Origin of the sequence: Williamsia soli (assembly GCF_017377795.1) — a bacterium.
Classification (GTDB): Bacteria; Actinomycetota; Actinomycetes; order Mycobacteriales; family Mycobacteriaceae; genus Williamsia; species Williamsia soli.
Window position 1 is genome coordinate 461374 of the sequence record NZ_JAFRDR010000002.1, and the last position, 57671, is coordinate 519044.

The 57671-nt window shown below is 66.1% G+C and carries 52 protein-coding genes and 1 pseudogene (2 of these 53 only partly in view); 4 read left to right on the plus strand and 49 right to left on the minus strand.

What is annotated here, in order from left to right; genetic code table 11:
• From carA to J3S28_RS06745, 8 genes are all read right to left on the minus strand, one after another.
• Positions 1 to 1005, minus strand: partial view of a glutamine-hydrolyzing carbamoyl-phosphate synthase small subunit gene (carA, locus tag J3S28_RS06710; RefSeq protein WP_307796903.1) — the 5' portion only. 150 nt of this gene lie to the left of the window's left edge; 1005 of the gene's 1155 nt are visible here — the first part of the coding sequence; the start codon lies at positions 1003 to 1005; its stop codon lies beyond the left edge, outside the window.
• A complete protein-coding gene (locus J3S28_RS06715) occupies positions 1002 to 1502 on the minus strand; it encodes a PH-like domain-containing protein (RefSeq protein ID WP_207839037.1) in 501 nt (166 codons plus the stop codon). Before J3S28_RS06715 ends, carA begins: the two co-directional genes overlap by 4 nt.
• Positions 1499 to 2800 (minus strand): dihydroorotase, encoded by a 1302-nt coding sequence (locus tag J3S28_RS06720; protein WP_207839039.1) that lies wholly within the window; start codon positions 2798 to 2800, stop codon positions 1499 to 1501. The genes J3S28_RS06715 and J3S28_RS06720 overlap by 4 nt, the downstream gene beginning before the upstream one ends.
• Positions 2797 to 3741 (minus strand): aspartate carbamoyltransferase catalytic subunit, encoded by a 945-nt coding sequence (locus tag J3S28_RS06725; protein WP_207839041.1) that lies wholly within the window; start codon positions 3739 to 3741, stop codon positions 2797 to 2799. The genes J3S28_RS06720 and J3S28_RS06725 overlap by 4 nt, the downstream gene beginning before the upstream one ends.
• Entirely contained in the window at positions 3741 to 4319 is a 579-nt protein-coding gene (gene pyrR / locus J3S28_RS06730; RefSeq protein ID WP_207839043.1) for a bifunctional pyr operon transcriptional regulator/uracil phosphoribosyltransferase PyrR, read from the minus strand. Before pyrR ends, J3S28_RS06725 begins: the two co-directional genes overlap by 1 nt.
• Positions 4320 to 4448: 129 nt before the next feature.
• Positions 4449 to 4940 (minus strand): transcription antitermination factor NusB, encoded by a 492-nt coding sequence (gene nusB, locus J3S28_RS06735; RefSeq protein ID WP_207839045.1) that lies wholly within the window; start codon positions 4938 to 4940, stop codon positions 4449 to 4451.
• A 5-nt stretch (positions 4941 to 4945) separates the two neighbouring features.
• Positions 4946 to 5509, minus strand: a complete 564-nt coding sequence (gene efp, locus J3S28_RS06740) for an elongation factor P (RefSeq protein ID WP_084836945.1) — start codon at positions 5507 to 5509, stop codon at positions 4946 to 4948.
• 75 nt (positions 5510 to 5584) lie between these two features.
• Complete coding sequence (locus J3S28_RS06745) at positions 5585 to 6733, minus strand: M24 family metallopeptidase (protein ID WP_207839047.1); 1149 nt, start codon at positions 6731 to 6733, stop codon at positions 5585 to 5587.
• Positions 6734 to 6908: 175 nt separating this feature from the next.
• Between J3S28_RS06745 and J3S28_RS06750 the strand changes: the two genes are divergently transcribed.
• Positions 6909 to 7415 carry a B-4DMT family transporter gene (locus J3S28_RS06750; protein ID WP_207839049.1) on the plus strand — a complete coding sequence of 169 codons (507 nt, stop codon included), beginning with the start codon at positions 6909 to 6911 and terminating at the stop codon, positions 7413 to 7415.
• An 85-nt stretch (positions 7416 to 7500) separates the two neighbouring features.
• Here the strand turns inward: J3S28_RS06750 and aroB are convergent, their stop codons facing one another.
• The 15 genes from aroB to aspS all read right to left on the minus strand — a co-directional run bounded on the left by aroB (position 7501) and on the right by aspS (position 29651).
• A complete protein-coding gene (gene aroB, locus J3S28_RS06755) occupies positions 7501 to 8616 on the minus strand; it encodes a 3-dehydroquinate synthase (RefSeq protein WP_207839051.1) in 1116 nt (371 codons plus the stop codon).
• Entirely contained in the window at positions 8613 to 9098 is a 486-nt protein-coding gene (locus J3S28_RS06760; RefSeq protein ID WP_207839540.1) for a shikimate kinase, read from the minus strand. The genes aroB and J3S28_RS06760 overlap by 4 nt, the downstream gene beginning before the upstream one ends.
• A gap of 38 nt (positions 9099 to 9136) precedes the next feature.
• Positions 9137 to 10345, minus strand: a complete 1209-nt coding sequence (gene aroC, locus J3S28_RS06765; RefSeq protein ID WP_207839053.1) for a chorismate synthase — start codon at positions 10343 to 10345, stop codon at positions 9137 to 9139.
• Between the two features lie 37 nt (positions 10346 to 10382).
• Entirely contained in the window at positions 10383 to 10769 is a 387-nt protein-coding gene (locus J3S28_RS06770; protein WP_207839055.1) for an A24 family peptidase, read from the minus strand.
• Between the two features lie 88 nt (positions 10770 to 10857).
• The gene (locus J3S28_RS06775) at positions 10858 to 11676 is read right to left on the minus strand and encodes a shikimate dehydrogenase (protein ID WP_307796907.1); all 819 of its coding nucleotides are present in this window, start codon (positions 11674 to 11676) and stop codon (positions 10858 to 10860) included.
• Between the two features lie 52 nt (positions 11677 to 11728).
• Positions 11729 to 13510 (minus strand): endolytic transglycosylase MltG, encoded by a 1782-nt coding sequence (gene mltG, locus J3S28_RS06780; RefSeq protein WP_307796909.1) that lies wholly within the window; start codon positions 13508 to 13510, stop codon positions 11729 to 11731.
• Positions 13507 to 13983: a Holliday junction resolvase RuvX gene (gene ruvX / locus J3S28_RS06785; protein ID WP_207839063.1), complete on the minus strand. Its 477-nt coding sequence runs from the start codon at positions 13981 to 13983 to the stop codon at positions 13507 to 13509. Before ruvX ends, mltG begins: the two co-directional genes overlap by 4 nt.
• On the minus strand, positions 13980 to 16646 hold the full coding sequence (gene alaS / locus J3S28_RS06790; RefSeq protein WP_207839065.1) for an alanine--tRNA ligase: 2667 nt from the start codon (positions 16644 to 16646) through the stop codon (positions 13980 to 13982). The genes ruvX and alaS overlap by 4 nt, the downstream gene beginning before the upstream one ends.
• 96 nt (positions 16647 to 16742) lie before the next feature.
• The gene (locus J3S28_RS06795) at positions 16743 to 18122 is read right to left on the minus strand and encodes a replication-associated recombination protein A (RefSeq protein ID WP_207839067.1); all 1380 of its coding nucleotides are present in this window, start codon (positions 18120 to 18122) and stop codon (positions 16743 to 16745) included.
• A 12-nt stretch (positions 18123 to 18134) separates the two neighbouring features.
• Positions 18135 to 19283, minus strand: a complete 1149-nt coding sequence (locus J3S28_RS06800) for a hypothetical protein (protein WP_207839068.1) — start codon at positions 19281 to 19283, stop codon at positions 18135 to 18137.
• Positions 19284 to 19337: 54 nt separating this feature from the next.
• The gene (locus J3S28_RS06805) at positions 19338 to 20267 is read right to left on the minus strand and encodes a transglutaminase family protein (RefSeq protein ID WP_207839541.1); all 930 of its coding nucleotides are present in this window, start codon (positions 20265 to 20267) and stop codon (positions 19338 to 19340) included.
• Positions 20268 to 20275: 8 nt separating this feature from the next.
• Positions 20276 to 23035 (minus strand): circularly permuted type 2 ATP-grasp protein, encoded by a 2760-nt coding sequence (locus tag J3S28_RS06810; RefSeq protein WP_307796911.1) that lies wholly within the window; start codon positions 23033 to 23035, stop codon positions 20276 to 20278.
• On the minus strand, positions 23032 to 26757 hold the full coding sequence (locus J3S28_RS06815) for a transglutaminase family protein (protein WP_207839070.1): 3726 nt from the start codon (positions 26755 to 26757) through the stop codon (positions 23032 to 23034). Before J3S28_RS06815 ends, J3S28_RS06810 begins: the two co-directional genes overlap by 4 nt.
• Before the next feature lie 89 nt (positions 26758 to 26846).
• On the minus strand, positions 26847 to 27788 hold the full coding sequence (locus J3S28_RS06820) for a DUF389 domain-containing protein (protein WP_207839072.1): 942 nt from the start codon (positions 27786 to 27788) through the stop codon (positions 26847 to 26849).
• Between the two features lie 6 nt (positions 27789 to 27794).
• Entirely contained in the window at positions 27795 to 29651 is a 1857-nt protein-coding gene (gene aspS, locus J3S28_RS06825; protein ID WP_207839074.1) for an aspartate--tRNA ligase, read from the minus strand.
• A gap of 96 nt (positions 29652 to 29747) precedes the next feature.
• On the opposite strand from aspS, the gene ypfJ reads away from it, so the two are divergent.
• Both ypfJ and J3S28_RS06835 read left to right on the plus strand, forming a co-directional pair.
• Positions 29748 to 30614: a KPN_02809 family neutral zinc metallopeptidase gene (gene ypfJ, locus J3S28_RS06830; protein ID WP_207839076.1), complete on the plus strand. Its 867-nt coding sequence runs from the start codon at positions 29748 to 29750 to the stop codon at positions 30612 to 30614.
• Entirely contained in the window at positions 30611 to 32245 is a 1635-nt protein-coding gene (locus tag J3S28_RS06835) for a DUF885 domain-containing protein (RefSeq protein ID WP_207839079.1), read from the plus strand. The genes ypfJ and J3S28_RS06835 overlap by 4 nt, the downstream gene beginning before the upstream one ends.
• Before the next feature lie 183 nt (positions 32246 to 32428).
• On the opposite strand, the gene J3S28_RS06840 is transcribed toward J3S28_RS06835, so the two are convergent.
• From J3S28_RS06840 to J3S28_RS06850, 3 genes are read right to left on the minus strand one after another with little or no spacing between them, the layout of a single operon-like run.
• Entirely contained in the window at positions 32429 to 32611 is a 183-nt protein-coding gene (locus J3S28_RS06840) for a hypothetical protein (RefSeq protein ID WP_207839082.1), read from the minus strand.
• Positions 32608 to 33882: a histidine--tRNA ligase gene (gene hisS, locus J3S28_RS06845; protein WP_207839085.1), complete on the minus strand. Its 1275-nt coding sequence runs from the start codon at positions 33880 to 33882 to the stop codon at positions 32608 to 32610. Before hisS ends, J3S28_RS06840 begins: the two co-directional genes overlap by 4 nt.
• A complete protein-coding gene (locus tag J3S28_RS06850) occupies positions 33879 to 34604 on the minus strand; it encodes an MBL fold metallo-hydrolase (RefSeq protein WP_207839088.1) in 726 nt (241 codons plus the stop codon). Before J3S28_RS06850 ends, hisS begins: the two co-directional genes overlap by 4 nt.
• 206 nt (positions 34605 to 34810) lie before the next feature.
• Between J3S28_RS06850 and J3S28_RS06855 the strand changes: the two genes are divergently transcribed.
• Positions 34811 to 35761 (plus strand): peptidylprolyl isomerase, encoded by a 951-nt coding sequence (locus J3S28_RS06855; RefSeq protein WP_207839091.1) that lies wholly within the window; start codon positions 34811 to 34813, stop codon positions 35759 to 35761.
• Between the two features lie 24 nt (positions 35762 to 35785).
• On the opposite strand, the gene J3S28_RS06860 is transcribed toward J3S28_RS06855, so the two are convergent.
• The 23 genes and pseudogenes from J3S28_RS06860 to thrS form a co-directional block, all read right to left on the minus strand.
• A complete protein-coding gene (locus J3S28_RS06860) occupies positions 35786 to 38101 on the minus strand; it encodes a RelA/SpoT family protein (protein WP_372435967.1) in 2316 nt (771 codons plus the stop codon).
• Positions 38102 to 38256: 155 nt separating this feature from the next.
• Positions 38257 to 38817 carry an adenine phosphoribosyltransferase gene (locus tag J3S28_RS06865; RefSeq protein ID WP_207839096.1) on the minus strand — a complete coding sequence of 187 codons (561 nt, stop codon included), beginning with the start codon at positions 38815 to 38817 and terminating at the stop codon, positions 38257 to 38259.
• A 59-nt stretch (positions 38818 to 38876) separates the two neighbouring features.
• Positions 38877 to 40583: an ABC transporter substrate-binding protein gene (locus J3S28_RS06870; RefSeq protein ID WP_237341136.1), complete on the minus strand. Its 1707-nt coding sequence runs from the start codon at positions 40581 to 40583 to the stop codon at positions 38877 to 38879.
• 11 nt (positions 40584 to 40594) lie between these two features.
• A complete protein-coding gene (secF, locus tag J3S28_RS06875; RefSeq protein WP_207839098.1) occupies positions 40595 to 41773 on the minus strand; it encodes a protein translocase subunit SecF in 1179 nt (392 codons plus the stop codon).
• Positions 41766 to 43295 (minus strand): protein translocase subunit SecD, encoded by a 1530-nt coding sequence (gene secD, locus J3S28_RS06880; RefSeq protein ID WP_372435951.1) that lies wholly within the window; start codon positions 43293 to 43295, stop codon positions 41766 to 41768. The genes secF and secD overlap by 8 nt, the downstream gene beginning before the upstream one ends.
• A 192-nt stretch (positions 43296 to 43487) precedes the next feature.
• Complete coding sequence (yajC, locus tag J3S28_RS06885) at positions 43488 to 43895, minus strand: preprotein translocase subunit YajC (protein WP_237341137.1); 408 nt, start codon at positions 43893 to 43895, stop codon at positions 43488 to 43490.
• Between the two features lie 101 nt (positions 43896 to 43996).
• On the minus strand, positions 43997 to 45052 hold the full coding sequence (gene ruvB, locus J3S28_RS06890; protein ID WP_207839548.1) for a Holliday junction branch migration DNA helicase RuvB: 1056 nt from the start codon (positions 45050 to 45052) through the stop codon (positions 43997 to 43999).
• A gap of 125 nt (positions 45053 to 45177) precedes the next feature.
• Entirely contained in the window at positions 45178 to 45774 is a 597-nt protein-coding gene (ruvA, locus tag J3S28_RS06895) for a Holliday junction branch migration protein RuvA (RefSeq protein ID WP_207839100.1), read from the minus strand.
• Positions 45771 to 46340 carry a crossover junction endodeoxyribonuclease RuvC gene (gene ruvC, locus J3S28_RS06900; RefSeq protein WP_207839102.1) on the minus strand — a complete coding sequence of 190 codons (570 nt, stop codon included), beginning with the start codon at positions 46338 to 46340 and terminating at the stop codon, positions 45771 to 45773. Before ruvC ends, ruvA begins: the two co-directional genes overlap by 4 nt.
• Positions 46341 to 46645: 305 nt before the next feature.
• Positions 46646 to 47404 carry a YebC/PmpR family DNA-binding transcriptional regulator gene (locus J3S28_RS06905; RefSeq protein ID WP_207839104.1) on the minus strand — a complete coding sequence of 253 codons (759 nt, stop codon included), beginning with the start codon at positions 47402 to 47404 and terminating at the stop codon, positions 46646 to 46648.
• 126 nt (positions 47405 to 47530) lie between these two features.
• On the minus strand, positions 47531 to 48139 hold the full coding sequence (pdxT, locus tag J3S28_RS06910) for a pyridoxal 5'-phosphate synthase glutaminase subunit PdxT (protein ID WP_237341138.1): 609 nt from the start codon (positions 48137 to 48139) through the stop codon (positions 47531 to 47533).
• A complete protein-coding gene (locus J3S28_RS28275) occupies positions 48136 to 48987 on the minus strand; it encodes an acyl-CoA thioesterase (protein ID WP_237341259.1) in 852 nt (283 codons plus the stop codon). The genes pdxT and J3S28_RS28275 overlap by 4 nt, the downstream gene beginning before the upstream one ends.
• 78 nt (positions 48988 to 49065) lie before the next feature.
• Positions 49066 to 49545 (minus strand): helix-turn-helix transcriptional regulator, encoded by a 480-nt coding sequence (locus J3S28_RS06915; protein ID WP_207839108.1) that lies wholly within the window; start codon positions 49543 to 49545, stop codon positions 49066 to 49068.
• Between the two features lie 205 nt (positions 49546 to 49750).
• Complete coding sequence (locus J3S28_RS06920; protein ID WP_207839550.1) at positions 49751 to 50488, minus strand: hypothetical protein; 738 nt, start codon at positions 50486 to 50488, stop codon at positions 49751 to 49753.
• A gap of 40 nt (positions 50489 to 50528) precedes the next feature.
• Complete coding sequence (locus tag J3S28_RS06925) at positions 50529 to 51344, minus strand: PP2C family protein-serine/threonine phosphatase (RefSeq protein ID WP_237341139.1); 816 nt, start codon at positions 51342 to 51344, stop codon at positions 50529 to 50531.
• 178 nt (positions 51345 to 51522) lie between these two features.
• Positions 51523 to 52524, minus strand: a complete 1002-nt coding sequence (locus tag J3S28_RS06930; RefSeq protein WP_207839111.1) for an RDD family protein — start codon at positions 52522 to 52524, stop codon at positions 51523 to 51525.
• Between the two features lie 32 nt (positions 52525 to 52556).
• Positions 52557 to 53483: a pyridoxal 5'-phosphate synthase lyase subunit PdxS gene (gene pdxS / locus J3S28_RS06935; protein ID WP_084896485.1), complete on the minus strand. Its 927-nt coding sequence runs from the start codon at positions 53481 to 53483 to the stop codon at positions 52557 to 52559.
• A gap of 123 nt (positions 53484 to 53606) precedes the next feature.
• A pseudogene (locus J3S28_RS06940) lies at positions 53607 to 54095 on the minus strand (LemA family protein); the annotation flags it as partial.
• Positions 54096 to 54163: 68 nt separating this feature from the next.
• Positions 54164 to 55288, minus strand: a complete 1125-nt coding sequence (locus tag J3S28_RS06945; protein WP_207839114.1) for a glycosyltransferase family 4 protein — start codon at positions 55286 to 55288, stop codon at positions 54164 to 54166.
• Positions 55288 to 56205, minus strand: coding sequence for a phosphatidylinositol mannoside acyltransferase (locus J3S28_RS06950; RefSeq protein WP_207839117.1), 918 nt, complete (start codon positions 56203 to 56205; stop codon positions 55288 to 55290). The genes J3S28_RS06945 and J3S28_RS06950 overlap by 1 nt, the downstream gene beginning before the upstream one ends.
• Entirely contained in the window at positions 56202 to 56864 is a 663-nt protein-coding gene (pgsA, locus tag J3S28_RS06955; protein ID WP_207839119.1) for a phosphatidylinositol phosphate synthase, read from the minus strand. The genes J3S28_RS06950 and pgsA overlap by 4 nt, the downstream gene beginning before the upstream one ends.
• 55 nt (positions 56865 to 56919) lie before the next feature.
• Positions 56920 to 57489, minus strand: coding sequence for an ATP adenylyltransferase (locus tag J3S28_RS06960; RefSeq protein WP_307796913.1), 570 nt, complete (start codon positions 57487 to 57489; stop codon positions 56920 to 56922).
• Positions 57486 to 57671: the 3' portion of a threonine--tRNA ligase gene (gene thrS, locus J3S28_RS06965; protein WP_237341263.1), read on the minus strand. Its footprint extends 1914 nt past the window's final position; 186 of the gene's 2100 nt are visible here — the last part of the coding sequence; the start codon falls outside the window, past its right edge; it ends in the stop codon at positions 57486 to 57488. Before thrS ends, J3S28_RS06960 begins: the two co-directional genes overlap by 4 nt.

The window sequence follows — 57671 nt, forward strand, 5'->3', positions numbered from 1 at the left end:
GATGTGGCTCACGCGCGCAGTTCCGAAGTCCGAGGCGAACTCCTCCCCGGCTTCTCCTTCGAGCGCGAACCCGTGGTTCTGCGCGGTGATGGAGACAGCACCGGTGGAGTGCTCGATCACGGGAATGTTGATACCGCGGTGACCGAACTTCATCTTGAAGGTGTCGCGGCCGAGCGCGCGGCCGAGGATCTGGTTGCCGAAGCAGATGCCGAAGAGCGGGATGTCGGCGCCGAGGACCTCACGGGTGAAGTCGACGACCTGGTTCGCGGTCGCCGGGTCGCCGGGCCCGTTCGACAGGAAGACGCCGTCGGGCTTCAGATCGGCGATCGCGTCGAATGCGGTGCCGGCCGGCAACACGTGCACCCGGAACCCACGCTGGGCGAACATTCTCGGCGTGTTCGTCTTGATCCCGAGGTCGATCGCGGCCACGGTGAACCGCACCTCGCCGTCGGGCTCGACCACGTATCCGTCAGGGGTCGAGACCTCACCGGCCAGATCCGCACCTGCCATCTGCGGCGCTCCGACGACGCGGCTCAGCAACTCGTCGGCGCCGGCCAGCGCATCACCGGAAAAAATGCCCGCCCGCATGGACCCGTGATCACGCAGGGTTCGAACGACGGTGCGGGTGTCGATACCCGCGATCCCGACGATCCCCTGTTCGATCAACTCATCTTCGAGCGAGCCGGTGGCACGCCAACTCGACACCCGCCGGGTCGGGTTACGGACCGCGTAGCCGCGGACCCAGATCTTTCCCGAGTCATCCGCGCCTGCACGGCTCTCGCCGTCTTCCTTGTTCCAGCCCGTGTTACCGATCTGCGGAGCGGTCGCGACCACTATCTGGCGGTGATAACTCGGATCCGTCAGCGTCTCCTGATACCCGGTCATCGCCGTACAGAAGACGGCTTCTCCCAAGGTCTCGCCCCGGGCTCCAAAGCTGGTGCCGAGGTAGCGCTCGCCGTTCTCCAGGACCAAGACGGCCTGATTTCCCGGATTACCTGATGTCACGATTTCTTTCCGTCCTGCTCTAGAGGTTTCACCCAATCTGGGTAGATGCTTTTGTCGTCGGCGCGCACACCCGAGTCGATCTCGGTTCCCGACGGGAGCAGCCAGCGGATCACGAGGACGCCGTCGGCCGTCATGACCTTGCCTGCCAGGCCGCGTTCGGTGCGGATCGCCGTGATCTGGTCGTCGGGGATCCAGATCGGATTTGCGCCGGAGCGCTCGATCAGGACTCCGGCGTCGAATCGGCTGATCTCTGCGATGGCCCGGTCGCCGTAGTCGCCGACCGCAACGCGGTCCTGCCAGCTCGGCGCGATCGTCGAGCCGACGTAGAGGCCGGAGTGCGGACCCAGACGACGGGCTCCGAGTGTCGCCGGGACCTCGGGAAAGGCGCCGAGCAACTGTTCCTGTCGCCTACCCCGACCGCGCCAGCCGAGCAGCATCAACCCGACGATGCCGCCCCACGCCGCCACCACGATCAGCACGACCACCACGCCCGTCATCGCGGCGACCGGACCTTTCCGCCGTTGTTGGTCACCTCACCGCGCAAGACCGTGGCCACCACGACCGCGGGCAGCGTCAGCCCGTCGAACGGCGAGTTCTCGGACAGGCTCGCCAGGGCGCTGGACTCGACTGTCCACTCGGTGTCCGGATCGATCAGGGCGAGGTTGGCGGGTTCACCCACCGCGATCGGCCGTCCCTGATCGGGCAGCCCGGTGATCTGGGCCGGGCGTTCGCTCATCACTCTGGCGACGCCGCGCCAATCGATCAGTCCCGGTCGCACCATCGTCTCCACCACGATCGAGAGCGCTGTCTGCAGCCCGAGCATGCCGGGGCGGGCGTTGGCGAACTCGCAGCACTTTTCCTGTGCGGCGTGGGGAGCATGATCGGTGGCGACGCAGTCGACGATGCCGGCGGCCAGTGCGCGACGAAGGGCCTGCCGATCGCGGTCCTCACGCAGCGGCGGATTGACCTTGTTCACCGGGTCGTAGGTGTTCAGCCGGGTGTCGTCGAGCAGCAGGTGGTGGGGAGTCACCTCTGCTGTGATCGCGATCCCGTGTCCGTGCGCCCACTCGAGCAGCTCGACCGTGCCCTCGGTCGAGGCGTGACAGATGTGTACGCGGGCACCGGCATCCCGGGCGAGCAGCGCATCGCGCGCGACGATCGACTCCTCTGCCGCCCGCGGCCAGCCTGCGAGACCGAGCCGAGAGGCGACCGAACCCTCGTGTGCGATGGCACCGACGGTCAGTCGGGGCTCTTCGGCGTGCTGGGCGATCAGCACGTCGAGGCCTTTGGCGTACTCGAGCGCGCGGCGCATGAGCAGCGGGTCGTCGACACATTTGCCGTCATCGCTGAACACGCGCACCTTGCCCGCGCCGGCGGCCATCGCGCCCATCTCGGCCAGTTGTTTTCCGGCCAGTCCGACGGTCACCGCACCGACGGGGTGCACATCGACGAGACCGACTTCCTGTCCGCGGCGCCACACGTAGTCGGTGATCACCGCGGTGTCGGCGACGGGATCGGTGTTCGCCATCGCGAACACCGCCGTGTACCCGCCCAGAGCCGCGGCGGCCGAACCGGTTTCGATGGTCTCGGTGTCCTCGCGTCCGGGTTCGCGCAGGTGGGTGTGCATGTCGACGAAGCCCGGCAACACGATCGCGCCGGCCCCATCGAGCACCTCGATCCCGGGGGCTGCCGTGAGCTCCCGGCCTATCTCGGCAATCTCACCGTCCCGGACCACGATGTCCACGAGTTCGCCCGCGTACGGCCGGACATTTCTGATCAGGAGTTCACCGCTCACGCCGGACCCTCACTCTCGGTTCCGACCAGCAAGGTGAACAACACCGCCATCCGCATATGCACTCCGTTGGATACCTGTTGCAGCACAGTCGCTTTCGACGAATCCGCGACCGAGAAACCGATTTCCATGCCGCGCAGCATGGGACCAGGGTGAAGCACCACCGCATGGTCGGCCAGCAGAGCCGACCGCCGATCGGACAAGCCGTACCGGATCGAGTACTCGCGAGCCGACGGAAAGAATCCGCCGTTCATGCGTTCGGCCTGCACCCGCAGCAGCATCACTGCGTCAACCGCGGCGAGTTCGGCGTCGAGACTGTGAGAGATCTCGACAGGCCACGTCTCGACGCCGACAGGCAACAGCGTGGGTGGCGCGACGAGCACCACCTGCGCGCCCAGTGTGGTGAGCAGGTGCGCATTCGAGCGGGCGACACGCGAGTGCAGGACGTCTCCCACGATGGCGATCCGGCGGCCGGCGAGCGACCCGAGGCGCTGACGGAGGGTCAGGGCGTCGAGCAGGGCCTGGGTCGGATGTTCGTGGGTGCCGTCGCCGGCGTTGATGACCGATGGCCCGGTACCGTCCTCCCACGTCCACTCGGCGATCTGGTGTGCGGCGCCGGACGCCGGGTGCCGGACGATCAGGGCATCGGCTCCTGCAGCCCGCAGGGTTTTCGCGGTGTCGCGCAGCGACTCCCCCTTGCTCGTCGACGAGCTGGACGCGCTGACATTGATCACGTCAGCACTCATCCACTTGCCGGCGACCTCAAAGGAAACCCTTGTGCGCGTTGAGTTCTCGTAGAACACCGTCATGATCGTGCGGCCCCGGAGGGTCGGGAGCTTACGAACCTCACGCCCGACCAGCGCCTGCTCGAATCGCTGGGCCTCGTCGAGGAGTTCGGTGGCGGTATCGATGTTCAGGTCGTCCACGGACAGCAGGTGTCGCATCAGCTCTCCCCCGCCCGCAACACCACGCGGTCGGCACCGTCGTGTTCGCGAAGATGGACCTGCACGTCCTCGCTCCGCGAGGTCGGGATGTTCTTGCCCACGTAATCGGCGCGCAACGGCAGCTCACGATGGCCCCGATCGACCAGTACCGCGAGTTGCACCGCTGCCGGCCTGCCGAGATCACGCAGGGCGTCCAGAGCCGCGCGAACAGTGCGCCCGGAGTACAGGACGTCGTCGACGAGCACCACCAGCGCACCGTCCACACCTCCTGCCGGCACCACCGTGGGCTCGAGGGCGCGGTGTGGTTTCGCACGCAGGTCGTCGCGGTACAACGTGATGTCGAGGTAACCGACAGGTACGTCGACCCCGGCGAACTCGGCGATGTTCTCGGCGAGTCTGCGGGCGAGGAAGATTCCGCGGGTGGGAATCCCGATGATGACCACACGAGGCGCATCGGCATTGTCCAGTGCGGTCTTCTCGATGATCTGATGCGCTATCCGCGCAATGGTCCGCCCGACATCGGCGTCGTCGAGTAATTCGCGACCCGTGTCGGTGCCGTCGCCCTCGGGTGTTGGCACGGTGATCGGGACCTCCTTCTCCGCCTCTCTGGACGGATCGTTAAAGGATGTCGGCCATTGTCATGGCCACCCATCCGTAGATGTATCGGGCGCCATCACAATTTCTTCGCCATACGTTATCAGGCGTGGTTACGACCCCTGCGATCGATGGTCCGTGGTCGACCCGCTCGACTGTTCGGCGGTGAGCGCAGCGCGAACCTGCGGCGCGAGCAGCACGATCCGGCCGAGGACTCCGTTGATGAATGCCGGCGAGTCGTCGGTGGACAACTCCTTTGCCAACTCCACTGCCTCGTCGACGACAACCATGGTCGGTACGTCGACGGTGTTGAACAGCTCCCACGTCGCCAGCCGGAGGATCGCCCGGTCGACCGCGGGTAGCCGCGGGAGCGTCCACTCCTTGAGGTGCGAGGAGATGACCGCATCCACGCCCGCGGTGTCGCCGGCGATGCCCTCGACGATCTGGGCGGTGTAGTCATTGATCTTGCCGACGGTGTCGTCGTCGACCGCGAGTTCGCGGCGCTGGACGATCAGGTCGACGGGCGAGCAGTTCTTGACCTCGGCCTCGAACAACAGATCCACGGCACGCTTGCGTGCCTTGTGGCGGGTACCTGGTTTCTTCACCAGCGTCAGGAGTTGACGCGGCCGAGGTAGCCGCCGTCGCGGGAGTCGACCTTGAGCTTGTCACCGGTGTTGATGAAGAGCGGAACGGCGATCTCCGCACCGGTCTCCAGGGTCGCAGGCTTGGTGCCGCCGGTCGAGCGGTCGCCCTGGACTCCGGGATCGGTCTGCGAGACCACCAACTCCACCGTGACGGGCAACTCGACGTAGAGCGGCACGCCTTCGTGGGTCGCGACCTGGACCTTGATGTTCTCGAGCATGAAGTTCGCGCTGTCCCCGACGATTTCCGGGCTGACGTTGAGCTGCTCGAACGTCTCGCCGTCCATGAAGACGTAGTCGGTGCCGTCGTTGTACAGGTACGTCATGTCGCGCCGGTCGACCGTTGCGGTCTCGACCTTGACACCCGCGTTGAAGGTCTTGTCGACGGTCTTGCCCGACAGGATGTTCTTCAGCTTGGTCCGGACGAAGGCCGGCCCCTTGCCGGGCTTCACATGCTGGAACTCAAGGATCTGCCAGAGGTTGCCCTCCATGTTGAGCACTAGGCCGTTTTTGAAATCCGAGGTGTTTGCCACTTCTCTGTTCTTCCTCTCACCCGCCCCGGGCATGTTGTTGCTGCGCCCATCTGCTGCTCGCGCCGGGGCGCGCGATCAGATGACGGTGAATGTCTTGTCGGTGGTGGTGAGCAGTTCGGGTTCGCCGTCACGGACCACGAGGGTGTCCTCGATCCTGACACCGCCCCTACCCGGCAGGTAGACGCCGGGCTCGACGGTTACAGCTGCACCGCATGGCAGTGTACCCGTGCTGAGAGCCCCGATTGACGGCGCTTCATGGATCTGCAGGCCGACGCCGTGGCCCAGGCCGTGGACGTAGTACTCGCCGAACCCTGCCTCGTCGATGATCGAACGTGCTGCGGCATCGACCCCGACCGCTTCGACGCCCGGTTCGAGGGCTTCGCGTCCCGCCAGCTGCGCCGCCGCGACCACCTCGTAGATATCGCGTTGCCACGGCTGCACCGTCTCGAGCACGTACGTGCGGGTCATGTCCGAGTGGTAGCCCTCGACGACCGCCCCGAAGTCGATTTTCAGCAAGTCGCCGGAGCTGAGTTCGGCGTCCGTCGGACGGTGATGCGGGATGGCCGAGTTCGCCCCGGTGGCGACGATCGTCTCGAACGAGATCGCTTCGGCGCCCCGTTCGAACATTGCCCACTCCAGCGCCCGTGCCACCTGCCGCTCGGTCCGTCCTGGGACGAGCAATCCGTCGGCGATGATGTCGGCCAAAGCGAGGTCGGCCGCCTGACACGCGGTCCGGATCTGTTCGACCTCGTACTCGTCTTTGACGATCCGGAGCTCCTCGACGAGAGGCGCCACCCCGACAAGGGTCTCCCCACCGGTGAGGAGCGGGATCAGGCGCTGGTGGGTCGCCACCGTCACGATGTGCTTCTCGAAGCCGATCCTGGCCCCGGAGCCGGACAGGTCCTCGATCAGAGCCTTCGGGCAATCACGGGCGATGATCGCGCTCAGATCCGGCGCCTGCTCCGACACCTGCGTGAGGTAGCGGCCGTCGGTGCTGATCCTGTCGCCACCGGCCGCGGTGACCACAAGAGCGCCGTTCGATCCGGTGAACCCGCTCAGATACCGCAGGTTGATCAGATCGGTGATCAGTACCGCGTCGACTCCCGCGGCATCGAGCTGGGCGCGCAGCAGATCTCGTCGTGCGCTCTGCGCGGTCGGACCGGGGTCGGGCGCCACGCGAGCGACTCCGGCCGACTGTTGCGAGGTCTGTGAGGTGGCACTCATGTGTCAAGGCTAGTGGAGTGGGCAGGCCGGGGCAGTTTGCGGCGTACCCGAACGTGCGCTGTTCGGGTGGAATCGACCTCGGCGTTCTCTCGCAGGACAGCGCAATACCGCCGGACACAGAGTCCATTTGTGGGCCCTGCCACACAAAGTGACCGGGCATCGGTAGTCTGCTCGCATGGTTGCGTGGTTGTTGCGTGGGTTGGTCATGTCGGCGGTGCACATCGGTGCCCGGGTCCTGTTGGGTCTGGCCATCGTGGCCTGGCCACTGGAATCGACGATGTGGAAGACGGTTGCCATCGCGGCGGTCGTGCTGGTTGCCCTCATCTGGGGCGGTGTCGACGGACTCATCGACGGCCGCGAGCACGAGGACCCCGACGACTACCGCGACCTCACCATGGTCTGGCTCAAGGCCGGCCTCCTCGCCGGTCTCATCAGCGCCATCGTCTGCTGGATCCTCGGCAACTGGGTGATGGCGGGCCTCGGTCAGAACTCGCTCGCGATCGAGATCTTCGCAGGCGGTTCGTTCACCACGTTGCTGATCTTCGTCCCCGCTCTGGTCGGGGCCGCACTCGGCAGGTTCCTGACCCGGCGCCAGCACCGCAAGAATCAGGCGGCCCGCGATGCAGAGGCAGACGACGACTTCTCGTACCAGCAGACACAGCCGGTCGGGCTGACCAAATAGCCGACCGACCCACTCGAATTCGCGAGGCCCACCCGAAGTTTCGGGTGGGCCTCGCGAATTCGGGTGGGTGACGGGCGTCCGCGCATCAGAGCAGGATCGCGCCGCCCGACGGTTGTTCTTTGGCCACCGCCGAGTACGCGGCGACGAGGAGTGCTGGATCAGGGGCTTCGAGACGACCCGGTGTACCCAGCCCGTCGAGGATGACGAATCGCAACATTCCCGACCGGTTCTTCTTGTCGCCCGCCATGCCCTTCAGCAGATCACCGAACGCGTCGGGGTCGTAGCCGACCGGCAGCCCGACACTCTCCAGGATCGCCTTGTGACGATCGGCGGTCTCGTCGTCGAGCCGACCTGCGAGCCGGCCGAGCTCGGCGGCGTACACCAGACCCACTGCGACGGCCGCGCCGTGACGCCAGCGGTACTTCTCGCGGCGTTCGATGGCGTGGCCGAGGGTGTGCCCGTAGTTGAGGATCTCGCGCAGCGACGACTCCCGCAGATCGGCGGCGACGACACCTGCCTTGACCCGGACAGACCGTTCGATCAGTTCGGGCAACACCGGACCGGTGGGGTCGAGTGCGGCTTCGGGGTCGGCCTCGATCAGGTCCAGGATGACGGGGTCGGCGATGAAGCCGGTCTTGATGACCTCGGCCATCCCGGCGATGATCTCGTTGCGCGGCACTGTTTCCAGGGTCGCGATGTCGATGAGGACGGCGCGCGGTTCATGGAACGAGCCGACGAGGTTCTTGCCTGCTTCGGTGTTGATCCCCGTCTTACCGCCTACCGCTGCGTCGACCATCGCCAGCAGTGTCGTCGGCACATGCACCACCGGGATGCCGCGCATCCAGGTCGCGGCCACGAAGCCGGTGAGGTCGGTGGCCGCTCCCCCGCCGAGACTGATCACGACGTCGTTGCGTTTCATCCCGATCCGCCCGAAGACCTCCCAGCAGAATGCCGCCACGGAGAGTTCCTTGCCGGATTCCGCGTCGGGGATCTCGACCCTGTGTGCGTTGAAGTTGTTCTCGTCCAACGTCTTGCGGATCACTTCGGCGGTCTCGGCCAGCGTCGGCTGGTACAGGATCGCGACCGAGTCTGCGCCCGCGACCGCCTCGACCAGTTCTGTGAGCAAGCCCCGCCCGATGATGACGTCGTACGGACTCTCACTGTTGACCGATACCCGGATCGGTGCGCTGTTGTCTGTCACTGTGTCGCCTCCTGAGTGCTGAGCGCGGCGATGATGTCGTCCGCCACGCGCCGCTGGTGCGGATGGGCGTCGACGACGATCGTCGCGACCGTGTGGTAGATGGGGTCGCGCTCGGCCAGCAGATCGCGGTACACAGCAGCTGGATCCTCAGCCCGCAGCAGTGGCCTGTCCGAGTTGGACGCCCGCGAAAAACCCTGTTCGGCAGACACTTTCAGATAGATCACTGAATGGCCCACCAGGCGTTCGCGTGTCCTGGTGCTCAGCACCGCCCCGCCGCCGAGCGAGAGCACACCGGTGTGTTCGGCCAGCAGATCAGCGACGACCTGCTCTTCGAGGTCGCGGAACGCCGACTCTCCGTCCGCCGTGAAGATCTGTGGGATCGTGCGACCCGCGCGGCGTTCGATCTCGCCGTCGCTGTCGATCCACGCGACTTTGAGGGCCCGCGCGAGTTGCTGTCCAACGGTGGTCTTGCCGGATCCCATGAACCCGACGAGTACGGCGCGTGGCCCGAGTGGGGCCGTCACGGTTGCGGCAGCCGCGCGGCCACGCGTTTGAGATAACCGGCGACATTGTCGCCGGTCTCGATCGCGGAATCGCCACCGAACTTCTCCAGGGCCGCCTGCGCCAGCACCAGCGCGACCATCGATTCGGCGACGACGCCGGCAGCCGGAACCGCGCATACGTCCGAACGCTGATGGATCGCGGTGGCCTGCTCGCCGGTGGTCATGTCCATCGTCGACAGTGCGCGTGGGACCGTCGAGATCGGTTTCATCGCGGCGCGTACACGGATGAACTCGCCGTTGGTCATCCCGCCTTCGAGCCCGCCGGCACGGTTGGTGGACCGAACCGCACCGTCGGGACCGGGGACCATCTCGTCATGGGCGGCGCTGCCGCGACGGCGAGCGGTCTCGAAGCCGTCACCCACCTCGACCCCTTTGATGGCCTGGATGCCCATCAGCGCACCCGCCAACCGGGAATCGAGCCTACGGTCTCCGCTGACGTGGGATCCGAGTCCGACGGGTACACCCGTCGCCACGACCTCGACGACGCCACCGAGTGTGTCCCCGTCCCTCTTGGCGGCCTCGATCTCGGCGATCATCGCGGCTTCCGCGTCGGTCGAGTAGGCCCGCACCGGGCTCGCGTCGATCTGTTCGAGATCCAGGTAGGTGGGTGCGGCACCGACGTAGGGGGCGGAATCGCCGATGGAGATCACATGCGAGAGCACGTCGATCCCGAGGACCTGACGTAGGAAATTCCTGGCGACGGTACCCACTGCGACCCGCGCGGCGGTCTCGCGGGCACTGGCCCGTTCCAGGACCGGTCGGGCGTCGTCGAAGCCGTATTTGAGCATTCCGGAGTAGTCGGCATGGCCCGGACGGGGCCGCGTGAGCGGAGCGTTACGCGCGATACCGTCGAGCTCGTCCTGCGGAACAGGGTCTGCGGACATCACCGTTTCCCACTTCGGCCACTCGGTGTTACCGACCTCGATGGCCACCGGGCCACCCATGGTGAGACCGTGGCGTACTCCGCCCACGACGGTCACCTGATCGGCCTCGAACTTCATCCTCGCCCCGCGGCCATAGCCCAATCGGCGACGAGCCAATTGGTCGGCGATCTGTGACGAGGTCACCTCGACACCGGCCACCATCCCTTCCAGGACAGCGACCAGAGCGGGACCATGGGATTCTCCGGCAGTACTCCAGCGCAACACAGTTCTCAATTGTTCCACGCCTCGGCTGGTGCGCCGTCATCAGATACCGCAACACTCACCAGATGCCACACGACAGCGCCGCAGCGGCGCACAACGGCGGACCGTGTGCCTGTGGGTTCCGGCGAGACCCGGCCGCAGCCGCAAGGGTGAGCAGCTGGGCGAGCAGGATCAGGACAGCTCCGGCCACCAACGAGCCGGACATCGCGCCCAGTGTCGGCACGAGTTTGAGATCGCCACCCCCGCAACCACCCAGCGCGTGAGCCACGCCGTACGCCGAGGCGGCCAGCAGCAGACCCGGTGTTGCGGCGGGATGGGTGGCGGCCCCGACAACAGCCCCGAACAGCGCGGGCAGGGTCAGTGTGTTGGGGAGTCTGCGCTCCCTTATGTCCGAGACCGAGAGGGCGATCAGCCAGATCGCGAGAATCGGGAACACCAGCTGCATCAGTCCACCATCGACCATCGCCGGGCCGGAACGCTCCGATGGAGCACCGCTCTGGGGATAGAGGTGAGATCTGTGGAAGACTCTGCGATCAGACGAGCGCCGCAGCCATCGCCACGCGCGGTGCGGGCATCCCGGTGAACTGCTCGACCTGCCCGAACGCCTGATTCAGCAGCATCACCAGGCCACCGACCACCATGCCACCGGCGGACTCGACAGCTGCCGCCAATGGTGTCGGCCACGGGTCATAGATCACGTCGAACAGGCGCGGCGCGGACGACAGCGCCGGGACCAAGGGAGCTGCGGCTGCGGCCGGCACCGTGTTGACCAGGACCGCGCAGGCACGTGAGCGCCGGCGCAGTGTCGAATTCGGCTCGAACGTGAGTACCTCGGCGGCGACGCCGTACGTGTCGGCGACCGTGAGCACCTCGCTCGCGCGTTCAGCGCTGCGCGCGACCACGCTCAACTCCCGAAACCCCGCCGCGGCCAGGGCGGCCACCACCGGCGCGGCAGTGCCACCCGCCCCCACCAGGACGGCGCGGGAACCGGCTCCGTCGGTGATCCCGAGCTCGGCCAGGCCGGCCGAGGCACCGTCGACGTCGGTGCAGTCCGCGTGCCAGCCGTCCGCGCGACGTACCAACGTGTTCGCCGAACCGACGGCCACCGCCCGCTCGGTGCGATGATCTGCGAACGCCAGGGCCGCGCGCTTGCCCGGCATCGTGACCGACAGACCCACATATCGCTCATCGAGACCCGATACGAGTGCGGGCAGCTGTTCGGCCGTGCACTCCATTCGCTCGTACGTCCAGCCGGTGAGGCCGAGCGCCTCGTAGGCCGCAAGGTGCAAAGCGGGTGAACGCGAATGCGATACCGGTGCGCCCAAGATCGCTGCCGCGCGTGGGCCTGTCACGTCGCTGATCCCCACGTCACCCATCCCGAACGTCACTCATCCCGAACGTCATTCATCCACAGTTGGTCTTCAGCACACCGTTGTCGCACGCCTGCTGACGGTTGCGTTTGTGTTGCTCGAAGTCCTCGGTGAACAGTGTGGTCCCCTGCTGGTCGACGGAGACGAAGTACAGCCAGTTACCCGCCGGAGGATCGAGCGAGGCTTCCAGGGCGGGCTGGCCCACCGCGCCGATCGGTGTCGGAGGCAGCCCCTTCTGCTGGTACGTGTTCCACTTGGTCGCCGCGGTGAAATCGTCGCCCGCGACGTCGATGTTCTGGATGGCGGATGTGTAGTTCACCGTCGAGTCCATCTGCAGCGCCTGGTCGACACCGAGCCGGTTGACGATCACCCGGGCAACCTTCGGGTAATCCTCCGCCCGGTTCACCTCACGTTCGACGACCGAGGCGGTCACCAGTGTCTGGTACGGCGTCAGGTTGCTGGTGGAGGTGCCCGATTCCGGCAACCCCCACTGTGCGAACAGCGATGCGCTCCGAGAGATGAGGTAGTTGAGCATCTGCACCGGCGTCTGGGACGGGTCGATGGCCTCCCAGGACGTTGGCGCGATCAAACCTTCGATCCGGCGGTGGTCACCGGTCAGGGCTGTGACCGCATCCGTTGCCCAGGATGGCACGCCCAGCTCCTGCGGTGTCGCTGTGGCGGCGGCTTGGGCGAGCTCTTCGACGGTGACGCCGCTTTCCTCACCGTTGAGGTCGACGGTGGTCGCCTCGGCGACCCGCGCAAAGATGCCCGGAGTCGTCTTTCCGTCGATTCCCTCTTTGGTGTCGAGCTGCAACCCCTCGGGGATGACGACCCTGCCGACCCGGTTCTCGGTGTTGGTCATCATGGCCACCGCGGTGCTGGCGGGGATCTCGGTCCGCAGCTTGTAGAAGCCCGCCGAGATCGGCTCGCCGCCCGCCGCGGTGGTGAAGGCGTTGACGCTGGCGACCACGTCGTTCTCGGTGAGGATCTCACCGAACTTCGTCAGGGTTGCGTCCTGCGGGATCTGCACGATGACATCGGCCGTACCCGCGGTATTGGTGAAGTCTTTGTCGTCGGCTCCGAAGAACCCGACCACGCGCAGTCCCGCATAACCGATGCCTCCGATCAGCACCACCATGAACACGACGGCGATAGAGATGACGACTCGGCGCCGCCTGCGTCTGCGTTCTGCAGCGGCGCTGCGTTTCGGCGAGCGGTCGCGGGCCGGCAACGGACCTGCGTCGCGTCCGGTCGCGCCGACAGGGGCCCCCGCCTGCGAACTCCGCTCACGGGCGCCGGCCTGCCTACGGTCGTACTCGTTGCGACCGGGATCGGAGAACAGCCCTGGAGCGTCGTGCGACGGTGCAGGGTCGTAGGCGTGCGGGGGCCGAAGGCGATGCTCCAGCCGAGATTCGTGGGGGGTTGCCGGTGGCTGAACGGGCCCGGAATCGACCGGGCCGCGGCCCTGGGCGGGTGGTGCGGGCGCCGCGGAAGGAGGTGGTGGAGTCGCCGGGGGCGACGGGCGTCGCCCCTCGTCGGCACCGGGAGGAGACCACGGCGAGCCGGCCGCCGGTGGATCGCCCTGGCGGCGCGGCGGGCTCCGGCGGGGGGCACCCGGATCTTGCGGCGGGATGGCGCGGGGACCGTGGCGACCACCGGAGCGAGGCGCGCCATCGCCGTGCGTGAAGTACCTCAGCCGCTCGGGATCGGGATGACCGTCGGAACGTCGCCGGCGATGAGCGGCCCGCTCCTGCTGTTCCTGGCGGTTGCCGTGACCGGGATCGTCTGGACGTCCCTCGGATCTGTCGTCGTTCACCCGAGACCTTCCTGACGGCCCGACTCCAGATCGCGGCGATGTGTCTGTAGATCCAACCATCCTTGCAGGATCGCGACCGCGGCAGCCTGATCGACCACACCCTTCTGCGCCTTCGCGCGTACCCCCGACGAGCGCAGCGCCTGTTGAGCCGTGATCGTGCTGAGTCGTTCATCGCTGTAGAGCACCGGTACCGGCGAGATCCGCTCGCCGAGCGCCGTGCCGAATTCCGTGGCCAGCGTGGCTGCGTGACCGTGCTCGTCACGCAAGGTCTTGGGTAGACCGACGATCACCTCGACGGCCTCGTATTCGTCCACGATCGCGGCGATACGACGCAGGTCACCGTCGGCCTTCGGTGTCCGGGCGACCGTCTCGACCGGAGTGGCGAGGATGCCGTCGGGATCGCATGACGCGACCCCGATGCGGACACTCCCGACATCGATGGCCAGCCGCCGACCGCGCGGCGTCAGGGTCATCGAATCTCGCCGACCAGTTCGCGCAACCGCGACAACGCCGGCCCGATTCCGGATGCGTCGGACCCCGAGCCCTGCGCCAGGTCTGGTTTGCCGCCACCCCGGCCGGACACCAGTGGAGCGAGTTCACGCACCAGGTCACCGGCTTTGATGCCGCCGCTGCGGGCGGATTCGGTCGTCGCGATCGCGAACGGCACCTTGTCCCCGGAGACCGAGAACAGCGCCACCACAGCGACATCCGACGCCACCCGCCCGCGAAGGTCCGCCGCCAGGGTGCGCAAGTCGCCCGCGTCCAGCCCGTCGAGCGACCCGGAGACCACCAAAACGTCGCCAACCCGGTGCGCTTGTTCGATCAGCGATCCGACTGAGGCGCGGGCGGCGTCGGCCCGCATTTTCTCGATCTGTTTCTCGGCTTCCTTGAGCTTGGTCACGAGGTTCTCGACCCGGGCCGGGACCTGGTCGCTCGGAACCTTCAGCGACGAGGCCAATCCGGCCAGCAGCGAACGTTCCCTGGCGAGATAGCGGTAGGAATCGAGTCCCACGTAAGCCTCGATCCGGCGCACTCCCGACCCCACCGACGATTCGCCGAGCAAGGTGACCGGGCCGACCTGTGCCGAGGTCGAGACGTGCGTGCCGCCACACAGTTCCATCGAGAAGGGACCGCCCATCTCGACCACCCGCACCACGTCTCCGTAGTTTTCGCCGAACAGCGCCATCGCGCCCATCGCCTTGGCCTCGGTCAGGCCGGTCTCGAAGGTGTTGACCGGATAGTTGGCCTCCACCGCCGAATTGGTGATCTCTTCGATCTCGCTGCGCTGGGACTCGGTGACAGGTCCCGATGCACTGAAGTCGAACCGCAGATATCCGGGCCGGTTGAGTGATCCGGCCTGGGTGGCCGAGGGACCGAGAACCTGGCGGAGTGCGGCGCCGACCAGGTGGGTGCCCGAGTGGCCCTGTGTCGCGCCGTGGCGCCAGGCGTTGTCGACCTGTGCCAGTACGTCGTCGCCCTCGGCGATCTCACCTTCGTCGACGACGGCCTTGTGCAGCCAGACCGACTTGCCGAGCTTCTGAACGTCTTTGACGGTGACCCGCAGACCGCCCGATGTGGTGATCGTGCCGATGTCGGCGATCTGCCCGCCCGACTCGGCGTAGAGGGGACTTCGGTCGAGGATCACCTCGACCGTTTGCCCCTTCGACGCGCTGCGCACCCTGCCGCCGTCGGTCACGAGCCCCAACACCCTTGCCTCGGTGGCGAGTTCATCGAATCCGGTGAACAGCGTGGGGCCGCGGTCGAGGAACTCGCGGTAGACGCTCAGGTCGGCATGACCCGACTTTCTCGCTGTGGCATCGGCTTTGGCTCGGTTGCGCTGCTCGGCCATCAGCTCGGTGAAGCCCTCGCGGTCCACCGCCAATCCGGCCTCTGCCGCCATCTCGAGCGTGAGGTCGATGGGGAAACCGTAGGTGTCATGCAGAGCGAACGCGTCGCCGCCGCTGATCCGGGTTGCGCCGGACGCCTTCGTGGCGGCCGCGGCGTCGTCGAACAACTTCGAACCGGCCGACAGGGTCTTGAGGAATGCGTCCTCTTCCCCGACTGCGATGGAGACGATGCGTGAACGTTGTTCCGGCAGGTCGGGATACGACGTCGCCATGGTCGCGATGACGGCCTCGATGAACTCGCCCATCGTCGCAGTGCTCGCACCGAGGAGCCGGGCGGACCGGACGATGCGCCGCAACAAGCGGCGCAGCACGTAGCCTCGTCCGTCGTTGCCGGGGGTGATGCCGTCGGCGATGAGCATCACCGCGGTCCGCGAGTGATCCGCGATGACCCGGAACCGGATCGCATCCGCGGCATTGCCCGCGGTGTAGGTCCGCCCGGTCAGGCGCTCGGCGACCGCTATGACCGGGGCCAGCAGATCGGTCTCGTAGACGTTGTCGACGCCTTGCAGGATGCAGGCGACGCGTTCGATGCCGAGCCCGGTGTCGATGTTCTTCTTGGGGAGCGGTCCGAGGATCTCGTAGCCCTCTTTGCCACCACCGGGTCCACGCTGATTCTGCATGAAGACGAGATTCCAGATCTCGATGAAGCGGTCCTCGTCTGCCTCGGGTCCACCGTCCACCCCGTACTCGGGGCCACGGTCGTAGAAGATCTCCGAGCAGGGCCCACATGGGCCGGGAACACCCATGGACCAGTAGTTGTCCTTGAGACCACGGCGTTGGATCCGCTCGGCGGGCACCCCGATCTCATCCCGCCAGATCGCTTCGGCCTCATCGTCGTCGAGATAGACGGTCGGCCAGAGCCGCAGCGGATCGATGCCGAAGCCACCTTCGGACACCGGGTTGGTCAGTAGGGTCCACGCGAACGTTATCGCCTCGCGTTTGAAGTAGTCACCGAAGGAGAAGTTGCCCGCCATCTGAAAGAAGGTGTTGTGGCGGGTGGTGATGCCCACTTCCTCGATGTCGAGGGTGCGAACGCACTTCTGGATGCTCGTCGCGCGGTCGTACGGCGGTGTCTGCTCGCCCAGGAAATACGGTTTGAAGGGCACCATTCCGGCGTTGACGAACAGCAGGTTCGGATCGTCGAGGATCAACGACGCGCTGGGTACCTCGGTGTGCCCGGCCTTGATGAAGTGATCCAGGAACCGCTTCCTGATCTCATGCGTCTGCACTGGAGGTCCTCACGTTTTCGACTGCAGTTGCTACAGGCCCGCGAACGAGCCGAATCCACCCTACTGGCATCACCGCGTCCAGTTCGTCATCGCCTGTCATCGCCGGCCACGGACGATGTTGCGCAACCGGCCCAGGCGCGGGCCGATCTCGCGCTCGTGGCCGTGGTCGGTAGGGACGTAGTAGTCGACGCCGACGAGTTCGTCCGGGGGGTATTGCTGGGTCACGACTCCGCCGGGATCGTCGTGCGGGTACCGGTACCCGACGGCGTTGCCGAGTTTCGCAGCGCCCGCGTAGTGACCGTCGCGCAGATGGGCGGGTACCGCTCCGGCCTTGCCGTTCTCGACATCGGCGACCGCCGCCCCGATCGCAGCGACCACGCCTGCCGACTTGGGCGCGGTGGCGAGGTGAATAGTGGCCTGCGCCAACGCAAGCCGCGCTTCGGGCATTCCGATGAGCTGTACTGCCTGTGCCGCGGCGGCTGCGGTCTGCAGCGCGGTCGGGTCGGCCATCCCGATGTCCTCGCTCGCGTGGACGACGAGCCTGCGCGCGATGAACCGAGGATCTTCACCCGCGCTGATCATGCGGGCCAGATAGTGCAATGCCGCATCGACATCCGATCCGCGAATGGATTTGATGAACGCGCTGATGACGTCGTAGTGCTGATCACCGTCGCGGTCGTACCGCACCGCTGCACGGTCGACCGCAGACTCCACATGGGCGAGGGTGACCGCCACGGCCTCGTCGCCGCCGCGGTCCGCGTCGGACAAGGCGGTGTCGGCGGCGGCCTCGAGCGCGGTCAGTCCGCGCCGGGCGTCGCCCGCCGAGATCTTCTCCAGGTGATCGAGCGCGTCGTCGTCGATGGTGACGGCGCCCGCTAGCCCGCGCGGGTCGGCCGCAGCGCGGAGGAGCAGCTTCCGGATGTCCGGCCCACCGAGCGATCGCAACTGCAGCACCAGCGATCGCGAGAGCAGCGGTGCGACCACCGAGAACGAAGGGTTCTCCGTCGTCGCCGCGACCAGCAGCACGATCCGGTTCTCCACCGCGTCCAGGAGCGCATCCTGCTGGGTTTTGGAGAAGCGATGGACCTCGTCGATGAACAGCACCGTCTGCGTTCCCGAGATGAGCCGACGCCGGGCTGCGTCGATCACGGCCCGTACCTCTTTGACGCCCGAGGAGAGCGCCGAGAGCGCCTCGAAACGACCACCGGCGGCTGCGGAGATCAACGCCGCCATCGTCGTCTTGCCCGTTCCGGGAGGACCGAACAACAACACCGACGCCGCACCCGAACCGTCTATCAGACGACGCAGCGGCGATCCCGACTCGAGCAGATGCTCTTGCCCGACAATCTCTTCGAGTGTCGCCGGACGCATGCGAACGGCGAGCGGCGCTCCGGCGGTCGGTCGCGGCAAACCGGCGGTGATCGTGGCGGGCGGCGCCTCGGGGGCGGCGAACAGGCCACCCTGGTCGTCATTCATCGCCGGTGGTGATCAGTGCAGCCACGAGGAGTCGAGCGCCTGACCCACGGTGTCGGCGAACTCGGCAAGTCCAGGTGCGTGCGCGCGGCGCGCGGCGTCGGCCAGACCGGACCAGCGGTCCACGATCACCCGAGGATCCGAGGTGCTGAGCGCGAGACCGTGGGGCTCATCCGAGCGGCCCACGTCGGACTCGTCCACCGGAAGCATCCACATCGTGGACAGCCACACCCACGCCAGCCGAGCGAGCACGGTCTTACGGGCGAGTTCGCGGTCCGACCCCAGCGCCGGCCAGATCCCCTGGACCTCGGAGCGCCACGCATCGATCATCGAGGTCTCGAGATCCACCCGACGAACACCGGTGTCGCCGGACAGCCACGGGGTGAATGTCACCAGCGCATACGCGATGTCGAGCGAGGCGTCTCGGAAACCGCCCCACTCGTAGTCCATGAACTGCACACCCTCGTCGTTGATCAGGATGTTCTCCGGGCCGACGTCAGAAGGGCTGAACGCACGGTGCTCACCCTCCCGGAACAGCTCACCCGCCTTCTCCAGCGCGCCGAGCACCTCTGGGTCGACCGTGAGACCGAACACGTCGGCGATCACCCGCGGGGCGGCCCGGACCGCAGCATCGAACTGTGCGCGGAGTGCGTCCACTGCGATCCCCTCGGCGCCCTGCCGCAACAGCGCCGCGAAGTCGTTCTCGCCACCGACCGTCGCGGCATGCATCCGACCCAAGGCCTGTCCCCACGCACTGACGGCATTGGACGTGGCCACCACGTCGTTGCTGCCGAGCAACTCGGTCATCGACCTGCCGTCGCCGAGGTCGCTGAGCACCAGCACCTTGGCGCGCAGATCGAACGCGATCAATGCAGGTCCCGGGCGCGACGTCGTCGGCAGCGCCGTCGCGTACTTGTAGGACGCGACCTCCCGGATGAACGCCTCACCCGACACGGCGTCGCCGTCACCGAGCACCTTGATCACCAGCGTGCGATCGCCGGAGAACGGGTTCTGCGCAACACGCACCCGCACTACTTCGGTGCGCCCACTCCCGCCGAGGTCTTGCGGGTCGGCTAAGGACACCGGGGAGCCGGCGCGAGCGGCGAGAAGCCGCTCGGCTGCCTGCACCGCGCCGGTGATGTGGCTATCGGCTAGAACAGTCATCCCCTACAACCTACCCAACTGTGCCGCGAACCATAGTCGATAAGACAACTCGTGTCAGGGAACTGGGGAGACATCCACCGAGACATCGATTTTGCTCTTGCGGGATTCGGTATAGATGACCCCTCGCAGCGGGGGTACGTCCTCGTAATCGCGTCCCCACGCGACGGTGACGTGCCGCTCGCCCACCAGGGTGTCGTTGGTCGGGTCGAACGCGATCCACCGGTCCCCCGGCAACCACACCGCGGCCCAGGCATGAGACGCGTCCGCACCGAAGATCCGTTCCTTGCCCGGTGGTGGGTCGGTGACTAGATATCCGGACACGTATCGGGCAGCGAGCCCTTGCGAACGCAGACATGCGATCGCGACACGGGCGAAATCCTGGCAGACCCCTTCACGACGGTCCAGGACGGTCTCGACCCGGGTGCTGATCTGGGTCGATCCCGAGCGGTAGGTGAAGTCGCGGAAGATCCGCCGCGTCAGCTCGACCACCACATCGATCAGAGGCACGCCGGGGGTGAAGATCGTCGCGGCGTAGTCGCGCACGGCGGGGCTGATCTCCGGCGGGTAGAGATCCAGCCGGAACTCGACCGCCCGGGCGGATGCCGGGCCGAGTGGCCGGGCGGCTTCCCACGATCCGAGTGCCGCCGGCGACTCGAGCAGGCCCTGGTCGATCGGATCCACCTCGACCGTCGACGTACCGGTGACCTCCAGCCGTCGGTGGGGTGCGCGGACGTGGAAATAGCTGTCGGAGTTGCCGTAGATGTCCACTCCGGTCGACCGGTCGGACGGTTCGGGGTCGATGATCACCTCGCTGGTCAGCACCCGCTGCCCCGGCAGATCACGGGGCTGCAGGTACGCGCGGCCGTACGAACTCGACACCACGTTGTCGTAGTCGTACCGCGTGCGGTGGGTGACCCGGTACCGGCGGGCTGCGGGCTGCTGTGACTGACCGTTCTCGGATTGACCGTTCTGGTATCGGCCCATGTGGGAATTCACAACTGCACCTGCGAACCCGCGCCCCACAGAGGCTGCATCTCCACCGGATAGGCGAATCGGGTTCGACCCAACACGTCCGAGATCTCTCGGAGACCCGAATTCAACGTGCGCATCAGATCGTCGAGCTCGACTCGTCGGCCGCCGGCGCCGATGGCCGCGAGATCGACCGGATCGACGCGGCGCAGTTCGGAGACCAGGTCCTCGACGACCCGCTCGGCGGCAGCGGAACGGACGTCGGTGGGCAACGACGAGAGGTCCTCGCGCAGGGTGGCCAGCTGGTAGATCATCGCCCGCGGATTGCCCTCGTCGAAGAGCATCAGCGAGGCGACCGACCCCAGCCGGACGATTCCGCGGTTACGCCGCCGGTAGATGATCGCCGACTCGTTGGCCACCAGATACGCCTCGAGAAGACCCTGCTCGGTGTCCGCGTCCCGCTGTGTCACCAGCACCGCTGCGGTGAGCGAGGCGAGTATCTGGGCTCGCTCGATCCGGCGACCGATGTCCATGAACAACCAGCCGGGGTCGTGGACCATCGACTCCGCCTGCAATCCGGCCAACGCCAACAATCCGTGCAGGATGTCGTCCTGCGCCCGGCCCAGACCCGATCCGTCCAGATCGCGTTCATCGGACTCGGAGTCCAGGACGGGCTGCGGTCCGAGTTCGGTGAGTGCACGGTCCACTGCACCCAACACCATCCACGTGCTCGTCGAGAGCTGATCCCGAACCGCCCGCGCGAGTTGCTGCATCCGGTCCACAGCGAACGCCACCGAGCCCGGTGACCGGCGTGCACTGGTCATGGCGTGCAGTCGCAGCGTCGCCGCCTGCACCTCGTCGGGTTCCGGGGCGCCCTCCCCAGAATGGTCACCGATGTTCTTGGCACCCTTGACGATTCCGCCCGTCCCGGTGGTCGTCGCGACTGCGGCCAGGAACAGTGGAATAGACGCCGTCCCCGTCATCCACGGCCGGTACCGGTAGTCCTCGTAACGCTCACGCGCGACCCTGACCATCCGCGTGGTCAGTTCGGCGCGCTCGCCATAACGGCCGAACCAGAACAGATCCGACAGCACGCGGGGCGAACTGACCACCGCGGCATCGGTACCGCGATTCGTCGCCGCGGAGTCGCTACCGTTCACGACGATCGTCGCGTCCCGCACAGGCCGCTCCGCCGACTCGGGCACCCGAGCCTGCGTACCGGCTGGCTCCGCCGTTGTCACCCACACATCCTTGCCCGCGATCGACGTCATCGCCGACCCGGCGTGGCCGTCCGCGAGCACGTGACCGAGACCACCCGGCATCACGGCGTAGCCCGATCCCTGCGCGACGCTGAACGCGCGGATACCGACCGGCGCAGCCCGCAGCGGCGAACCGATCGCCGTACGCCGGTACGGTCCCGGGGTGGTCGACGGCGCCACCGAGAACGAGGTCAGTCGCCGTCCGACCCACTGCCAGGGTTCGCTCTCGATCCGGGCGGCCAGAACAGACCGATCCCCGGCGGACAGCGTCGGACCCAGGATCTCTTCGCCGGTCCGGAAGTTCGAGACCGTCATGTCAGACATCTCGACCGTCAACTTCGAGCGTTGCAGATCGTCGCCGGCCCAGTAGGTTTCGACCGAGTTCAGCTGTAGGTCCTCGTCGAGGAGATACCGGCATGCGGCAGCCAGCACCGTGTTCAAGGCCGGGTTCTCCATCACTGCGCTGCCGAGTGTGTTCAGCACCGTCACCGACCCCCGCGAGATCGCCTCCACGAGTCCGGTGACGCCCAGCCGGGAGTCGGTTCGCAGGTCGAGCGGGTCGCAATAACTGGAGTCCACGCGGCGCAGAATCACGTCGAGGCGTTTGAACTTGCCGAGCGACCGCATGTAGACGGCACCGTCGCGGACCACCAGGTCGGCTGCCTCCACCAGTGGGAACCCGAGGATCGAGGCGAGATAGGCCTGGTCGAATGCCGTCTCCGACAACGAGCCCGGGGTGAGCACCGCCACGGTGGGGTCTTCGATACCCCGCGGCGCGTACTCGAACAGCGCGAGCCGCAGCGTCGCGGCGAACGCTGCGGTCGGTCGCGGCACGCAGCGCTGGAAGAGCCGAGGGAACGCCCGCGACATGAGACGGCGGTCGGCGATCGCGTAACCGATACCGGACGGCGCCTGTGCCCGGTCGGCGAAGACGAGGTGTTCGCCGTCGGACCCGCGGCCGATGTCACAGGCGTGCAGGAACAAACTGTGCGGCTGGGTCTGCGGAAAGCGGGCCGCTTTCCGAATGTAGCCAGGATGTCCGTAGACCATCTCGGGCGGCAGCACACCCGCGGTGATGGTCCGCTGGTCGGAGTAGATGTCGGAGAGCAGCGCATCCAGCACACGCGCGCGCTGCGCGATCCCCTTCTCGAGTTCCTGCCAGCGGGCGCCGTCGACAAGCAGTGGCACGCAGTCGAGCTGCCACCGTCGTTGTTGCGTCCCGGCATCGGCCGGAGCGTTGTAGGTTATCCCGTCGTCGTCGACGAGGGTCCGCACGCGGCGATCGGCCTGACGCAAACCCGCGTCGCCGAGACGTTCGTACCCTTCGATCAGATCGGCCCACTGGCCACGCAACGCCCCGGCCCCGTCGAGCAGTTCGTCGAAGACGCCGGTCGGCGATGCGGTCACGGTACCCGCGGACGTCGCATCCGCGTTCGGGGGCAGGGCGGCAAGATCGAACAATCCGAACCGGTCAGACCGATATCGGTCCAGAATTCCGGTGGGTTCAACCCTGGGCGATGTCACCGAAGGACTGTACGTGCTCGCCGCATGTCGAGGATCATCGGTACACCCGAATCGGTCGCGAGACGAGCCGCGAATTCGCGTAGCTTCGCAGTGTCGACGGCGTCGGCCCGGTGCCCGGAGGCTTCGAACCGGCCGTTACGACGTGACTCGGCCTCCACCGCGTTGACGGGCGGGCGCTCGTACGCCCGGCCACCGGGATGGACGACGTGATATTTGGCGCCGCCGACAGACCGACCGTTGTGCGTGTCGACGAGGTCGAACACGAGTGGGGTGTCGATGGTGATCGTCGGGTGGAGCGCACTCGGAGGTTGCCACGCCCGGAACCTGATCCCGGCCACCGACTCCCCCGCCCGACCGGTACCAGTCAGCGGAACGGGGACTCCGTTGCAGGTCAGGATGAACCGATTGTTGTCGCCGCCGAGCACGCGTACCTGCACCCGTTCGATCGAGGAGTCGACGTAGCGGGAGGTACCACCGGCGGTCGATTCCTCGCCGAGGACGTTCCACGGCTCGATCGCGCCGCGCAACTCGATCTCTACGTCGCGGATGTGGACGGTTCCCAGGCGCGGGAACCGGAACTCGGTGAACGGCGCCAACCAGGCGGTGTCGAAGTCGTAGCCGGCCTCACGGAGATCCTCTGCGACGTTCGCGATGTCGTCGATCACATAATGCGGCAGCAGATGCCGTCCATGCAGGTCAGCGCCGTGGCGCTGCAGCCGCGCGCGGTACGGATCGTCCCAGAACCACGAGACCAGACTGCGGACCAGTAGCGACTGGACCATGGCCATCTGGTGGTGTGGCGGCATCTCGAAGCCCCGCAGTTCCAGCAGCCCGAGCCTGCCACGGGTGGAGTCGGGACTGTACAACTTGTCGATGCAGAACTCGGCCCGGTGCGTGTTGCCGGTGATGTCCGTGAGCAGGTGGCGCAGCGCTCGGTCGGTCACCCACGGCAGGTGGTACCCGGTCGCACCGGCCTGGATCTCTTCGGTGATCCGGTCGATCTCAGCAAACGAGACCTCGAGTTCGTAGAGTGCGCTCTCGCGACCCTCGTCGGCGCGTGGGGCCTGCGAGGTGGTCCCGATGAACCGCCCGGAGAACAGATACGACAACGACGGGTGCAGTTGCCAGTAGGTGAGCATGGAGACGAGCAGGTCCGGGCGGCGCAGCATCGGCGACTCGGAGGGACGGATGCCGCCGAGCGTTATGTGGTTCCCGCCACCGGTACCACCGTGGCTGCCGTCGAGGTCGAACGACTCTGTGCCCAGGCGTACCCGGCGGGCCTGGTCGTACAGGGTTTCGAGGAGTTCCGATTGTTCGGCGAACGACGCTGTCGGCTGGATGTTCACCTCGATCACCCCGGGATCCGGGGTGACCGTCATCGACGTCAGTCGTGGGTCCGACGGTGGGCCGTAACCCTCGACGACGACGGGCTTACCGATCTCCGCGGCGCTGCGCTCGACCAGGTTGAGCAGCTCCGCGAAGTCATCGCCGGTCTCGGTCGGTGGCAGAAACACATACAGGACCCCGCCGCGTTCTTCTGCGACCAGCGCGGTCACAGCGCGCCCACTCGGGTCGACGAGATCACCCTCGGCTTCCGAGTCGGTTGCGCCCGGCGCGGCGCCGGCCTGCGGCGCTTCCGCCTGCACACGTGCAGCTGCTTCGGCGACTGCGGCCTCCGCCTCCCGAGCGGCCCGGGCCGCCGCAGCGGCTCTCGCCCGTTCGACCTGCATCTCCGGGGTGATCCACAGCGGTTCGCCGTCCCCGTGCGTACCGTCCGGCGTCACCGACGTACCGGGACGCGGGCGCGGCAGTGGTTCCCCGGCCATCCCTGTCGGCGGCGCCTCCGGTGCGGCGGCGTCCGGTGCGTCCGACTCCTGGGCGGCCGGGTCGATCGGCTCCGGGGGTGGCGGGAATTCCGGCAGTGCTGTCAGGTCTGCCAGCGGTTCGATGTCGAATGCGGTGGGATCCGCCGGGAAGAACTGTGGTTGCCCCTCCCAGAAGAGCGCGCTGAGCGGCAGCCGGAGCCCCGCCGGTGAGTTACCAGGACTCAGGACGAGACGCCCGCGCCGGGTACGCCAGAGAGCACTGACCCAGCCGACACCGCGGGGGTTCCGGCTGATCGGCAGGAGGTATGCCGTCGGTGTACTCACCGACGAATCGAGTTCCGCCAGCAACTGCTGCCGGCGGTCGTCGGAGTCGGTCTCGGGGTCGATGTCCTTCTCAACCGCCGCGGTCGCTTCAGCCTCTTTGTTCGGCGGCATGCCGACTGGCAGTCGGACCAGTTCGGCCAACCTCAACAGTGGGTCCTCGTAGGCCGGAACGACCTGCGAATCGGGCAACCGCAACCGGCGGGCCAGCGATTCGATGAACGCCTTGGGCGACTTCGCCGTCGCAGGATCCGCGGGTCCCAGTCCACCCGGGGACTGCCAGTCGATCGTCGTCTGCGCGGCGGCCTTCGTCGGCCACGGGTCGTCCAGGAGGTCCGGGTTGCTCCACAACGCTTTGCCGTCGGCGCGCCAGATCAGGTCGATCTGCCAGCGCGGCAGCGGCTCGCCGGGGTACCACTTGCCCTGCCCACGTTGGACCAACCCGGTCGGCGCGTAGATCTTCTTGAGTCGATCGGTGAGGTCGGACGCCAGCGAGCGCTTGTGCGGTCCGTCCGCTGCGGTGGTCCATTCCGGATCGACCTGGTTGTCGAGCGAGACGAAGGTCGGCTCTCCGCCCACGGTCAGCCGGACATCGCTGGCGGCCATCCGGGCATCGAGGTCGGCCCCGAGATCGACGATCTTGCCCCACTGGTCGGCGGTGTACGGCAGCGTCACACGCGGGTCCTCGTGGAACCGGGTGACCTCGTTCGAGAAGTCCATCACCGCATGACATTTGCCGGTGGCCCCCGTGATCGGTGCCGCCGCGCCGGGATGCGGTGTCGCGGCCAGCGGGATGTGTCCTTCTCCGGCGAACAGACCCGACGTCGGATCCATCCCCACCCAGCCGGCACCCGGCAGGTACACCTCGGTCCACGCGTGCAGGTCGGTGAAGTCGGCGTCGGGCCCGGACGGACCGTCGATCGACTTGATGTCCGAGGTGAGCTGGACCAGATAACCGGAGACGAAACGCGCGGCCAGCCCCAGCCTGCGGAGGATCGCGACGAGCAGCCAGGCCGAATCTCGGCACGAGCCGATGCCACTGTCGAGGGTGAACTCCGGTTCCTGGACACCGGCTTCCAGACGCACCGTGTAGCGGACGTCGTCGCGGACGGCACTGTTGAGCGCCACCAGGTAGTCGATGATCCTGGTCTTACCGGTGACCCGGTGGTCTTCCACCCATTTCGTCACGAGCGGATCGTCGCCCGCCGAATCCACCGGACGCAGGTAGACCTCAAGGTCGCGCCGCAATTCCTCGGGGTAGGCGAATCCGACGTACTCGGCGAACTCTTCGATGAAGAAGTCGAAGGGGTTGATCGACGTCAGATCGGCCACCAAACCGACGGTGAAGCTCAAGACGTTCGTCGGCTCCGGAAACACCAGTCGCGCAAGATAGTTGCTGAACGCGTCCTGCTGCCAGTTGATGAAGTGTTCAGCTGGTTCGACCTTCAGAGAATAGGCCTCGATGGGAGTACGCGAATGCGGTGCCGGACGCAGCCGCAGCACATGCGGATACACCTTCGTCAACCTGTCGAAGTTGTACGTGGTCCGGTGTTCGAGTGCCACCTTGATGGTCAACGACCAATACCTCCATGCGCCGGTAAAAACCCTGGCTGCAAGTTCATCACAAGTTCGGCGATGACGCCGGGCTCGCGCGAGGAAACCGGCTACCGCCGTGTCGAGGCCACCTTGCGGGTCGTACGGCGGCTGTGGGCCCGGTGGATCAGCAGGACCGCGATTCCGGCGACGACGATGCCGACGAGGTTGATCACCAGCTGCGCGGTGGATTCTGCGGCCACCCGCCATTGCCCGAGGGTGGCCGCGACGACAGCGTAGCCTGCGGCAGGCACCGTGGTGACAGAGATGAAAACCCCCACCAGCGCAGCCGATTTCGACGATACGAGCGACAGCATCCCGGCAGCGCCCGCCAGCAGCGCGACGACGAGAGAGAATGGTCCGACCTGGTAGATGAAGTCGAGTTGGTCGGCGGTCGTCACGTCGGTCATGGCGATCCACCCCAGGCGTTCGGCGACCACTGCTCCCGCACCCGTCACCACCATCGCCAAGGGAAAGCCCACGGCGAGGGCCAGGACCGATCGTCGGGCCAGCGAGAATTTGCGCCGCACGATCGCCACCGCGATACCCGCCAACGGCCCGAACTCGGGTCCGACCACCATGCCGCCGACGACGGTCACCGGTGAATCGGTGACCACTCCGACCGCTGCGAGCAGGCAGGCGAGGCAGAGAAACGCCAGGAAAGTGACGCTGAGGGTGGCGTCCTCGTTCGTGTGCTCGAGCAGTTCGTCCCAGACGACCGCGTCCTCCGGGCCGCCGGGCGCATCCCGTTCGGCCTGTTCGGCCGCATTCGACAAGACGGTATCGAGCAGTTCGACCACGATGGCGCCGTCGGTCACCAGTTCCAGCGCGCGAAGCTGTTTGAGCAATTCGTTTGCGGCTTCACGCGTGACGTCCGCCTCGATCAGGTCACCGGCCGGCTCGAGCGCCGCGCCGGGCACCCTCGTCACATGCGTGACACCGATGCACTCCCGCAACGCGTCGACCACGTCGTCAGACCGCTTGGCCGGACTGATGATCCGCAGGTGCAGCACGCCTGATTATGTACCGGTGGTCGTCGCCTCCGCGGTCTTTGGCACAGTTTCTCTTGGCGCGGCCTCTTTTGACGCGGATTCTTTCGGGCCGGTTTCCTTCGCGGCGGGGGGCTTTGCGTCGATCCCGGATTCCTTGCGTTGCGCCGGAGTGATCGCTGCCGGCGCGTCGGTCAGCGGATCGACACCGCCACCGGACTTCGGGAAGGCGATCACGTCGCGAATCGACGGCTGGCCGGCGAGCAGGGCGGTGATGCGATCCCAGCCGAACGCGATGCCTCCATGCGGAGGCGCGCCGAAGGCAAAGGCATCCAACAGGAATCCGAACTTCTCCTGCGCCTCCTCGGTGCTGATGCCCATGATCTTGAAGACAAGCTCCTGGACCTCACGCTTATGTATACGGATCGACCCGCCGCCGATCTCGTTGCCGTTGCAGACGATGTCGTACGCGTACGCAAGCGCGGACCCCGGATCCGACTCGAGCACGTCGAGGGATTCCGGCTTCGGCGAGGTGAAGGCGTGGTGAACCGCGGTCCACGCTCCCGACCCCACCGCCACATCACCGCTGGCGGTGGCGTCGTCCGCGGGTTCGAAGAGCGGGGCGTCGACGACCCAGGTGAACGCCCAATCCCCTTCCTTGATCAGGCCGAGCCGCGCAGCGATCTCGCCGCGAGCGGCACCCAGCAGCGCCCGCTGGGCCTTGGCCGGCCCGGCCGCGAAGAACACACAGTCCCCCGGGTTGGCGCCGACGTGAGCAACCAGGCCAGCACGTTCGGCCTCTGAGAGGTTCTTTGCAACGGGGCCGCCAAGCGAACCATCCTCTTGGACAAGCACGTACGCGAGTCCCTTTGCTCCGCGCTGCTTGGCCCACTCCTGCCAGGCGTCGAGCTGCCTGCGTGGCTGTCCGGCCCCGCCCGGCATCACCACGGCGCCGACGTAGGGCGCCTGGAAGACCCGGAACGGTGTGTCTTTGAAATAATCCGCGCACTCGACGAGCTCGAGTCCGAATCGCAGATCGGGCTTGTCGCTGCCGAAGCGGCGCATCGCGTCGGCGTAGGTGATCCGCGGGATCGGGGTCGTGATGTCGACACCGATCAGCTTCCACAGAGCGGTCAGGATTTCTTCGGCGACCGTGATCACGTCGTCCTGCTCGACGAAGCTCATCTCGACGTCGAGCTGGGTGAACTCTGGCTGGCGATCGGCACGGAAGTCCTCGTCGCGGTAGCAACGAGCGATCTGGAAGTAGCGCTCCATCCCGGCCACCATCAGCAACTGCTTGAACAACTGCGGGCTCTGCGGCAACGCATAGAACGTGCCGGGCTGCAGCCGCGCAGGCACCAGGAAATCGCGGGCGCCTTCCGGGGTCGACCGCGTCAGCGTCGGCGTCTCTATCTCGACGAAGTCGTGATCCAACAAGACGTTGCGGGCGGCCTGGTTGACCTTCGACCGCAGGCGCAGGGCGTTGCCCGGACCCTCGCGCCGCAGATCGAGGTAGCGGTACTTGAGCCGGGCCTCTTCGCCCGGGTTCTCGTCGAGCTGGAACGGCAGCGGAGCCGATTCGTTGAGGACGACGAGTTCGGTGGCGTTGACCTCGATGTCACCCGACTCCAGGTTCGCGTTCTCGCTACCTGCCGGGCGCTGCTCGACCAGACCGGTCACCTGGACGCAGTACTCGGCACGCAACCGGTGTGCCGGCGTCGCGACGGCTTCGTCCCGGAAGACCACCTGCGCGAGACCGGAGCTGTCCCGCAGGTCGATGAAGATGACCCCGCCGTGGTCGCGCCGGCGCGACACCCAGCCGGTCAACGTCACCGTTTGCCCGGCGTTCTCGGCTCGCAGTGATCCGGCGAAATGGGTGCGCAGCACAGTGTTCCTCTCGAAGCTGACTGAAGTCGTGTCGTGCAACATCCTACGGCGACCACATTCGGCCGAGAACGCCCCTGCTCATGGGATGCTGAGCGCATGACATTCCGAGGTGGCGGACCACTCGACACGAGCAATGTTTCAGGGGGCGGCGGCGGCCGCGGCAAACTCGCCGTCGGTGGCGGCGCCGGGCTCATCATTGTCATCGTCGCCGCACTCTTCGGTTTCGACCCCGGTGTACTCGGGCTCGGCAGCGACGGCTCGAGTACGTCGACGTCCTCGTCGCAGGACCAATCGGCGATCGACGAGCAGATCCAGGGGTGCACCATCGAGAAGGCGAACGAGGACACGGTCTGCCGGATCGTCGCGACCACGAACAGCCTCGACGCGGTGTGGGCCGACATCATGCCCGGCTACCAGCCACCTCAGACCAAGATCTTCGAGGGCAGCGTCGACACCGCATGCGGGCCGGCCACCTCGGACGTCGGCCCGTTCTATTGCCCCGGCGACCAGACCGCGTACTTCGACCCGTCGTTCTTCGACGTCCTCACCGATCGCCTCGGTGGCGGCGACGGACCCCTGGCGCAGGAGTATGTCGTGGCGCACGAATACGGCCACCACATCGAATACCTGACCGGTGCCTTACAGAAAGGCCAGCGACAGGGCGCGGCCGGACCGACGTCGGGGTCGGTTCGAATCGAACTGCAGGCCGACTGCCTGGCCGGGGTCTGGGCGTTTCACGCGGACAAGGGTCCCGACGCGATGCTCGAGCCGCTGACCCAGCAACAGATCAACGATGTCATCCAGACGGCAAAGGCGATCGGCGACGACGCGATTCAAGGCGACAGCTCCAACCCCGAAGGTTGGACGCACGGGTCGTCCGATCAGCGGGTGCGCTGGTTCAATGTCGGCTATGGCTCGGGGGATCCGAACTCCTGCGACACCTTCGCTGCGGGCAGCCTGTGACGCGCGCGGCCGGCCGGGTCGACCGCATCGCCGACGGATACCTCGAACGTTCCTGCGCCCTGAACCCGATCGAGGCCACGCACCTCGGGGTGACCGGCCACGATCATCTGCTGACCGACTTCTCCCCTGAGGGTGAGGCCGATCGGGCCACCGCTCGAGGTGATGCACTCACAGCGTTGGCAGGTCAGCCGGCAGCAAACGACGTCGATCGCGTGACCGTGGCCACCATGAGCGATCAGCTCCGCCGGTCGCTCGCGATCGACGACGCAGGCCTGCGTACGGGTGAGGTGAACGTCATCGAATCGCCTCTGCAGTCGGTCCGGGACGTCTTCGACCTGATGCCGACGGGCACCACCGCCGAACAGGACGTCTTCCTCGCCAGGCTCACCCAGATCCCGGGCACCGTCGAATCGATCATCGAGGGCCTCCGGTACCGCCTCGGATCCGGCCCGCAGCTCACCAGCCGCCAGGTCGGGCTCGTCGCCGATCAAGCCGACACCGCGACCGCGTCGATCTTCAGCAATGCGACCGCTATCGAGTCCACGAATCAGGTCGAACTCCTCGACGACCTGCGCAGCCGGGTGGGCGAAGCGATGGCATCACTCGCAGCGGTGTTACGCGACGAGGTGCTCCCCCGGACCACGGATGCCGACGCCGTCGGCCGAGATCGCTATCAGCTGCATTCGGCCGAGTTCGTCGGGACCGACATCGACGTCGACGATTCATACGCATGGGGGCTGGAACTCCTCGATTCGATTGTGGCAGAGCAGGAGATGCTTGCCGAGCAGATCGCACCGGGGGAAGGAATTGCCGGCGCATTGGCAACACTGAATGCCGATCCGCGGTACCAGATGACCGATCGCGCCGGCTTCGTCGCCTGGATGCAGGACCTCTCCGATCGCGCGACCGCCGAGGTCGGGAAGGTGCACTTCGACATCCCGGCGGAGCTGACCGCGCTCGAGTGCCGACTCGCGCCGTCTGCGACGGGGATCATCTACTACACGATGCCCAGCGAGAATTTGTCACGTCCAGGCCGGATGTGGTGGTCGGTTCCCCCGCAGCAGAACGTCTTCCACACCTGGCAGGAGACGACCACCGTCTTCCACGAGGGCGTCCCCGGCCATCACCTGCAACTCGGGTCCGCGATGGTCAGTCCCGAATTGAACCGATGGCGCAAGCTGGCGTCGTTCACGTCCGGCCATGGTGAGGGCTGGGCGCTCTATGCCGAGCGGCTCATGGGAGAACTCGGCTGGCTCGACGATCCCGGCGACCGCATGGGAATGCTCGATTCTCAACGACTTAGGGCCGCTCGAGTGGTGGTCGACATCGGTGTGCACTGTGGTCTACGGGCACCGGAATCGGTGGGCGGCGGAACTTGGGACGCCGAGAAGGCCTGGGCCTTCCTCACCGCCGCGGTCGCGATGGACCGCACCGTGCTCAGGTTCGAACTAAACCGCTATCTCGGCTGGCCCGGGCAGGCGCCGTCCTACGCGCTGGGCCAACGGGTGTGGCAGCAGGCCCGCGACACGTATGCCCGGACCAATCCGACGCACTCGCTCAAGGACTTCCACAGCAAAGTGCTTGCGCTGGGCGGCGTCAGCCTCGACGTCCTGAAAGCCGAACTCGGCTGACCCACCACCGACCGTGCCGAACCGACCACCGACCGGGCCCCTAAAACCGTTGACCGGGCCCTTAGAACCGTTGACCGGGCCGTTTGGTCAGTCCGACGGCACCCAGCACCCGATCACTGCCTATAGGGGCACGATCAACGACTGTAACGGCACGCTCGGCGGCGTTGTCGGCACGCTCGGCGGCTAATCGGGTGGGTTCTCGGCGACCGGGAACGTCGGGGTGTGGGCCTGACTTCCCCAGGTCCGGCCGGTCTGCGGAGCGGGAGCGGGATCACCGCTGACGGTGAACGTGCAGGCCACGGATCCGGCCATGATCACCACACTCAGCGCGAGCGCGGACCACCACAACCGGATCCGGCGGTTCATGTTCCGGACGCCAATTGCGAAATGATGTGTGCCACCACGTCATCGAGCTTGATCCGTTGTTGCTCTCCGTTGCCGAGATCTTTGACCTCGACCTCACCTGCGTCGATCTCGTTGTCGCCGAGCACCAATGCGAACCGCGCCCCGGATCGGTCGGCGGCTTTCATCGCACCCTTGAGACCGCGGCCGCCGTAGGCGATGTCGACGCGGACGCCGCCGGCCCGCAATCGTCCTGCCACTGCTACCAGCTCGCTCTTCGCCGCGTCACCCATCGGTACGCCGAAGACCTCACACCGCGCGTCGCTCGCTGCAGCCAGACCCTCGGCCTCCAACGCCAGCACCGTGCGATCGACACCGAGTCCATAACCGATACCCGACAACTCGAGTTTTCCACCGAGTTGTTTCATCAAACCGTCGTAGCGACCACCGCCACCGATTCCGGACTGCGCCCCGAGCCCGTCGTGGACGAACTCGAAGGTCGTCTTCGTGTAGTAATCGAGCCCGCGCACCAGCCGCGGGTTCTTCTCGTACGGAACGCCGAGGCGATCGAGATGACCGATCACCGCGTCATAGTGCTCACGCGCGGAATCGGACAAGTAGTCGATCATCAGCGGCGCACCTGCTGTCGCCTCCCGGATGTGGGGACGCTTGTCATCGAGCACCCGCAATGGGTTGATCTCCGCCCGACGTCTGGTGTCCTCATCGAGATCGAGCCCGAAGAGGTACTGCTGCAGCGCTCCTCGATACTGTGGACGGCACGTGTCGTCGCCGAGCGAGGTGATCTCCAACCGGTAGCCCGTCAGCCCCAGTGCCCGGAAACCTTCGTCGGCGATCGCAATCACCTCGGCATCCAGGGCAGGGTCATCGATACCGATCGCCTCGACACCGACCTGCTGCAATTGCCGGTAGCGGCCGGTCTGCGGCTTCTCGTACCGGAAGAACGGCCCCGCATACGACAGCTTGACCGGCAGTTGCCCCCGGTCGAGACCGTGCTGGATGACCGCCCGCATCACGCCGGCGGTTCCCTCAGGACGCAGGGTGACCGACCGGTCCCCGCGATCGGCGAAGGTGTACATCTCTTTCGACACCACATCGGTGGACTCCCCCACACCGCGTGCGAACAGCGCCGTGTCCTCGAAGATCGGCAGTTCGACGTGGGAGTAGCCGGCCAGCCGCGCTGCCCGCGACAACGTGTCCCTGACGGCCACGAACTGCGCGGACTGCGGTGGGAGGTAGTCGGGAATCCCCCGCGGAGCCTGAAATCCGGCATTCACAGTCCGTGACGTCCCTTCTGACGATCATGTGTCGTCCCATCCTGCCCGGCACCGGGCAGATCGACCAAAAACGGATTAGAGGCGCGCTCCTGGCCGATGCTCGTCTGTTCACCGTGGCCGGGTAGCACCACGGTCTCGTCGGCCAGGGGCAGCAGCCGCTCGGCAATCGAGTCGAGTAGTTGCTGGTGGTCGCCCCCCGGCAGGTCGGTACGACCGATCGATCCCGCGAACAAAACGTCGCCGGAGAAGCACACGGGCACCTGCCCGTCGGGGGTGTCGACGGCGATTCCGAACAGCACCGACCCCTGCGTGTGGCCGGGCGCCAGATCCACCGAGAATGTGAGCCCGGCGACCTCGAGGTCTTCGCGGTCGACGAGGTCGATCACCTTGTCAGGCTCCCGGAACACGGTGTCGCCGATCATCGCGCCGAGCGCCCGGCCGATCCCAGCGGCCGGGTCGGCGAGCATGTGTCTGTCAGCCGGATGGATGAATGCCGGTATCCCGTATTCGTCGCACAACTCGGTGGCATTCCAGGTGTGGTCGAGATGCCCGTGGGTGAGCAGCACGGCCACCGGGTTCAGATCATGTTCCGCGAGCAGCTTCCGGACGCCCGGGGCCGCATCTTGACCTGGATCGATGATGATCGCATCGGAACCGGGGTGTTGCGCCACCACATAGCAGTTGGTTGCGAACATGCCCGCGGGAAAGCCCGTGATCAGCATGGTCTGTACTCCTGGGTCGGGGAACGTGTAAGACCATCATCCCAGCGACAGCAAACCGCTTGGGCCCCGGCCGGGGACAGTGGCCCACGGCGCGCCACCGTCCCACTCATATACCGTGCTCTCAGCAACTGCTGGCAGACTCGCACCGGATGCCCCGGCTGACGGGGATGTGCCCTACACGACGACTTCGACGGAGGATCTCTGCAGTGTCGAGCAACGAGCAACGACGGCAGGCGGCGAAACGCAAGCTGGAGAAGCGGTTGGAGCGGCAGCAGCAGGCTGCGCGCAAGCGCAAGATCATCATCATCTCCACCTCGGTGGTGCTGGTGGTGGCCGTCGCGGCGGTGGCCACGACGCTCATCGTGAAGAAGGTCGCCGACGACAACGAGAAGGCTCGCTGGACTGCCTGCAGCTTCGTCGCCGACCCGACCGACCCGTTCGCGGGCCTGCCGGACACCGTTCCGGCCGAGGTACCGGCAGATCAGCAACCGAAGTTTCAACAGTTCCTCGATGAGCTCAAAGCCGGCGCGCCCAACCAGCGCAAAGCGCCCATCCCCGGGGACAAGCAACTCAAAGAGGGCACGGTCGACGCCGTCTTCGCGACGAGCCAAGGCGACATCCCGGTGCAATTGAACCGCAAAGACGCACCCTGCAACGTCGGCGCGTTCGAGGGGCTCATCAAACAGAACTACTTCAACGACACCTCCTGCCACCGGCTGACCAACGATCAGCTCAAGGTGCTGCAGTGCGGAGACCCGACGGCAACGGGCCGCGGCGGCCCCGGCTGGCAGAGTCCCGACGAGCCGCCGACCGGGTTCGCGCCTGCCGGTGAGCCCGACCCGACGTCCGGCGCACAGCCGGTGACCTATCCGCGCGGGACCATCGCGGTCGCCAACAGCGGCAAGAACCAGGAAACCGGAGCAGGTACCGGTGGCAGCCAGTTCTTCATGGTGATCCAGGACGGCGTCCTGCCGGCGGACTACACCGTCATCGGCAAGGTCGAGGAGCCAGGACTGCAGGTGCTGGACAAGGTTCTCGCGGGTGGCATCACACCGGGCCTGCGTCCGAACCAGCAGACCGGATCGCTCGACGAGAATCCCACCGACGGCAAACCTGTTCTGCCGGTGGAGATCAGCACCGCCACCATCACGAATTGACCGAGCGCCTCGGCCGCCTGGAGATCAGGCGGCCGAGGTGACGCGGTAGACGTCGTACACGCCTTCTACGTTGCGCACCACGTTCAGCACATGGCCCAGGTGTTTGGGGTCCCCCATCTCGAAGGTGAACTTACTGATCGCCACCCGGTCGCGGCTGGTGGTCACCGAGGCCGACAAGATGTTCACGCGCTCGTCGGCGAGCACTCTGGTCACGTCTGAGAGCAGGCGCGAACGGTCGAGCGCCTCGACCTGGATGGCCACCAGGAACACCGAGGACGGAGACGGCGCCCACTTCACCTCGATGAGACGTTCGGACTGTTCCCGTAGCGCACTGGCATTGGTGCAGTCGGTGCGGTGCACGCTGACGCCGCCTCCGCGGGTGACGAAACCCATGATCTCGTCGCCGGGCACAGGGGTGCAGCACTTGGCCAGCTTCGCCAGCACGCCCTCGGCACCGGGAATGACGACGCCCGCATCGCCGGTTTGCCGTGCAGGCGACGGCATCGTCGACGGCGTCGACCGCTCGGCGAGTTCCTCCTCGGCGTCCTCGAGCCCGCCGAGTTGCGCCACCAACCTGCTGACGACGTGGCGCGCCGATACGTGGCCCTCACCGACCGCTGTGTAGAGCGCAGAGACGTCCACGAACCTCAGTTCGTTCGCGATGGCGCCCATCGAGTCACTGTTGAGCAACCGCTGGATCGGAAGCCCGCCCCGTCGAACCTCTTTGGCGATCGCATCCTTGCCGCTCTCGAGGGCCTCCTCCCGGCGCTCCTTCGCGAACCATTGCCTGATCTTCGCCTTGGCGCGTGGACTGACCACGAAGGTCGCCCAGTCTCGCGAGGGACCTGCCGTGGCGGCCTTGGAGGTGAACACCTCGACGACTTCGCCGTTTTCGAGGGTGCGTTCGAGGGCAACGAGACGCCCGTTGACCCGAGCGCCGATGCATCGGTGCCCGACCTCGGTGTGCACCGCGTACGCGAAGTCCACGGGTGTCGATCCCGTCGGCAGCGTGATCACGTCACCCTTCGGGGTGAACACGAAGATTTCCTTGACCGCGAGGTCGTAGCGCAGCGACTCCAGGAACTCGCCGGGATCGGCTGCCTCCCTTTGCCAGTCGAGTAGTTGCCGCATCCAGGCCATGTCGTCGATCTCGGCCGAATCGGAGCTGTGTTTGCCTTTCGTCTCCTTGTATCGCCAGTGCGCGGCGATACCGAACTCGGCGGTCCGGTGCATGTCGCGGGTACGGATCTGGACCTCGAGCGGCTTGCCCTCGGGTCCGATGACGGTGGTGTGCAGGGACTGGTAGACACCGAACCGCGGCTGGGCGATGTAGTCCTTGAACCTGCCCGCCATCGGCTGCCAGAGCGAATGAACAACGCCCACAGCGGCATAGCAGTCACGCAGGTCGTCGCAGAGGATACGCATACCGACGAGGTCGTGGATGTCGTCGAACTCGCGTCCCTTGACGATCATCTTCTGGTAGATCGACCAGTAGTGTTTCGGTCTGCCCTCCACCGTTGCATCGATCCGGGAACCGGTGAGCGCGTTGACGATATCGGCGCGCACCCGAGCCAGGTAGGTGTCGCGCGAGGGCGCCCGGTCGGCGACCAGCCGTACTATCTCCTCGTATCGTTTCGGATGCAGGATGGCGAACGCGAGATCTTCGAGCTCCCATTTGACGGTCGCCATACCGAGCCGGTGCGCCAGCGGAGCGATGACCTCGAGGGTTTCGCGCGCCTTGCGCGCCTGCTTCTCCGGCGGCAGGAACCGCATGGTCCGCATGTTGTGCAGACGGTCGGCGACCTTGATCACCAGCACCCGCGGATCTCGCGCCATCGCGATGATCATCTTGCGGATGGTCTCGGCCTCCGCGGCATTCCCGAGCGCGACCTTGTCCAGCTTGGTGACACCGTCGACCAGATGCGCGACTTCCTGCCCGAAATCCTCGGACAGTGCTTCGAGGGAGTACCCGGTGTCCTCGACGGTGTCGTGCAGCAGCGCTGCCACCAGTGTGGTGGTGTCCATGCCCAGATCAGCGAGGATCGTCGCCACGGCCAGCGGATGGGTGATGTACGGGTCGCCGGATTTGCGGAACTGCCCGCTGTGCTTGGACTCGGCGGTGTCGTAGGCGCGCTGCAGAACAGTGACGTCCGCCTTCGGATACCCGTCACGATGCAGGGCCACAAGCGGTTCCAGAACCGGCCGAATCGAACTCTTGGTCGCAGTCATACGCCGCGCCAGGCGGGCCCGCACCCGGCGGGAGGCCGATGTCGGGACAGAACCGGTGGCGCTCTTGGCGGGCTCATCCACCGCCGGTGCAGTCGCGCCGCCGTCGCCCATCTCGCCACCTGAGGTCTGCGTGAGAGCTCCGGGAGTCTCTTCTGCCATCTCACCACCTCCTGATGTACATCTCGCCTACTGTCCTGTCCGACACTGCGGGCGATATCGCCCAACCCTAGTCGCCCGATCGCGTTGACCTCGTGATGGCTCCGGCGCTATCCCGGAGCGAGCGCCGAGACCTCGATGTCGCCGCAGGCCGTCTCGATCGCGGCGCGGCCGCCGAGTCCGTCCAGTTCCATCACCACCGCGACCGCGACGGGCACCGCACCTGCCTGCCGCAGGAGCTTCACCGCGGCGACGACCGTCCCACCGGTCGCCAGGACATCGTCGACCACCAGGACCCGGACGCCGGTGAGGTCCAGTCCGTCCGCCGGGATCTCCAGACAAGCCGTTCCGTATTCGAGGGTGTACGCCTCGGTGAACACCGGGGGCGGCAGCTTTCCGGCTTTGCGAACCGCCAGGACTCCGGTACCCAGGTGCAGGGCCACACCCGAACCCAACAGGAATCCGCGAGCGTCGATTCCCGCGACGAGGTCGACATCGCCGGCTGCGAATCCCGCCAGACCGGCGATCACCGCGCGCAGACCGGTAGCGTCGGCGAGAACGGGTGAGAGGTCCTTGAATTGGATTCCGGGAGCGGGGAAGTCGGCCACCTTCCGGGTCAGGCGCTCTATGGCGGACAGCGCCTCGCGGCCGGTCTGTGTCTGGGCGTTCATCGCCTTGTCCTCACGGTGTGGTCGGTCGGTCGGTCGTGTTGCGGAGCCGTGTCGGTCGTTCACGGCGTGCTCACCATCCAGCGGTCGATGTTCCAGCCGGTCCCCGACCGTGACAGTCCTGACACGACGTGTACGACATTGTCCCCCGCGCGCCGGGTTCGGGGCGAGGTGAACAACGGCAGCGCCGGCATGTCACGCCACAGCAGGCTTTCGATCTCGCGCACCAGTGGAAGTCGATCCGCAGCGTGCACCGTCACCGCGAGTTCGTCGATCAACGCAGAGACCCTGGCATTTTGGTACCCACCGATGTTGCTGGGGTCGCCGCCGTAGAAGGCGTAGGTGTCCCGGGTCGGATCAGCGGCACCTGTCGCCGCGAAGCCGTTGCCGGACGCCGTGATCAGTGCATCTGCTTCTCCACCCAGGTTTGCCGGGCCGACCGAGTCGGACGCGACGTCGATGACGGTGATGCCGGCCCCTTGACAGCTCGCTGCCATCGCAGCGACCATCTGTGCTCTTCTGCCGTCCGGAGCGACGTATCCGACCCGGACCGTCAGAGCTCCGGTGTCACGGCGCGCATCGCGCGCCTCGTTTCCCGCACGCACCGGATCGGCCCGGAGGTAGTCGCGCCCGAACTCTGCATCGATGGTGCCCGTCAGCAGTTCGTCGGGTCCGAGGATGTGGTTGTTGCTGACCGGCGCGCCCCGACCGAACTCGCGGGCCAGACCATCACGGGGTATGCAGGCCGCGAATGCCCGCCGCACTGCAGGATCGGCCAGGACACCCGACCCGGCCATCACGAGACGCTCGACCCCGAGTGACGACATCGGGGCGGGGCCGGCGGTAGCTGCCGGCGGGACACTGTGTGCGCCACGCGGCACCGGGTCGACGCCATAGGTGCCGGCCGCGATGTCGAGGACGTCGACGGAGTTCGCACCTTCTCCCTCGGACAGATCGTCGGCCAGCGCCGAATGTCGCGGCCACACAGTGATCCGGCGATCGCCGGCAGGCTGGCCCCACCATCGGTCGTTCGCGCGGAGAACAAGACCGCCATCGTCGGTGTACTCGTCCACGCGCAGCGGGCCGAGCGATGGGTAGCCCTCCGGGTCGAACTCTCCCGGGACCATGCTCCATCCCGTGCTCCAGATCCTGGCTATGTCGGCAAGCACACGTCGGTCGGGCCGGCGGATCGGGCCGACGACGTCAGCGATGCCGGCGCCCCTGGTGACCACCTGCGGTGGCAGCAGTGTTCCCGGCCCGAACAGCGCCCGCCAGTCGCGATATGCACGCCCGCGCTTGAACGTGACCGTTGCCGTCTTGGCACCGGGCCGGCAATCGACCTGTTCGATGTCGCGATAACCAGCCGTGCTGACCACGTCGAAGCCATCGAACCGGCCGCTGTGGGCCGCCCACGCCAGCACCAGCGCATCGCAGGTCAGTGGGACACCGTCCGAGTACACCGCACGCGGGTTGATGTCGTAGCGGACCGCCAGAGCACCCGACGCCACGGGTTCGATAGCCGTCGTACCGATGTCGGTGTCGGCGATGACCCGGCCGTCCGGGCCGAGGTAGCTGAACCCGGGCAGCACCCTCGACAGGGCCATCCCCGCGCCACCGGTGGCGCCGGACAGCGTCTCGGTGTTGTAGGTGGTCACGGCCGCGTCGACCACGTAGTTGATGGTCGGTTCGGCGGGCTCCGAACAGGCCACGAGCAGACTCCCGACCGACACCGCCGCCAGCGCGGCACCGATCATCGCGCGGGAGCTCATGACCCGTGAGGCTAGCGCTTGCGCCTGCGTTTACCGGAGGGGCGCGCCCCAGGTTGCGGCGAGGCTGCCGTACGACGGACTGCGGGCGCCGATTTCGTGAGAGTTGTGGTGGACCCCGCACCTGTCGACTCGGTGGCGACTGCAGCAGTGCCGCGCGTGTCCCGCTCGGCGCGCTTTGCCAGCACCTTGCGGGTGTGCGACCCGATGTCCCGGCGGCGTTCTTTCAACGTCACCAGCAACGGTGTGGCGAAGAAGATCGACGAGTAGGTACCCGTGACGACACCGACCATCTGCACCAGACCGAGGTCTTTGAGGGTCCCGACGCCGAGCAGCCACACTGCGATCACCATCAGCGCCAGCACCGGGAGCACGGAGATCACCGTCGTGTTGATCGACCGCATGAGTGTCTGGTTGATGGCCAGGTTCGCCTGCTCTGCGTAGGTTCGTCTGCTCGTGTGCAGTACGCCTCGAACGTTCTCCTCGACCTTGTCGAAGACGACCACGGTGTCGTAGAGCGAAAATCCCAGGATGGCGAGGAATCCGATGACGGTGGCCGGGGTCACCTCGAATCCCACCAGCGAGTAGATACCCGCCGTGGTGGCGATGTCGAAGAACAGCGCCGCCATGGCCGACAGCGCCATCTCCCTGTCGAACCGGATCGCGATGTAGATCGTCACGATGACGAGGAACACCAACAGCGCGATGAGCGCCTTTTCGGTGATCTCACCGCCCCAGGTGGAGCTCACGTCCGACGAACTGACGTCATTCGGCGCGATCTGGAACTCCTCGGCGATCGCATTGGTGATCGTCACCAGTTGCGCGGCATTGAGGGTCTCGGTGCGGATCTGCACGGTCTGGCTTCCGCCCGACCCCGCTGTCTGTACCGTCTGTGGATCCTCCCCGAGCGCCTTCGAATAGGTGTCCTCGACCTGGCTGGTCGACACCTCGCCGGTTTTCGGGAACGAGATCTGCGTGCCGCCCTCGAACTCGATCCCGAGTGTGAACCCTCGGAATCCGATGCTCGCCAGCGAGATGATCACCATCGCGGCAGTGATCATGAACCACATCCGGCGGCGGCCGACGATCTCGAACGCCCCGGTACCGGTGTAAAGCCGCGAGAGGATCGAGCGGTTCTTGGCGGACACGAAGTTCGCGTCACTGGTCGGTGCCAGGCGATCTGCTTCAGCCATTGGGCTCTCCTCCCGAGGTCGGATCAGTGGACGAACCCGGACTCGTGGTCACAGACGTACGCTCGTCGGCGGCCTGACGGCGTTCGCGCGCGACCTCTGTCACCGCGCCGAGGCCGTTGACGTTCGGTTTGGACAGGAACTTCGATCGTGAGGCGTAGACCACCAGCGGGTGGGTGACCATGAAGACCACCGCGATGTCGAGGATGGTGGTGAGGCCGAGCGTGAACGCGAATCCGCGCACATCGCCGATCGCCAGGAAATAGAGGACGGCCGCCGAGATCAGACTGACCATGTTGCCCGACCAGATGGTTCGTTTGGCACGGGCCCAGCCACGCGGTACCGCCGACCGGAAACTCCGGCCCTCGCGCATCTCGTCCTTGATTCGCTCGAAGTAGACGACAAAGGAGTCCGCCGTCATACCGATACCGATGACGAGTCCGGCGATTCCGGCGAGGTCGAGCGTGAAGTTGATGTAGCGGCCGAGCAGCACCATGATCCCGTAGACCATGACCCCGGACGCCACCAGGGAAAGGATCGTGAGAATTCCCAGCATCCGGTAGTACGCCAGGGCATAGATGAACACCGCGATGAGTCCGATCAGACCCGCGATCAACCCTGCCTGCAGCGATGCCCACCCCAAGGTGGCCGAGACCGTCTCTGCGTCAGAAGCCTCGAACGACAAAGGAAGTGAGCCGTATTTGAGGACGTTGGCCAAGTCCTTGGCCTCTGTCTGGGTGAAATCGCCACTGACCTCGGTGGTGCCGTTGATGGCACCGTTGATCTGGGGTGCACTCACCACCTTGGAGTCGAGGGTGAAAGCGGTTGCCTTGCCGATGTTCTGAGCCGTATAGCTGGACCAGCGCTCGCTCGCACCACCCTTGTAGTCGAGGCGGACGATCCAGGCGCCTGCGCCCTGTGTGGTGCCGGCTTCTGCCTCTGCGATATCGCTACCGCGCAGGATCTGCGGCTCGAGAAGGTAGACCTGGGTGCCGTCTTCGGAGCAGGTCACCAGGTATTCGTCCGGGTTGTCGTTGCCCTGCAATGGATCCGGCGCCGCCGGGTCGCAGTTCATCTTCGCCATCTGTGCGGTCAACGCATCGAGATTGGCGTCCTTCGGGGCCTGCCGAAGCGCTTTCGCCTCGGCGATGGCCTCTTCCGCGGTCTGGCCCGCGGGCGGGGGTGAGGCGTTGGGCTGAGGGGTCGCCGGTTGCACGGTCGCAACCGGGCGGACGTAGAGGAGCGCGGTCTGACCGAGTGTCCGGGCCTGTTTGCCGTCGTCGCCAGGTACGGTGATCACGAGATTGTCCCCGTCGATGATCACCTCGGATCCGGACACCCCGAGTCCGTTGACACGGTTCTCGATGATCTGCTTGGCCTTGTCGAGCTGATCCCGGCTCGGCGCATTCCCGTCGGGCGTGCGCGCGGTGAGGGTGACCCGGGTACCACCCTGCAGGTCGATACCGAGTTTGGGGGTCGGATCCTTGCTACCGGTGAAGAACACCAGTCCATACGTAACGATCATCAGTAAGAAAAAGACGATCAACATCCGTGAGGGCGATACCTCACGGTTCGACGACGATGCCACGCTGCCTACGTCTCCTCATTTTGCTCAACTAACCCCGTACGCGCCGCAGGGGCGCCTGCCACGGTACGTGCCACGGCCACGAACATGCCCGCGGCACCACACGTGTGGCGCCCCTGTGACGAGTTGGTCTTACGCTTTGTCTTGGTCTCCGCGCGACTTGTCGAGACTGATGTGGTCATCATTCTCGGTCAGGGCGTCGAGGTCCTCATCATCGTCGTGGATGCCGTTCGCCTCGAAATCGGGGTCGATCAACCCGACACCGGGGTAGCTGTCGGCCAGGTCGTCGGCGTGGACGACCTCGCGGATGGCGAGCCGGTTCCAGCGGGTGACGACCCCGTCGGCGATCTCCAGGTCGACCGTGCCGTCTGCCAGGCCGGCGATGGTCCCGTACATTCCGGAAGTCGTCTGGATTCGGGCACCGATCTGCAGGTTCTCCTGCATCTCCTTGGCATCCGCGGCCGCCTTCTTCTGGCGACGTACGGACAGGAACATGATGCCGACCAGGAAGACCAGCAGGATAGGGAATATCAATTCCATGATGGTGTGTTCAATCCTCGATTGTGTGTTCGTGGTCACGAGCAGCGCCCGCAATCACAACCAGTGTGCCATCCCCGCGCCGCAGCGCCCGAATTCAACTCTCAGATCTCTTGGTCGTCCGGGTCGAAGAGCGAGATCATGCCGGCGCCCTCGTCACGAGCTCGGACCCCGAACGCCGCGTTGAGGGCGCCGGCCGGCGGCGTGAGACCCAGGTGATGCCATGCGGCCGCGGTGGCCACCCGCCCACGAGGCGTACGGGCGATCATCCCGGCACGTACGAGGAATGGCTCACAGACCTCTTCGACTGTCGCCGGCTCCTCGCCTACCGCGACCGCCAGCGTCGAGACGCCAACCGGGCCGCCGCCGAAGCCCCGGACAAGCGCGGCCAGGACGGCCCGGTCCAGCCGGTCGAATCCGAGCTCGTCGACGTCGTAGACCGCGAGTGCCGCCCGGGCGATCGGTAAGGTCACGAGGCCGTCGGCCCGCACCTCGGCGTAGTCGCGCACGCGGCGCAGCAGTCGGTTGGCGATACGCGGCGTACCGCGAGATCGGGAGGCGATCTCGGCGCCGGCGTCGGGTTGCATGGTGATGCCGAGGATTCCGGCGGACCGGGTGAGAACCCGCTCCAGCTCCCCCGTGTCGTAGAACTCCATGTGCGCGGTGAAGCCGAAGCGATCACGCAGAGGGCCGGTGAGCGCACCCGATCTCGTGGTGGCCCCGACCAGCGTGAACGGCGCGACGTCGAGTGGTATCGAGGTGGCACCCGGCCCTTTTCCGACCACCACATCGACGCGGAAATCCTCCATCGCCAAATAGAGCATCTCCTCGGCGGGGCGCGCGATGCGGTGGATCTCATCGATGAACAACACATCGCCTTCGACGAGGTTGGACAGCATCGCGGCGAGATCTCCCGCGCGTTCGAGCGCCGGGCCGGACGTGACCCGTAGGGCGGCGCCCATCTCCCCCGCGATGATCATCGCCAAGGAGGTCTTGCCGAGGCCGGGAGGGCCCGACAGCAAGATGTGATCGGGCGTCCCACCGCGGCCACGGGCGGCCTGCAGGACGAGGTCCAATTGCTCGCACACCCGGGGCTGGCCGATGAACTCGCCGAGAGACCTGGGTCGCAAACTGTTGTCGAGATCGCCGTCACCACCGATACGACCGGCATTGACCGTCCTGTTGGCGCTATCGGTACCGGCCGCCCTGTCTGGATCGAACGCTGCGTCGGGACCGAACGCTCCGTCCTGGCCTACCCCACCGTCGGGGTCGAAGTTGCCGCCGGTCACTTCGATCTACCCAGTGATGCCAGGCCGGCACGTAGTACGGTCGCTGAATCGGCGCCCGGCTGATCTGCCAGTACGGCAATGACGGTCTTCTCCGCAATCGGGGCGGCAAAGCCGAGCCCGACGAGGGCCTCGATGACCTGATCGCGCACCGACGAACTGCCGGGCCCGGCCGGCGCTCCGGTGGCAGAGTGCGGACGGTCGACTTTGTCACGCAGCTCCACGACGAGACGCTCGGCGACTCTCTTGCCGATCCCGGGAACGCTCATGAGTGCCTTCGTGTCCTCACCTGCCAACGCGTGCCGCAGGGCATCGGGTTCGAGAACTGCCAGGGTGGCCATCGCCAGTCGTGGACCGACGCCGGTCACCGTCTGCAACAGCGTGAACAGAGAGCGTGCGTCGGGCTCGGTGAACCCGTACAGGGTCATCGAGTCCTCGCGGACGATCATCGTCGTCAGCAGGGTCGCCTCGGTGCCCCGATGCACAGATCCTGCGGTGGTCGGAGTCACGAGAACGCGATAACCGACTCCAGCGCAATCGATCACGACGTGATCGAGTGCCACATCCACCACCGGGCCACGGACCGAGGAGATCACCGCTGTACCGCCTTCTTCGCCTGGGCGACACGTTCTCGATACGCCCGCTGCTGTGCCACTGCCTGCGCCTGGGCCTGGGCCATCCGCTCGGCCACGGGACCCCGCCAGCAATGGCATATCGCCAGTGCCAAGGCGTCGGCGGCATCGGCCGGTTTGGGTGCCTGCTGCATTCCCAGGATTCGGGTCACCATTGCGGTGACCTGGGCTTTATCGGCCCGACCACTGCCGGTGACCGCTGCTTTCACCTCGCTGGGGGTGTGAAATCGAACCGGGATGTCGCGTTTGGCGGCTGCCAGCGCGACCACACCGCCGGCCTGCGCGGTGCCCATCGCGGTACTGACCTGGTGTTGGGCGAAGACCCGTTCGATCGCCACCACGTCAGGACTGTGGACCGCGATCCAGTGCTCGGCGGCGTTGTAGATCGCGAGCAACCGGTTCTCGAGGGCCATCTCCGGCGGCGTCCGCACGACGTCGACGTCCAGCGCGGTGACCGCGCGGCCCGCACCCGATTCGATTAGCGCGATGCCGCATCTCGTCAGCCCTGGGTCCACACCCATCACCCGCATCTACGACTACCTCACCAGACCTCGAGCGAACGCGAACAGTTGTTCGATATCGTAGCTGGACGCCATCACAATCCGGGGTACCAACACACCCGAGTCCCGACCGCGGTCGGAACGACTCGCACTGACACCGCCCGCGTGCGGCCCCGCGTGCTCTGGACGGAGGAGCGAGGGAGCGCAGCGACTGAGTCGACGAAGGAAGAGCACGCGATGAAGGGCCGCACGCCCCGCGCAGCGAAGCGGAGCGAAAAGACACAGCGGCGACACAAGCGCACACTCCCGGCCCGACCCGGCCGGGACAGCAGCCCCTAGTCGTCCGCCTCCAACTCAGCCAATACCTCATCGCTGATGTCCACATTCGAATAGACGTCTTGCACGTCGTCGGAGTCCTCGAGCGCGTCGATCAGGCGGAACACCTTACGGGCACCGTCGGCGTCGACCGGCACCTCGACCGACGCCCGAAAGCTCGCCTCAGCAGACTCGTAATCGATACCGGCCTCCTGAAGGGCGGACCGGACGGCGACGAGATCGGTTGGCTCGCTGACGATCTCGAAGGTGTCGCCGAGGTCAGTGATCTCCTCTGCTCCTGCCTCGAGCACGGCCATCAGCACGTCGTCCTCGGTCTGGCCTGCTTTTTCGAGAGTCACCACACCCTTGCGGTGAAACAGGTACGAGACCGAACCGGGGTCTGCCATGTTGCCCCCGTTGCGGCTCATCGCAGTGCGCACCTCGGTGGCAGCGCGGTTCCTGTTGTCGGTGAGACACTCGATGAGGATCGCGACGCCATTGGGGCCGTAGCCCTCGTACGTGATGTTCTGCCAGTCGGCGCCACCGGCCTCTTCGCCGCCGCCGCGCTTGCGGGCCCGCTCGATGTTGTCGTTCGGGACCGACGACTTCTTGGCCTTCTGGATGGCGTCGAACAACGTCGGGTTGCCACTCGGGTCACCGCCGCCGGTACGCGCTGCAACCTCGATGTTCTTCACGAGCTTGGCAAACATCTTGCCGCGCTTGGCATCAACCACCGCCTTCTTGTGTTTGGTGGTGGCCCATTTGGAGTGGCCGCTCATTGGCGCAAGCCCCTTTCATGATGCCCGGCGTAGGCATGCGGTCGGTTCGTGGTCGGTGGCGGGTCTTTGAACTGCGGACCGATCCTACTCCCGCGCCGCGGTGCCCAGATGCAGGCTCGGCGGGTTTCAGCGTGCCGAGCGCGCCATCTCGACGAAATACTCGTGGACGCGACGATCCCCGGTGACCTCGGGATGAAAGGACGTGGCCAGGACGACACCTTGGCGAACCGCGACGATCCGGCCCTCCGCGGGCCCTTCTGGCACCACCCCCAGGACCTCCACGGCCTCCCCTGTCGACTCGACCCATGGCGCTCTGATGAAGACGGCACGCATCGGGCCCCCGGCGAAGCCGTCGAGTTCCAGATCTGTCTCGAATGAAGCGACCTGCCGACCGAAAGCGTTGCGCCGCACCGTGATGTCCAGGGCGTCCAGGTGACGGGCATCCGGCCTGGTGTCGAGGATGTCGGTCGCCAGCATGATCATCCCGGCACACGATCCGTATGCGGGCAGGCCACCGGCGAGGGCTGATCGCAAAGGCTCCAGGAGATCGAGCAGGACGAGCAACCGGCTCATCGTCGTCGACTCTCCGCCCGGAATGATGATCCCGTCGATCGATGCGAGTTCTGCCGGTCTGCGCACAGAGACAGACTCCACCCCGATGGCGGAGAGGGCGGCGTGGTGTTCGCGGACGTCTCCTTGCAGCGCGAGGACACCGATCCGCAGCGTGGCGCTCAATTCTCCCGCTTGGCGTGCTGGTCCTTGGGGACCTCGCGTCCGGTGCGGGTCAGCCCCTCCTGGGTCACCGCTGCCACCATCACCCCGCGGTGGTCGTAGATCCTGCCCTGGGTCAGTGCGCGACCGCCACCGGCCGATGGCGACGTCTGGTCGTAGAGGAGCCATTCGTCGGCCCGGAACGGGCGCATGAACCACATCGCGTGATCGAGCGACGCGAACTGCGCGTCCTCATCGGGGTGTGCGACCTTGGCCGAACCGAGCAGAGTCATATCGCTCATGTACGCGAGCGTGCAGACATGAAAGACCTGGTCGTCGGGCAGCCGGTTGCGGTATCGGAACCAGACCTGCTGCTGGGAAGCCAGATCCCGGCTCCCGATCAGCTGGTCACGTGGCACGATTCGGACGTCGAAATTCTCCCACTCGCGATACGGGGCCGTGAGATCCACGTCCTCGGAATCGAGGATGTCGGGCAGGTCTTCGGGGCGGGGTACCCGAGGCATGCTGTCCTGATGTTCGTACCCCTGATCCTCGACATGGAACGAGGCCGACATCGTGAAGATCGCCAGTCCGTCCTGGATCGCGGTGACACGACGCGTGCAGAACGAACGGCCGTCGCGTACCCGATCGACGAGGTAGACCGTCGGCTCTTTCGGGTTGCCCCCACGCAGAAAGTATCCGTGCAGCGAGTGCACCCGAAACCTGTCCTCGACGGTGCGGGTCGCCGATACCAGCGACTGCCCGGCAACCTGACCGCCGAACGTCCGCTGCAGAAAACTAGGATGTACGCGTCCTCGATAGATGTCCTTCTCGATCGCCTCGAGTTCCAGGATCTCCTCGATCATCGCCATGGCCATGTGACCCCTTTCCGACAACGATTATTGCCCACCGTCGTCAGTGATCCCCACCACGCACCATGGCGCCTGCGCTCACAGGTCGTCGATATGCACGATCCCGTCCTGGATGGCGCGCGCAACCAGCGCGGCCTTGGTGGGTGCGCCGCGACCGACCTCGTTGTACTTCACCCGGATTCGGGCGAGATGCGTGTTCACGGTCCCCAGCGAGATGAACAGGGACTCGGCCACCGCGGACTTCGAATCCAGGTTCAGCCACGCCCGTAGTACCTCGATCTCCCGCTGCGACAGCTTCGGTTTCGGATAAGCCACCGGTGCCGGCTCGGAAGCGATGGGGGCGTGCATCGCCCGCGACTGGTGACCGCTCGAGGTGGGGGCGCCCGGAGTGGTGCAGGTGGTGCCTGCTGCGGCGTGGCCCGGTCGGCCCGGCAGTGGCATCGTGCGCTGGGCCAGCCGGGCAAGAGCCTCTTCTCGCGTCAGCCTGGCCGGGGTCGCCGGCCGGTATCCGACCCGAGTGCGAGCCGGCGCGCCAAAGGTGTTGTGCAATACGGTCATCGAGTTTCTCCTGTAGGTGTTGGCCGGCTAGCTCCGCCGCGCTGTTCTGGACGTGACACAAACACTAAGACGACCTCCCAGCTGTGTCGATGGGGAGAACTACCCACCCCATATCCGCAGGTTAGAGTGCATTTTGCGCGACCAGAACACATTCGACTGCCCGAAGGTGCAGACGTTGGGGCACAGCAGTGCACACAGGGGCGGCTCAGACGCCGTTAATCTTCGCCTCGGCGTCGATCAGAGGGAGATCTGAGCGTGTCACCAGCCGCGACGCGACCGCGTACTCGACGAGCTTCACCCGTCGATTGCTCGCCAACCGGCCCGAGCCACCACGCATCCCGGAGACGCCTATCTGATCGAACTTGTCGCAGACATTGTCGAGCTTTCGATTGAACTTCGTGATGGACCATCCCAGGCGCCTGGCGGCTTGCGCCGACGACGGGATCGAGCTCGCGCCTGTGCCATTGCGGCGCAGCACTTCCTCGGCCAACACCACGATGAGCAGCTTCTGACTCTCGGTCAGCGAGACCACACCGATCGTGGTCTCCCCACTCAGCGTCGGCTCCACGGATGGCTCGACGGTGACCAAAGGCGTTGTGCCCGAGTGAATATCGAGCTCATAGGTAGTCGGACCAGCTGAAAAGACCACGGCTGTCACGCCGGAAACCAGCGGCACCCGGGCGCCCGGCGCAAGAGTTGCCTGAAATCCTGCGTCTCCGGCAACCACGCCGGCCGACAGGTGCGAACCGACATTCGACAGCCACCACAAGCCCTCATCGTGATGGAGCATGAGGAATTTACGATGCAGGTACGGATTGTCGTCGACGTCGAGATCTGCCTCGCGGCCGATGTGGAACGGCTCATCAGGGCTGACCGTGAACCTCTCGCCGCAATAGTCGACAAACGTCTCGGGGATCGAACGCTCTGCCTGCTGCGCGAGCATCGATGACTCGTCCGGTGAATCCGCTGCGGTCATGGGCATCTCACCGGTCAGCGGACTCCACGCTCTTCGGAACAGCTGTCGCGTCGGCGATCGCCACCGTGATGTTGTCCCGTCCGCCCGCTTCCAACGCTGCCGCCACCAACGCCTGTGCGGCCTGGACAGGGTCGGTCATGTCGGCGAGGATCGCCAAGATCGAATCGTCGGTCAGCTCGCCGGTCAGCCCGTCGGAACACACCATGATCCGGTCACCCACCTCCACCGGGAACGTGAAGAAATCGGCTTCCTGCTCCATACCCGCACCCAGCGCTCTGGTGATCACGTTCCGTCGCGGGTCGACCCGGGCCTGTGCCGCGGTCAAGAACCCCGCGTCCACGAGTTCCTGCACTTGCGAATGATCGACCGTCACCTGCTCGAGTCGGCCGTGCGTCATCCGATATGTCCGAGAATCCCCGATGTTGAGGACCAGCCAGTGCGGGACGCCGTCGTTGTCGACCAACATCGCCCCGGTGATCGTCGTACCCGCCCGCCGACCCGAGTCCGCGGTGTCGATGTCTTCGATCTTCCGTTGGGCCTCGCTCAGCAGGTCCATCACCGAATCCCGAGTGCGGTTGATTCCGGTGATCGCGGTGTCCGACAACGCTGACAGCGCCGCCTCACTGGCGAGTTCGCCGCAATCGTGGCCACCCATACCGTCTGCGACGAGGACCATGCCGGGCCCCACAAGTGCCGCGTCCTCGTTGGTCTCCCGAAGCAGACCGACATCGCTGACCACTGCCCAGCTGATCTCGACCTGACCGAACTCGCCTATCCCACTGCGCGTCTCATCACGGACTGTCCCAGTCGTCTCCATACTCATGGTCGAGCTCCGCCTCCGGCTCCGTCTCCAGTCCTCATGGCCCGAGCTCCGCCTCCGGCTCCGTCTCCAGTCCTCATGGGTCGAGCTCCGCCTCCGGCTCCGTCTCCAGTCCTCATGGGTCGAGCTCCGCCTCCGGCTCCGTCTCCAGTCCTCATGGCCCGAGCTCCGCCTCCGATAGTCATCCGGCTACCTCGAAACTGCGGCGACCGAAATGCACCACCGTGCCCGGACCCACCTCGTAGGGGTGTCCGGGACGCATCGTGGTGACCGATTCACCGTTGTCGAGGACGGATCCGACCTCTGGACCCGTACTGATCATCCACAATTTGCCGTCCGAGACACTGAATTGAATATGCGTGTCGCCTGCAAGCGAAGATTCTGCGGACACCGCGACCACTTCGGCACGGCCCCCAGACCACGCGACCGCCGGTACCCCGAGAAATCCCGATCCAGTCAGATCGGTGAAACTGCCGTCGTCCATCCGCAACCGGAGCGGGCGATGGCCCGACTGCAAGGGCAACGTACGTGCGGACTGCCGAGGATCGATGAGATCTGTCGGGATTTCGCCGGGGTCGCCACCACCCGAAAAACGCGGAGGCACCGCAACGACCTCATAACCCGCAGTACCGAGACCGCTGGTCGTCGTCGTGCCGGAGATCTTCTCGTGCCAGCCGCGCCGTGGGCGACCACGGTCGGCGAGGACAGACCACGCACCCGCGAACAGCAGCACATTGCTCACATGCAATGCGGTGGTACGCAACAGCTGCCGCCAGAATCCGCCGGGGCGACCGGATACTCGGCGCCTGACGGTGGTCCTGCTCAGTACCTGACCGGGAGTCCGCCGGCCGGCGGCACGGAGCAACGCGCTCCCCGTCACAGCGAGCAGCGGCACCCCGACAGCCACACCGAGTCCGAGGGCCAGCTCGGTCCACAACAGGACAGCCACAGAACCGATCACCAGCGCGGTATCGATCAGGTAGGCCGTCGTCCTGGCTCCCAACGAAGCCGGGATCCGGTTGGCCTCGAGAAACTCTCGCGGAGACTCTGGGACCCCAGCACCGGGGCTGACGAACATCTGCTGCCCACATGCGGGGCACCGCGCGAGCGCAGAAGGAATCTGCGTCCCACAACGGCCGCAGCCGAGTGGGATCGCCTCGAAATCAGCGGACGCGCTCGTCATCGAATTCTTCGGACCCCCGCATCCGTGTCAGATCACCAGCCGCGTTCGGCGAGCCGGTGCGGTTGTGGGATGTCGTCGACATTGATGCCGACCATGGCCTCACCGAGCCCGCGCGAGACCTTGGCCAGCACATCGGGGTCGTCGTAGAACGTGGTCGCCTGCACGATCGCAACCGCCCGTTCGGCAGGATTACCGGACTTGAAAATCCCGGACCCGACGAACACACCCTCAGCACCGAGCTGCATCATCATCGCCGCGTCTGCCGGGGTCGCGATACCGCCCGCAGTGAACAAAGTCACTGGCAGCTTGCCGCTCTCGGCAACCTCCACCACCAGCTCATACGGCGCCTGCAATTCCTTCGCCGCGACGAACAGCTCGTCCTTCGGCAACGACGTCAACCGACGGATCTCATCGCGGATCTTGCGCATATGGGTCGTCGCGTTCGACACATCACCGGTACCGGCCTCACCCTTCGAGCGAATCATGCCCGCACCCTCGGTCAAACGACGCAACGCCTCACCGAGATTGGTCGCACCACACACAAAAGGAACGGTGAACTGCCACTTGTCGATGTGATTGGCATAATCGGCCGGCGTCAACACCTCGGACTCGTCGATATAATCCACACCCAAGCTCTGCAGGATCTGCGCCTCGACGAAATGCCCGATCCTCGCCTTGGCCATCACCGGAATCGACACCGCAGAAATGATCGAATCGATCATGTCCGGATCACTCATCCGCGACACCCCGCCCTGGGCACGAATGTCAGCCGGAACACGCTCGAGAGCCATGACAGCCACAGCGCCCGCATCCTCGGCGATCTTCGCCTGCTCCGCGGTGACGACGTCCATGATCACGCCACCCTTGAGCATCTCGGCCATCCCGCGCTTGACACGCGCGGTTCCGGTGCCGGACGTCTCCGGCTTCACCGATGAACCAAGGTCTGGGGCACTGCTCACGTCTACTGCTCCTACAAGTCGAGTCGATTGCTGAGCTTCCAGTCTAGGCTTTCTGCGAGGGTCCTGTCGCCGCGCGGTCCCGCAGTGCCCGGTGAGGGCTGTCCGCACTGATCAGACGGCCGCTCGCTCCACGATCTCGAAGTACAGCGGCGTCGGGGCGGTGCCTCCCAGATGCAGCCAGCGGACGGGCCGTCTGCCTCGCAAGGCGAGGGTGTCCCTCACCGCATCATTGTGAAATCTGCGGGCGATCATCACCCGCGTCTCGGCATCCGCGAGTTCGGTGACCAACTGCGACCGCAACGAGGTGCTGTCGACCTGAGCCAGCGCAGCGGACACCACATTTTCTGCGCGTTCACGGTCTGTTCGGGCGGCGCCCTCCGCGCGGTCGGCCGCGAGGATCAGCTCTCGACCCTCACCACCGAGGCCTGCGCCGATCGACCGCGCCACCACGGCTCGCCGAGCCAGGGCCGCGTCCAGTGCCTGCCAGGCGAGGTCCACCCGGACATGCAGGCGATCGAGCCGGTTGGCGGTCTTGTACGCCCAGCCCAGGCCGAGCAGGATCACCACCGCGATGATGCCCAGGATGAGGACGGTCAGGGCGGAGACGGTCATGAAGTCCTTTCGGGCAGTCACCCTCGCGGCTGCGGTTGATATCTCGGGCTGTCGCGGGTCGGTCGGGGTCAGTCGGAGACGATGACTTTGCCTGCGCCCACCGTCACGGTGTCGTACACCCGCAGAATCTGATCGGCGACCTGTGACCAGTCGTACCGTCCGGCACGCACGCGCGCGCGATCGACCATTGCGGCGCGGCTCTCGTCGTCGCCGAGGGCGGCGATGATCCCGTACGCCAGCTCGTCGGAGTCGCCGACGTCGACGAGGACGCCTGCGCGACCGTCGTCGAGGACCCGCCGAAACGCATCAAGCTTGCTGGCCACCACTGCTGCTCCGGCGGCCATGGCCTCGACGAGCACGATTCCGAAGCTCTCGCCTCCCAGATTGGGCGCGCAATAGACGTCTGCCGAGCGCAGCGCCCGGGCCTTGACCTCATCGTCCACCTGGCCGAGGAACACCATGTGGTCGGCGAGATCGCCGGCTTTCCCGCGCAGCGTGCGCTCGTGTCCCCCACCGACGACCAACACTCTCAGGTCGGGGTATCGAGCCACCACTGCGGGCAGTGCTTCGAGTAACACGTCCATCCCCTTGCGGGGTTCGTCGTAGCGGCCGAGGAACAGGAGGGTCCGGCCGGGATGCGGGTACCCCTCGAACGGTTCGGCGTGTGAGAACGACTGGGTATGAACACCGTTCGGGATCTCGACGGCGTCAGATCCGAGGGACTCCATCTGCCACCGCCGGGCCAGCTCGGAGACCGCGATCTTGCCGGCGATCCGTTCGTGATACGGGCGCAGGATTCCCTGAAAGACACTGAGCAGCAACGACTTCGTGGTCGCAGCGTGGAAGGTCGTGACGATCGGGCCCTGCGCCACCATCAGCGACATCATCGAGATGCTCGGCGAGTTGGGCTCGTGTACGTGAAGGATGTCGAACTTCTCATCCCTGATCCAACGGCGCAGGCGCGCATACGCTTGCGGGCTGAAGTTCAGTCGTGCCACCGACCCGTTGTATGGAAAAGCCAGTGCTTCGCCCACCGATACCACGTACTCAGGGAGTTCGGTGTCCTTTCCGGACGGCGCCAAGACACTCACCGTGTGACCGCGGTTGATGAAAACCTGCGCCAGCTCCATGACGTGGGCCTGCACGCCGCCGGGAACATCGAACGAGTAGGGACAGATCATGCCGATCTTCATCAGGTGGCCTCGCCCGCGATGCGCCGTCGGCGCGTGTCGGACCAATCGGCCTGCCAGAGCGGCTGCAACATGTGCCAGTCCTGGGGGTGGGCAGCGATGTTCGACTCGAACTCGTTCGCCAGTAGCTGCGTGGCCGCTGCAACCCCACCGGAGGTGTCGAGCGGTCCGGACAACCGAAATTGCGACGTGTCCGGGCCGGTGAACCAGTGGTGGACTGCGATCAGCGCGGCCCCGGTGTCGATCGCCAGCTTTGCCGGCCCGGCAGGCATCCGGGTCGGCTCACCGAAGAATGTGACAGGTACCCCGTGCTCTGCGAGGTCCCGCTCCCCCAGCAGACAGACGACGCCACCCGATCGCAGGCGGCGTGCCAACTGACCGTAGGGCGGCTGCTCACCACCGCTGAGCGGGAAGATCTCGAAACCCAGGGACTCGCGATAGCGGACGAATCGTTCGAACAGAGACTCTGGAGACAACCGTTCCGCGACGGTCGAGAACGTGCCGACGTTCTGCACCAGCCATACCCCGGCCATGTCCCAGTTGCCGCTGTGAGGAAGCGCCAGGACCACCCCCTTGCCCTGGGCCAGTGCGTTGTCGAGCAGCTGACGATCGGGCGCCGGGAGGTCGATCCGTGACGCTGCAAGCGCGAAATCCATCGTCGGGAGCCGGAATGCCTCACGCCAATACCGGGCATAGGACCGCATCGAGTCACGAATCAACGACTCCGGGACCTCGTCGGGTGCACAGCCCAGTACGCGGGCCAAGTTCTTGCGGAGCTGTGCAGGCCCGCCGTTCCGGCCGCCTACGAAGTCGCCGGCCCGATCGAACACGGTCCGAGCGACCGACTCCGGAAGCAGGCGCACCAGCGACCACCCGGCCGCATAACCGACGTCCGCCAGCCGTTCGCCTACCGAACTCACGCGGTTGATCCGTCCTCGTCCGCGACAGCAGTCGGGGCAGCGATGGGTTGCAGATCGGTGGCACCAGGCGATTTGTACACCGACCACATGCGTTGGAACACGGTGATCAAGCTGCCGACCGCCAGCAACCACATCGCTATGTAGATGGCCCACGACAGACCGAGCCCGGTCAGGCCAGTGCCGACGAGCACGATGATCAGGCGATCAGGACGTTCGATGAGTCCGCCGTCACCATTGAGTCCACTGGCCTCGGCACGTGCCTTCGCATACGAGATCACCTGAGAGGTGACCAGACAGATCATCGTGGCGACGAACAGTTGCTTGCTCGGTTCCTCGACGAGGCACCACCAGCCGAGCCCGGCAAAGATCGCACCGTCGGCGAGCCGGTCGCAGGTGGAGTCGAGCACGGCACCGAACTTGGTGCCCCCGCCGCGGGCCCTTGCCATGGCGCCGTCGAGCATGTCGAACATCACGAACAGCCAGATCACGAGGGTGCCGACGAACAAATACCCCATCGGGAACAGCGTCACCGCAGCGGCGATGGTCGCGGTGGTGCCGATCATCGTCATGGCATCAGGCGTGAGTCCGGTCTTGATCAAAGCCCTGCCCAGGGGCAGCGTGACCTTCGATACCGACGCCCGGCCCAGCACACTCAACATTGATCCAGCATGCTCTCCATCAACCCAGCACTTCCCATCAACCCTGCGCCTCTCATCAAGCCTCCAGCCTCGACCAGGCCTGAGCGAGCAGACCTCTGGTGTCGCGAAGCAACTGCGGCATCACCTTCGTCTCACCGACGACGGTGATGAAGTTGGCGTCGCCACCCCACCGCGGGACGACGTGCTGGTGAAGGTGCTCGGCCAGCGACCCGCCTGCCGCGGCACCCAGATTCAGTCCGACGTTGAACGCATCCGGGTTGGATACCGACTTGATCGCCCGGATCGTCTTCTGCGTGAAAGCCATCAGCTCACGGCTCTCGGCCTCGGTGAGATCCTCGAGGTCGGCGACCTGCCGGTAGGGCACGATCATCATGTGGCCCGGGTTGTACGGGTACAGGTTCAGCACGGCGTACACCGATTCGCCGCGTGCGACGATCAGGCCCGCCTCGTCCGACATCGTCGGAATGTCGAGGAACGGGTGTACCGACTTGGCCGACGACTCGCCTCCGGACAGCGGGGCAGCGGTGATGTACGACATCCGATGTGGGCTCCACAAACGCTGCAACCGATCCGGATCGCCGGGGCCCTCGTCGCGGAGGATTCCGGGGCCGTCAACCGACGTCACGGCGCCTCCCCACCCGCGGGGACGTGACGAAGAGCCTCGATCAGGTCAGCGGTCGGGGACTCGTTGCGCCGCGCGGCAGACCAGTTGGCCACCAGCGTGACGGCTTCCGCGACCGGCACCCCGTTGACCTGGGTGCCGTCACGGAACCGGAAGCTCACCGCGTCCGCTTCCACGTCACGCTC

Excerpts from the sequence above, each read along its gene's own strand:
- J3S28_RS06860 (WP_372435967.1), bottom strand. The coding sequence starts at position 38,101 with ATGGGCGACGGCGGCGCGACTGCACCGGCGGTGGATGAGCCCGCCAAG.
- J3S28_RS06745 (WP_207839047.1), bottom strand. The coding sequence starts at position 6,733 with ATGAGTGCCACCTCACAGACCTCGCAACAGTCGGCCGGAGTCGCTCGC.
- J3S28_RS06840 (WP_207839082.1), bottom strand. The coding sequence starts at position 32,611 with ATGAACCGCCGGATCCGGTTGTGGTGGTCCGCGCTCGCGCTGAGTGTG.
- J3S28_RS06915 (WP_207839108.1), bottom strand. The coding sequence starts at position 49,545 with ATGACCGTATTGCACAACACCTTTGGCGCGCCGGCTCGCACTCGGGTC.
- J3S28_RS06725 (WP_207839041.1), bottom strand. The coding sequence starts at position 3,741 with ATGCGACACCTGCTGTCCGTGGACGACCTGAACATCGATACCGCCACC.
- J3S28_RS06930 (WP_207839111.1), bottom strand. The coding sequence starts at position 52,524 with ATGACGAGCGCGTCCGCTGATTTCGAGGCGATCCCACTCGGCTGCGGC.
- J3S28_RS06945 (WP_207839114.1), bottom strand. The coding sequence starts at position 55,288 with ATGAAGATCGGCATGATCTGTCCCTACTCGTTCGATGTTCCCGGCGGC.
- J3S28_RS06715 (WP_207839037.1), bottom strand. The coding sequence starts at position 1,502 with ATGACGGGCGTGGTGGTCGTGCTGATCGTGGTGGCGGCGTGGGGCGGC.
- secF (WP_207839098.1), bottom strand. The coding sequence starts at position 41,773 with ATGGCTGAAGCAGATCGCCTGGCACCGACCAGTGACGCGAACTTCGTG.
- J3S28_RS06850 (WP_207839088.1), bottom strand. The coding sequence starts at position 34,604 with ATGCTGATCACGGGCTTTCCCGCGGGCATGTTCGCAACCAACTGCTAT.
- J3S28_RS06795 (WP_207839067.1), bottom strand. The coding sequence starts at position 18,122 with ATGAATGACGACCAGGGTGGCCTGTTCGCCGCCCCCGAGGCGCCGCCC.
- J3S28_RS06865 (WP_207839096.1), bottom strand. The coding sequence starts at position 38,817 with ATGAACGCCCAGACACAGACCGGCCGCGAGGCGCTGTCCGCCATAGAG.
- ypfJ (WP_207839076.1), top strand. The coding sequence starts at position 29,748 with ATGACATTCCGAGGTGGCGGACCACTCGACACGAGCAATGTTTCAGGG.
- secD (WP_372435951.1), bottom strand. The coding sequence starts at position 43,295 with ATGATCGTTACGTATGGACTGGTGTTCTTCACCGGTAGCAAGGATCCG.
- J3S28_RS06750 (WP_207839049.1), top strand. The coding sequence starts at position 6,909 with ATGGTTGCGTGGTTGTTGCGTGGGTTGGTCATGTCGGCGGTGCACATC.
- J3S28_RS06905 (WP_207839104.1), bottom strand. The coding sequence starts at position 47,404 with ATGAGCGGCCACTCCAAATGGGCCACCACCAAACACAAGAAGGCGGTG.
- pgsA (WP_207839119.1), bottom strand. The coding sequence starts at position 56,864 with ATGTTGAGTGTGCTGGGCCGGGCGTCGGTATCGAAGGTCACGCTGCCC.
- J3S28_RS06805 (WP_207839541.1), bottom strand. The coding sequence starts at position 20,267 with ATGGGCCGATACCAGAACGGTCAATCCGAGAACGGTCAGTCACAGCAG.
- J3S28_RS28275 (WP_237341259.1), bottom strand. The coding sequence starts at position 48,987 with ATGGCGATGATCGAGGAGATCCTGGAACTCGAGGCGATCGAGAAGGAC.
- ruvC (WP_207839102.1), bottom strand. The coding sequence starts at position 46,340 with ATGCGGGTGATGGGTGTGGACCCAGGGCTGACGAGATGCGGCATCGCG.
- J3S28_RS06925 (WP_237341139.1), bottom strand. The coding sequence starts at position 51,344 with ATGAGTATGGAGACGACTGGGACAGTCCGTGATGAGACGCGCAGTGGG.
- ruvX (WP_207839063.1), bottom strand. The coding sequence starts at position 13,983 with ATGACCCTGACGCCGCGCGGTCGGCGGCTGGCCATCGATGTCGGGAGT.
- J3S28_RS06770 (WP_207839055.1), bottom strand. The coding sequence starts at position 10,769 with ATGCAGCTGGTGTTCCCGATTCTCGCGATCTGGCTGATCGCCCTCTCG.
- J3S28_RS06870 (WP_237341136.1), bottom strand. The coding sequence starts at position 40,583 with ATGAGCTCCCGCGCGATGATCGGTGCCGCGCTGGCGGCGGTGTCGGTC.
- J3S28_RS06920 (WP_207839550.1), bottom strand. The coding sequence starts at position 50,488 with ATGCTCGCGCAGCAGGCAGAGCGTTCGATCCCCGAGACGTTTGTCGAC.
- J3S28_RS06800 (WP_207839068.1), bottom strand. The coding sequence starts at position 19,283 with ATGACTGTTCTAGCCGATAGCCACATCACCGGCGCGGTGCAGGCAGCC.
- yajC (WP_237341137.1), bottom strand. The coding sequence starts at position 43,895 with ATGGAATTGATATTCCCTATCCTGCTGGTCTTCCTGGTCGGCATCATG.
- J3S28_RS06760 (WP_207839540.1), bottom strand. The coding sequence starts at position 9,098 with ATGGGATCCGGCAAGACCACCGTTGGACAGCAACTCGCGCGGGCCCTC.